Origin of the sequence: Robertmurraya dakarensis, from assembly GCF_900156875.1 — a bacterium.
In the GTDB taxonomy this organism is placed as follows: domain Bacteria; phylum Bacillota; class Bacilli; order Bacillales; family Cytobacillaceae; genus Robertmurraya; species Robertmurraya dakarensis.
Genome location: NZ_LT707409.1, coordinates 3,480,448 through 3,538,118 on the forward strand (window position 1 = coordinate 3,480,448; position 57,671 = coordinate 3,538,118).

Below are 57,671 nucleotides of genomic sequence, written 5' to 3' on the forward strand. Positions count from 1 at the left end.
TCAACAATGATGCCCTCCCTGCTTTTAATAAAAAAAGAAAGAAGATGTTTACATTGAATGGAAAACGACTTTCTATCTTTTCAAGTATTGCGATTGTGATATCCGCATTACTTATTATATTTTCACTTTTCTTCCCATGGTGGAGAATGGAATTTTTCGCTCCTCAATATCCTGAAGGACTCAACATTATTGTTTACCCAGATAAGCTTGAAGGAGAACTTGATCAAATTAATGCCTTGAATCATTATATCGGAATGCAAACCTTTAGCGAGGAAAACTTCCCAGAGCTGCAGTACTTAAATTATCTCATCATTGGACTAGCGGCTATCGTACTAATTGGAGCATTTGTCCGAAAGAAAAGTTATCTCTACTTTGTTATTAGTTTATTTATCATCGGAGGCGCAGTAGGAGTTTGGGATTTAAGACATGCCCTTGCTTACTTCGGCACTAACTTAGATCCGATGGCACCTATTGATATGGAACCCTTTGTTCCACCAATTATTGGAGAAAATATTATCGCAAACTTTACAACATACAGCCTTCTTGGCACAGGAACTTATTTTGTCATTGCAGCATTTATTTTGCTTTTAATTCCTTTATGGAAGGAACGAAAACAATGAAAAAACATTTGCTCTTTCTCTTCATGTTGTTATTGATCGCTGCCCTCAATCCAAATAAAAGTATTGCTTCTGAGAATCTGCAGGCAATGATTGATTCACTTGATGGGGGGGCAGTGTTAGAACTTGAAAATAAGACATATGAAGGAAATATCGTCATTGATAAATCCATTGAGATTATCGGAAAAGAAAACACCGTGATTCAAGGAGATCGAACGGGTAATGTGATATCCGTTCGGGCCCCCCACGTTAAAATAAGAAATTTAATCGTTACAAATAGCAGTTTAAACCGAAACAGTTCAGAAGAATATGCAGCAATCAAGATCCATACTGATCATAATTTAATCGACAGTGTAACCATTAAACACTCTTTTCACGGTATTTATCTTAGCCAAGCCCATCACAATACCGTCCAAAACAGCGATATCACCGGCCTTGGAAAAGGACAAATTGCTAACCAAGGAAACGGATTACATGTCTATTATGCGAACAATAATATATTGAAAAATAATAAAGTCAGAAGTACAAGAGATGGAATGTTCTTCGATTATGCAAATGGCAATGAGATCTTGGGGAACGAGATCAGCGAAACTCGTTATGGCCTTCATTTTATGTATTCAAATGAAAACTATTTTAACGGGAATACTTTTACCTTTAATACAGGCGGCGCGGCGATCATGCAGTCAAATGGCAACAAGCTTAGCAACAATGAATTTATCTTTAACTATGGCCATAAGTCATTTGGATTACTGCTGCTCTCTTCTAATCAGACGCTTGTAGAAAATAATACATTCTTTCTAAACCAGCGCGGTTTATATATCGACCAAGCTACAAACAATTCATTTAAAGGAAACTCCATTATCAAGAACCAAATTGGGATTGAAATTTGGGCAAGTTCGAATGATCAAGTTTTTACATTAAATGAAATTGATGAAAATACGATACCAGTTGCTGCACTGGGTGGTAGCAGCAGAAATCAATGGAGCAAAGATCAACAGGGAAACCATTGGGGAACCTCCTTCCCTGTCATTGACCTTAATCAAGATGGCATCGGGGATGAAAAGATTTCCTATCAATCTTCACTATATGAATTAATTGAAGATCAAGAATTGACTTACCTATTCTTAAAAAGCCCAGCAATCGCTGTATATGAAAAAATGAATCAATTTTTCCATAATCAAAAAACGATGTTTGAAGATGAACATCCTCTTGTAAAGGATGATGCTCAAGTTAACTACAATTGGATTTGGCTTACGATCGTTGGCCTTATTATCATCGCCGTTATCTTACAAAAAGGGAGACATTCATTATGCATTACATTTGGAAGGAATGGAAAGAAAACTTAAAAGGTAAAGGGTTATGGCTATCATTTTCCATTATTGTCATCGTTTCAATAGCTCTGCTCTTCCGTACGACAGCTCTTTCCATTGATCAAGGCTTTTATGTTCTCCTGATAAACTTGTTTGATGCATTTGTTTATTTTATTCCGATTCTATGTTTATTTTTAGGAGCATTCGCCCTTTTTCAAGAAAAAGAGCAAAAAACATTAATTATGCTTTTAACTAGAAGCGATGACTTTAAAAGCTTCTTATTTAAGAAAAGTATATCTGTTCAATCAGTTATTTTAGGTCCTATTATAGCCTGGTTTTTAATTTACTTTTTATTTGTAAAATTTTTCTTTGTAACCGACGGAGCAAGTTTTGCGGCATTTTTGCTTTCCTTAATCTGTATGATCTTAATTTTTACACAGCTGGGAATTTTAATTGGGAGCATTAGTACATCAAGAATGCAAATCGTCGGATTTACAGTAGCAGTTTGGTTTTACTTTTTCTTTATTCATGATTTCATTCTGCTCTCCATCTTACCGGGTATCACGTATGAGAATGTAAAGCTATTTTCATTTATTTATTTCCTAAACCCATTACAGGGTGCAAGAATGTATCTTGAATCGTCGCTGGGAGTATTCTCCTTTGACCATATGTCCAAACTGCTCCAAAACTTTATGTGGATGAAACCAATTCTGTTTTTAATCGGAAACTTAGTTCTCTTAGCCGTCATTTCCTTTGGAGCAGCAGCTGCCTTTCACCGTAAGGAGGTATCAGAATGATTGAAGTTCAAAATCTCCATCAATCTTTCGGAAAAAAACTTGTATTAGATGATGTAAATTTGACGATCGAAAAAAATGAAATCTGTGCTTTGGTTGGCAGAAATGGTGCTGGTAAATCAACCTTTATTAATAGCCTGCTCGGAATTCTTCCTGTAAAAAAAGGCAATATCAAAATAAATGGTGCATCCGTTTCTTCTAAACGAAAAAAAGCCAATAATGAAATTTCCTATCTCCCCGAGAAGTTTAGACTTTATCCGCTTTTAACCGGGATGGAAAATATGGTTTTCTTTGCGAAGGCCGTTTCAAAGGATTTAGACGAAACACGAATTGAAAGAATACTAAAATCAGTGAACCTCTGGGAAGATCGCGATCATCCCATTAACGGCTACTCTAAAGGGATGCTGCAAAGACTCGGTCTAGCTGTAACACTATACCAGGATTCAACTATCCTCGTATTGGACGAACCAACGAGCGGGCTTGATCCTATCGGGAGGAAGGAAATTCTTGATGCACTTAAGAAGTTAGAGAACAAAACGATCCTTCTCTCTTCTCATCATCTTGATGAAATAAAACAACTTTGCACACATGTTGCCTTTCTAGAGGAACGAAAAATCACGAAATATACAGTTGAAGATTTTCTACAAACTCAAAAACTAGGAGAGAATGAAAATGGAAAAAGTTCTTATTAGTCTAGGCTTAATTCTCCTAATCATGCTTGCAGGCTGCAGTTCAGGCAGTGATTTAGAGGTACAAGTTGAAAAAGATATCTACTTCAATCAAGATAAAGAATCGGCTTTTGCTATCAAAGCAACAGATACAGATGGTCCTGTCGAAGGTCTAGATATTAATGCTGAGTTTGCGATGACCAATATGGATCATGGTACGTATGAAGTCACTTTCACAGATGCCGGAGAAGGTATTTACACAGCCAATGTCGGTCTGCCCATGTCAGGTGAATGGGAAATTGTTTTTACAATTGAACAGGATGGGAAAGAGATTGAAAAGGTCATCCAATATGAGGTATCTGAAGCAAATGGTGTTGCAAAGGTGAATGGTGAATGGATTACAAATGATGACCTTGAGTTTTACCAATTCATTAATGATCTCCATATCGCAATTGGCCGTGAGAAAGACCAGAAAAATCTTAAAGGCGAGGCATTAAAAGAAGCTGAAGCTTATTGGAAATCTCAAGAGGAAACACTACAAGATCAAAATCAGCTGCTTACCCAGATTATCCGTCTCCGTGCCATGGCTTTACTTGGAGAGGAAAAGGGCCATACTGCCACTGCTGAAGAAGTGGAGGCAGAAATCAATAAAGTTCGTGAACAGTACGGACAATTTGAATCAGCACAAAAGCTGATTGCAGAATATGGTGAAGATAAATTCTGGGACAAGGAGAAGCAGCAATATGAACTGATTGTTCTGTCTCAAAAAGTTCAAAACGATCTTATTAATCAAGTTAAAGAAGAAAATCCTGATGTAAATAACCAAGAAATCATGTACTTAGCTCAAAAACAATATGAAGAACTTCTTGTCTCACAGGTAAATTCATTGGAAATTGAAATCATGTAGAAACCCCATCGCAATTTGATGGGGTTTTCTTTTATTCATTAGAGATATTCGCGTTTGTACATCGCTTTTTCGCGAAAACTAAGGTTTATTCGCGTAAAAAAATTTTTATTCGCGTTCGTCAACGATTTATTAGCGTTTAAGATATTTTATTCGCGATACAACCTTTCATAGGCCCTTGAGCTCAATCCTGTACAGCTTATCATCTTCCCTATCCGGATTCCCGCGGCCGTCGGTGTTATTGCTGACAAAGTAGAGCTGTCCGTCTTCAATGAAGACATCACGAATTCTTCCTAACCCTGATACGACTTCCCGCGTTTCCCTAGTGTCCAAATCAAATTCCCGAACAGCATTTCCTCTTAATGTTGCCACATAAAGCTTTCCGTTATAAAAGGCCATTCCTGAAGGTGCCCAGGTCATATCCGCTCCAGAATGAAAGATCGGTGTTTCCATCAGCTCATGCTGTTGACTTCCTTGAATAGCGGGCCAGCCGTAATTTTGGCCCCTTTTTATTAAATTAATTTCGTCATGTGCAGATGCACCATGCTCGCTGGCATACAAGGTACCATCGTTCGCCCACGTCAGCCCTTGAGGATTTCGATGTCCATAGCTGAATACATAGGAATCTTGAAAAGGATTATCTTCAGGAACGGACCCATCTAAGTTCAACCTGAGGATCTTCCCTCCTAATGATTGGACATCCTGCGCAATTTCCGGATCTGTTGCAGCATCACCCGTTGTAGCATAAAGCTTTTGGTCCGGTCCAATTTTCAAACGGCCACCGTGGTGGTATTGACCACTTGGAATTGAATCAAGCAGCAGTTCTTGTTCCCGCCAAGTATCATTTTCAAGCTTCAACACAACAATCCGATTATGTTGACCTTCATCTTCATATGTATAGTAAGCAAAAGCCTTCTTAGACTCTGTAAAATCAGGTGCTAGCACAAACCCTAGCAGCCCCGCCTCGGCTGCAGTTGATAGGGATTTCTTTAATATAACTTTCTGCCTTACCTGAGTTTCTCCATCAGTTTTCATGATACTTCCTGTTCGTTCACTAATGTAAAAAGTATCATTAACTTTATTAATCGACCACGGGATGTTCAAATTTACAGCAAGTATTTCATAATCCTCAGCTGAAGCAATGACTTCATGGCCCTCCTCCACCTGGTCTTTAACATTCCCCTCATTGCCCGCAGAACAACCTGCCAACAGCAAAACAAACAGCAAGATCCACTTTTTCAAAATCCTACTCCTCCCTATTGAATAGCATCCATAATTGCCTTGGCAACGCCATTCTCATCATTGGTTAATGTGACAAAATCACAGGATGATTTTATCCTATCGTCCGCATTGCCCATTGCCACAGACCTCCCTACACGTTGAAACATCGATAAATCATTATAACTATCGCCAATTGCCATCGTTTCCATAAGGGAAATCCCCTTTTCTTTCACAAAGGCCTCCAACGCCAGTCCTTTCTGGGCATTCATGCCGTTCACTTCAATGTTTTCTTTGCCGGAGGAACTGACAGCAATCCCCTCAATTTCCTTTAATCTTTTCCTAGCACCCTCAAGCTTTTGAAAATCACGGGAAAATGCCAGCAGTTTGTAAAAATGATACTCTTTTTTCTCAAAAATGAAGCTCAAGCTGTCGATTTCCACTATAAATTGCAGCCTTTCATCCAATAGAGCTTTTATCTTTTCTCTTTCTGCAGGTGAATCTAAGGTCTTCAAAACATCTTGAAAGATCGACACCCCTCTTTCAATATCCTCTGTGAACGTCCCTTTGTTTGTGAAAAACTCAGTGTAAAAGTCCAGCTCATGCAGTACTTCATAGACTGCTTGCGCCTTTTCTTTATCCAAAGGATTCACTTTAATAATCTCCTGATGTATCGACCTAATTTCGGCACCATTAACACATATAACTGGACACTTCACCCCAGCATCCTCCAATAAGTAGATGGCTTCTGCAAATGACCGGCCGGTAGCAATAACCACTTCTACACCCTGTTCTTGTGCCTTTTTGATCGCCTCACGATTTTCATCTGAAATTTCATTTGTTCGTCTTAACAGCGTCCCATCCATATCAATGGCTATACACTTTATCATATTGTTTTCACCCTTAGTCCTTTATATATTTGCTGCCCTCACGCACACTTAGATTGGAAAGAGTAGTGCTTTCTATGAATTCCTTGACCGACTTAGGATTCGTTTTCGAATACTCTCTTAATGCCCAGCCAATCGCTTTTTGTATAAAAAACTCTTTGTCTTCAGCGTTTTGTTTTATGTATCGAAAAAGTAACTCTTCATTTGTTTGAGCCTTATATTTTAATTGAAAAAGAATGGCTGACCGCCGCAGCCACAGGTGATTTCCATATGCCCATCCTTCAATGACCTCTGGGATGATCTCAGGATTGTCCGCTGCAATTTTCCCAACAGGCTTAGGAGCGATCACATCGACCGTATCCCACCATGATTTTGTTGTTATTAACTTCTCCATCAGATTAAGATCTTCCTTTTGAAGCTTTTTTAACGATTTTTCAATATAATGCAATGCCGCGTATTGATATTCCCGTTCATCTAACTGCCATAAAGACAACACAAAATGAGGTTGAAATTCCTTTTTTAATATTCCGCTATTCTCATAAAACTCTTTCAACAATTCCTTCCTTTTCGGAGTTTTAATGCCTAAGAATGGAAATTGATCTCTCATATATTTCTGCATCGGACCTGCATTTTCAGGATTGCGGTTATTCGTAAACAAGGTTATTAACGTGTTTAAATCATCCATGTTCTTCTCTCCCTCCACATCAAAACCCATTATTCCCCTTATTCATTTTGTGTTTATTGCTTAGAGTATAAACTAAAAAGTTTTTAAAACATAAAAAGGTTATCCCCCAAAGGATAACCTAAGCATCTTAATCTCTCAGTCTCTGTATTTCAGTCATGATATGACTTTTAAGTTTATTGACGACTTCAAAATCCATTGTGTCTGTATAGACTTGGTTTAACTCGTCTCTTGCCGTTTTAGCTTCAGCAAGATAAGAGGTTGCCGTTTTCATACAGCCTTTATATAGCTTCGATACTTCTTCGATTTTTTCTGCAAAAACCTCATCAGTCCCCGCCTCAATGATATCTCCATATAGATCGAGAATCTCGTCGCCTTCTCTTGATGGAAAATATTCATGCGGCGCTGTGCTATCAAAGATGGCTATGCTCAATTCTCTGACAATCACCATATCAACACTCTCTGGATCAAATCCGCAATGATAAATTTCCACATCAAAGCCACGCGTTCTTCCTGCCTGAGCTATTTTTTTCAACATCGTCGATTTTCCAGACCCAGGTCTGCCTTTGATAAAGTACCGTTTCGAAATATCCTCCGTCAGATTCGGGACGAAATCAACAGCACCTTTTGGAGTAGCAGCTCCTAAAAAACGATGTTTGACAGCAGACATTTTGTTTAAAGAAATGTTTCCATAAAACTCTTTGATCAGCTTTTGCGTCAAAGCATCTGCCTTTTCAAAATCCATGCTATCAATATAAATTTTTTCCCAATCATCATGAACCTTTAGCGCTTCAGCAAATCTACCATATGCCTTCTCCATCCATTGATAGATAATGTCATTGTAATGAATGATTTTATCCTTTTGAAGAATAAGCTTTCCTGTATCCCATCCTTCTCCAAGATTAATGTACTGTTCAATTGCACCAGGTGCTTTTGGTTCAATATTATTTGGCGCAGTGCCATTCACAATCCCAACATTTAAACCGCCGAGAATTTTTACCCCTTCAAGTTTATCAGGGTCAAACGGGGAGTGCATGTACTCAATGTCCATTCCGTTTTCCGCCCAGAACTCTCCAACCTCTTTTATTAACGTCGATTTTCCTGTTCCTGGGCCGCCTTTGAGAATAAAGATCTTATTTAAGTTTTCTAAGCAAGAATCATATAAGCTGAAAAATCCCTTTGAAGTATTGCCGCCTGCAAAATAATGTTTGATCATCCCAGCCACATAAACACATCCTTTTCACCCGTTCATTCGGAATTTTCCTTCCTTCTAATCCTATGCAAACAGGTTTGGTTAGGTGAATGCCTATTTCTGGAATATGTTGGTTACACAGCGTATTAACAATTATTTTTTTACAACGGCCGCTAACTCTGCACCTGTAGCTTCTTGAAGATCTTTAAGCTTTAGTTCCATCTGAACACCTATTTTCCCGCCACTCACGACAATTGAGTCGAGCACTTCTGCACTGCTGTCAATAAAGGTCTGATAGGCCTTCTTCATCCCGACAGGAGAACAACCGCCGCGAATATAACCGGTCCATTTTTGGATATCTTTCACCGGAATCATTTCAATTTTCTTCTCACCAGCCGCTTTGGCTCCTTCTTTTAAATCAAGTTCAGCTTCAACCGGTATCACAAACACGTAGATATTTTTACTGTTTCCTTGTGTAACAAGTGTTTTATAGACCTGTTTCGGGTCCTTCCCAACCTTTTCTGCCACCGATACGCCATCTATTTTTCCATCTTTGACGTCATAGGTAGTCAGTTCATACGGGATTTTTTTAGCATCTAATATTCTCATTGCATTTGTTTTACTAACCTTCACGTTCAAGACCCCTTTCATGATATTTATGATAGCAGTCGAAAAATATAAAGTGAATATTCTGCTCCATAAAAAAGATTGAACCCTTTTAAGATTCAATCACATAAACACGCGCCTCATAAGGCTTCAGAAGCAGTTCGCAACCCTTATCGTGATGGGTAACCTTTAGATTACTTAGCAGTAGATTTTCGGAGGAAAGTTTGAGGTTTATTTCCTGAGTAATAATTTGTTTTGTAGAAAGATTTGTGAGTATCACTGCTTTTTCATTTCCCAAGGTGCGGGTATACGCAAAGATTTGCGGGTGCCGAGGGAGCAGCAGATTATATTCTCCATACGTAAACACATCATACTTCTTCTTTAGAGCGATCATTTTTTTATAAAAAGAGAGGACCGAATTCTCATCTTGGTGCTGTTGTTCAACGTTGATGTCCTTGTAATTGTGATTAACCTTGATCCAAGGCTTTCCTGTTGTGAACCCCGCATTTTCCTCTGCACACCATTGCATTGGGGTACGGCTGTTATCTCGGGAAGAGGCCCAAATGATGTTCATGATTTCTTGATGTTCTAAGCCTTCTTCTTTTTTCGCTCTATACAAATTTTTCGTTGATATGTCATCATAATCCTCGATGCTTGGGAATTGCACATTGGTCATGCCGATTTCCTGTCCTTGGTAAATATAAGGAGTTCCTTGCATGAAAAAGTACATTGCTCCCATCGCTGTCGCACATTCGCGCCAGTATTCCCGATCATTTCCCCATGTCGAGACAACACGGGGCTTATCGTGATTTTCAATAAATAGTGCGTTCCAACCGTCCTTTTCAAGCCCCTTTTGCCAGCGCGACAATACTTTTTTCAATTTCACAATATCGAGTGTGGGACTGACCTCGGCATCCCAAAGGCTCAGATGCTCGAACTGAAAAATCATGTCCATTTTGCCTTCTTTTTCCCCAACCCAAAGCGGCGCTTCATCGATGCTTACACCGTTTGCTTCCCCTACTGTCATGACATCATAGTTTCCATATGTTTCATCTTTGAATTCTTTTAATAATGGGTGAATTCCCTTTTGGTTCATATGCATGTCAAAGGAGGAAACATATTTCTTTCCTTTTGGATTGGGCATATCCGGGAGCCCCGGCCGCTTTTTAATATGGCTGATGGCATCAATTCGAAAGCCATCAATTCCTTTTTCAATCCACCAGTTGACGGTTTCATAAAGGGCGTCTCTGACCTCTTTATTTTCCCAGTTCAAATCAGGCTGTTTTTTTGAAAAAATATGCAGATAATACTGCTCCGTAGTCTGGTCATACTCCCACGCTGATCCGCCAAAAATACTTTCCCAGTTATTCGGTTCCCTGCCATCTTTTCCGTCTCTCCAAATATACCAATCGCGCTTTGGGTTCGTTTTGGAAGACCTTGATTCAATGAACCAAGGGTGTTCATCACTCGTATGATTCAGTACCAGATCGAGGATCAGCTTCATGCTGCGAGAATGAACTTCCTTAAGAAGCTGATCAAAATCCTCCATCGTTCCGAAATCTTTCAGAATGTCTTTATAATCTGATATATCATAGCCATTGTCATCATTCGGCGATTGAAAAATCGGACAAATCCAGATAATATCAATTCCAAGCTCTTGTAAGTAGTCCAATCGCTGAATGATTCCGTTCAGATCACCAATCCCATCGCCATTGGAATCTTGAAAACTGCGGGGATATATTTGATAGGCAACCGCTTCTTTCCACCAAACCCTCTTCATATTCAACATCCTTTATTTCATTCTAATAATGATTTATGAATCCAAATCGCTGCTTGTGAACCGTCACCCATTGCAATCGTAACTTGCTCGGAATGCGCCACGACATCACCCGCTGCCCAAACATTTTCTACATTCGTTTTTTTCGACCTCGGGTCAACAACAATATGTTTATTTTCAAGAAGTTCGACGCCCAGTTGCTTAGCGAGCTGTGATTTTACTTCATTTGATCCAAAGGCGACAAAGGCATGATTCGCTTCGAGCACCGTGCCGTTTTTTAGAATGACTCCTTTTAATTGTCCGTTATCTTCGCTTATTTCTGCAATCTGTTCCTCGTAATAACGAATTCCTTTTTCTTTTAGTTGGTGAAGAAGCTCGGGATCCACATTTTTCTTCTCATGATTGACAAAAGCGAGCTCCTTCGTCCAGTAATACAGTGTTAAGGCCATATTGGCACCGACATTTCCTGAACCAAGAACGATGGCCATTTTATCCTTAATTTCGTAGCCATCACAGTCTGGACAAACATACACACTAGTCCCTAAGCAGGGGTATAGTGAAGGAATTTCTGGTATCCTATCCATCACACCTGTTGCAAAGAGAAGCCGCTTTCCTTCGAATATGTCACCGTTATGAACACTTACCGCAAAACCATCGCCGCTTTTTTCTACCTTCTCTACTTTTTCAAGCACAAATTGAACTCCTAGTTTTCCAGCGTGCTCCCGTCCAATACTGCGGAGATACTCCCCGCTCACTCCATCGGGATATCCTAATATATTATGATAGCTATTACAAAGCACAGAACGCCCATCTCCAGAATCAATCACCAAAACATCATGATTATATCTCCCAAGCTGAATCGCCGCCTGCAGCCCCGCTATACCGCCTCCAACAATCACACAATCAAACACATCTCCCACCTCCTCAAAGGTACCTGGTACCGTCCGTGGACAGTATTGTTAGTTTGTCCGTTTAGGGCGGACAGTTATGATAACTGATGTACTTTTTAATTTACCCTTTTGATGGAAACTTATTTTAGTTTTACCGTTCGAAGTTTTTTATTTTTATTTTCCAATACAAACACATAACCACATTGACCTCAAACCACCCACGTTTATTAAACAGCAAAAATCCCCTGTTATTCTAAACAGAGGATTAGATAACTCCTTTTTGACGCTGGGTTTTTACTAAATCTGCATAAAAACCGCTCAGTTTTAACAATTCTTCATCACTGCCTTGCTCTATTATTCTTCCATCCTTCAATACAAGAATAGAGTCTGCATTTTGAATTGTATTTAAACGATGGGCAATAACAAAGGATGTTCGTCCCTGCATCAGCTTATTTAAAGCATCCGTAATTTTCATCTCTGTAATGGTATCAATGCTGCTAGTAGCTTCATCCAATATCAGCAGAGCCGGATTCGCTAAAATCGCCCTCGCGATTGCTAAAAGCTGACACTGGCCATGGCTGATGCCGCCGCCCTCAGCATCCAAAACAGTATCATACCCTCTAGGGAGCTTCATAATAAACTCATGAGCATTCGCTGTTTTCGCCGCCTCCACAACCTCATCATCACTAGCATCTAACCGCCCGTAGCGAATATTTTCCATAACATTTGTTTGAAAAAGAACAGAGTCCTGCAGAACAAAGGCCATATTTTTACGCAAACTGTCTCTCTTTACTTTTGTTATATCCATCCCATCAACAAAAATAGCCCCCTCATCCGCATCATAAAAACGAGTTAGCAAAGAAATGATGGTTGTTTTACCGGCACCGGTCGGGCCAACAATTGCCACCGTCTGACCTGGTGAAACATGAAAACTGACATTCTTAAGCGTTGCCACTTCTTTTTCATAAGAGAAAGATACAGAATCAAAAACAATCTCACCCTTCAGAGAAGAAATCTCATACGCTGAACCTTCATCCTTTCCCTCCACCTCTTCATCCAGTACTTGAAATACACGGTCTGCCCCAGCAATCGCGGATAAGATCATGTTAAACTGATTGGCCAAATCATTCAGCGGCCTGGTAAACTGCCGGGAATAAGTCACGAACGTCACGATCACACCAATCGATACGATCTCTTTTATTGCTAAAATTCCGCCAATTCCGATAATAATAGCGAAGCTAACGTTATTGAGCATGTTCATTAATTTAGGAATAAAACCGGAATACGTTTGCGCCCAATAGCTTGACGTTTTTAAGGCAGCGTTTTTTTCCTCAAAGCTTTCAATAACCCGCTCTTCCTGTGAATACATCTTTACAATTCGCTGACCTGTCAATGTCTCCTCTATGTATCCGTTCAAATCGCCTAATGTTCTCTGCTGCTCCTTAAAATACTTGCCCGTTCGATTCGTGATCCATTTCATTCCTGCAAACATAACTGGAACTATTGTTAAGGTTAAAACCGTTAACAATGGACTTAACCAGAGCATGACTGCCACCGTACCAGCCAATGTCAATGTACTTGTAATAATTTGAATCACAGCAGAATTTAATGTTCTGCTGACATTTTCCATATCATTCGTTAAGCGGCTCATTAATTCACCATGCTGACGCTTTTGAAAAAAGGAAATCGGAAGCTTTTGCAGATGAGAAAATAAAGCATTCCTCATCGTAAATACAACATTTTGCGCAATTCCAATCATCCAATAGCCTTGTAAAAAAACTGTCCCCGACTGCGCTGCATAAATGATCACAAGCCATACTAACATGGTCAACAGTTGACTGCCGTTCCAACCAGAAATTAAAGAATCAACCGCCACTCCCATTAAATATGGACCAGCAAGTGATAACACTGAGCTAACAATTACCATGATCACGACAAGAACAAAGAGGCCTTTTTCTTCAGCCATATACGACCAGATTCTTAATAGCGTTCTTTTCATATTACGCTTCTTTACTGATGGTTTAGACAACATGCCCCGCCTCCTCTTTTGACTGAGACCAGTAGATTCTCTGATAATATGAATTTTCTTTTAGGAGAAATTCATGCGTACCATCTCCGATTATTTCTCCATCATGAAGAAGCAAGATATGATCTGCACCCTTTACTGAGCTTATTTTCTGCGCAATAATCAGTGTCGTACAAGCTTGTCTTTTTAACCTAGTTAAGATTCTTTTTTCCGTACGGGCATCAAGTGCACTTGTGCTGTCATCTAGAAGCAGAATGCTTGGGTTTCGAACAAGCGCCCTTGCAATTGATAGCCGCTGCTTCTGTCCCCCCGAAAGATTGACTCCTCTTTGGCCAACCCTTGTATCATAACCATCAGGTAAACTCTTAATAAAATCATGAATTTCTGCATCTTTTGCAGCTTGAATGATTTCCTCAAGTGAAGCGTCATTTTTCCCCCAGCCGATATTTTCCTTTATTGTTCCTGAAAAAAGATGTGCTTCTTGCGGAACAAGCCCAATTTGTTTTCGGAGCATTTGCAATGGAATGGTTCGGATTTCCTCTCCATCTAAGAAAATCTCTCCCTTCGTAACCTCATAGAGTCTTGGAATCAGCTGAAAAAGGGAGGTTTTCCCTGAACCTGTTTCGCCCAAAATTCCAACAGTCTCTCCTGGTTTTATAAAAAAGTTAAGATTCTCTAGAACAGGTTTTTTTTCAGAAGAGTATTGGAAGGAAACATCGACGAATTCCAGCTCCCCTTCTACACGGAGGTCCCCGCCGTCTGGCCTTTTCTCCAGCAGGTGTTGTTCAATCCCTACATCCAATACTTCTGTAATTCGGGCGGAGGAAGCTTTTGCCCGCGAATAGTTCATCATTAAAAAGGAAAATACTCCAAAGGAAAACATAATCCTTGTCGCATAGTTAATGATGGCTACAACCTCACCTGCTTGCGCACTTCCAAGATTTAAATAAATCGAGCCAAACCAAAGAATTACTACCATACTGACATTCATGCCAAGCATCAAAAGCGGCATGGTCAATTCCATAATCCATAACGCTTTTTTATTATCCTTCATCAGTGAATCGTTTACGTCCGTAAACCGCTTTTCTTCATATCTGCCTCTTGTATACGCTTTAATCAAGCGTATTCCCATGAGATTTTCACGAATCACCCTATTAACAGCATCTAATTTCTTTTGAACAAGCTGAAAATAAAAAACACCCTTTTTTAACAGCCATAAGGTAATAAGTAAAAGAATGGGTACCGCAACGAGAAGGATATGGGCCAGGCCGACATGAACACTGTATGCCATAATGATTCCGCCCAGTATAAATAACGGCGCTCTTAGCGCAATTCGCAACCCCATAAAAATAAAGGTTTGAATTTGTGTAACATCGTTCGTCAGCCTTGTAATAAGAGAAGATGTAGGAAGAGATTGAAAATGTTTAAAGGAAAATGATTGAATCCTTGTAAAAAGTTCCTTCCTGATCTCATAGCCGACTCCTTGGCTGACTTTTGCTGAATAAAATGTATTAATGATGCCGCCGGCAAACGCCAGGAGCGATAAGCCGAGAAGCAGCCCTCCCCATCCATAAATGACCGAAAGATTGCCCTTTACAACCCCCTCATCGATCATAACCGCCATAATAATAGGCTGAACAAGCTCTACAGCAAGCTCAAACACAGTAAAAAATAAAGCAATCCAAACCGCTGCCCGATATCGTTATAAATGTCAACGATAATATGTACACTTTTGCTTGTTTTAGAATGCACAATTCTGCTATTCAATTATTTTTATAACCCCCAACCGTTCTATTACCTTTGGCTGGGGGAGATTTTGTTAATTTAAAAAGACTCAATTCCTAGTTTTAACTCTAATTCTTCTTTCTCCTTTTTTAAGGCTGACACCTCAATTTGAAGATCCTTTACTTCTTCTAATAATCTTGCGATTTTTGTTTGATCATCTAGTCCTTCTTCGTAGGCTGTGCCTTTCCATCTACACCATTCATTGAAGTTGTAAAGGTCATCTTCACAAACACAATCGCTTAAATTTTCTTTGTTAGAAGTAGTATTTATCCATTCCTCAACCAGCTCTTTATCACATTTTATTCCGTATGAACGAAAGAACTTTGTAACTTCTGTTAATGCCAATACACTCATCTTATTCATCCCCTTGTTTAGTGTTTTCCATATTAAAATGGTCTTTTAGACGATATGAATCTCCGATAATATTTACAACTGTCGCATGATGAAGAACACGGTCTAAAATGGCATTGGCAATTTTGGGATCCTGGAATATATCTCCCCACGTTTTAAAGCTGGCGTTGGTCGTTAAAATGGTGCTCTTTTGTTCATATCTCATGTCAATTAGCTGAAAAAATAACTTGGCATCTTCCGCATCAATTGGCAAATAACCAATTTCATCTTATGGAAAGACAAATATTATGTAAAGTTAAATTCTAAAGGTACGATTTTTCGAACGTTTATTGGAACTTAACTTTGCATAATATTTTAATGATAAAGTAGTATCGAACATTTTAAGGAGGGTAAAAACAATGTCCGATACTACTAATCTTACAGAATTAATTCAGCAGGCAACTCAACATTTAATTGATTTGAGGTATTCCGAAGGAACGATATATCGGTATAGACTTGTCTGGAAGCATTTTCGGGTATATGCGGAAACTAGGAATCACAAAATTTTCTCATTGAAATTGGGAGAGGCCTTCTTATTAGACTATTATGGTATTAAACCCAACATGAAACTTTCAGAGTCACAGGTTTTTAATGTCAGATGTATTAAGGTTTTGGAAGAATATCATCAGCATAATTCATTTCAGAAATGTCACCAATCACCAGGAAGGCAAGTTCCTAATCAATATATAAACATTTTTGAGGAATATATTCAGCTTCAAAAAGAACTACAATTGTCGAAACGTACACTGCAGGGTAAAAAGATACAGATTATCGATTTTCTTAGTTATATTGATAAGGAAAATCTGATTGGCATAAATAATTTAATGCCTGAAGTTGTAATGGTTTATCTAGAAACATTAAGTAAATACGCAAGTGCGACGAGGTCTGGTATTTTGTTCACATTAAGAGATTTTTTAGCTTTTCTTTTTTCAAAAGGCTATACCGAATCTCCACTAAATCAACTTTTTCCGGTTATTTTCACAAATAAATTTGAAAGAATTCCTTCCTATTATTCAATAGAAGAAATACAAAGGATCCTTAAGCAAGTGGATAGGAGCTCCGAAATTGGTCGTAGGGACTATGTAGTATTGTTATTAGCAATACAGTTAGGGATACGCGCTGGTGATATTAGAAAGTTAAAATTTGACAACATAAAATGGCACTTAGATACTATAGAGTTCGTTCAGGAGAAAACCAACAATCCAATAAGGCTCCCATTAGTTGAAAACCTGAAATATGCTTTAATTGATTATATAAAAAATAGTCGGCCTATCACTAATGACCCACATATTTTCATACGTCATAGAGCGCCATTTATTGCGTTTACAAAAGGGAACGTATTCTGGAGTATTATCAATAAATATATGGATACCGCAGGTATCACGATCAATAGGAGGAAACATGGCCTTCATTCTATGAGGCACAGTATGGCAAGTAACCTACTTAAAAATAACACCCCATACCCTGTTATTACTGGTGTATTAGGACATGAAAACTCAAATACTACGAAATTATATCTCCGTATTGACATAGAGCAACTTCGAACGGTTGCATTGGAGGTACCTTATGAAAGATAAAGAAAAGCAATTCATTTTTGATGGTCCTTTTAAAGATTATTGTTCGATGTATGTTGAATATAAACGAAATCTTGGTTATAAATTTGGAGAATCCTCTCTTTATCAATTAAGGTATATGAATGATTTTTTTAAGAAATACGATATGGTCACTTTGAAATTGAATAAGGAAATGGTTGAGGACTATGTAAGCAAAAGAGGGAAAGAATCAGCTAAGACTCAGCATATGAGAATGAGCCTTATTAGACAATTTGCCATATATATGAACAGTATGGGTTTTGATTTTTACGTTCATCCTAAAGAACTAATCCCTATTTCCAAAACTTTTTCTCCTTATATTTTTACTCGCGAAGAAATCGCAAGCATAATAAAAGTTGTAGATAATTTGAAATATATTCCATCAAGTAAGTATTATCACGTGATATACCCAATGCTTTTTAGAATGTTGTATGGATGCGGGTTAAGAATTAACGAAGCGTTGTCGTTAAAAAAAGTCGATGTTGATCTAGATGGCGGAATACTAACAGTTAAAAAAGCTAAGAACAATACTAGCAGACTAGTTCCTATGTCGACATCATTAACCAATTACTGTAGACGATATGTTTCAAAGATGGGATTTGATATGCATGAAGATGGATATTTCTATCCCTCACGGGATAATGGGAAATATAACAACACTCCTGTATATGTAAAATTTAAAGATTTTATGAAAGAGGCTGGAATATTTGCGGAAAACGAAGTTGGCCCCAGAGTTCACGATATTCGGCATACTTTCGCAGTACATGCATTAGAAAAGATGGTTCAGGATGGACAAGATCTCTATTGTGCTTTACCAATTTTATGTACTTACTTAGGACATCGGGATATTGAGAGTACAGAGAAATATCTAAGGCTTACAGAAGAAGCTTATGGTCAAATTATTGATTCTGTTACACCTCTTTACAATGGAGTTTTTCCGGAGGTGCAGATCGATGAATAGTACCGATTTTGGAAGATACCTATCTAAATATTTTCTCAGTTATATACCACAAAGAACTGGTTATAGTGAAAACACAATTAAATCATATAGGGATACTTTTACAATTTTTCTTAGATACTGTAAAGATGTTCTTCGAATTAAACCAGAAAAAATATGCTTTTCAAGAATGAGCAGGAATATGGTTGAAGACTTTTTAACTTGGTTGGAAGATACAAAAAAATACTCTATTTCAACCAGAAATCAAAGATTAGCCGCGTTACATGCATTCTTTCGATATATACAAATTGAGGCTCCAGAATATATGGAACTGTGCAATTCAATATTATCAATAAGTTCGAAAAAAACACCTACGGTTGAAATGAACTATTTATCAATAGCAGCAATTAAAGAACTTTTAGCTACTCCTGATGCATCCAACAAAGAAGCGCGTAGGGATTTAGCTATTCTTTCCTTACTTTATGATTCAGGAGCAAGAGTTCAAGAACTAGTAGATGTACTAGTTGGTGATATAAGAATAAAAGGACCAGCAACAATACGATTAACTGGGAAAGGTAAAAAAACAAGGATTATTCCAATAATGCCTCAAACAATAAATATCGTAAAAGCTTATATAAATGATTACGGTTTGTTTAGCGAATCAAAATTCACTTCACCTTTATTTTTTAATAAAAGGCAAGAAAAACTAACAAGAGCTGGTATTTCATATATTGTAAACAAATATATAACGGCAGCCAGAAAAAAACATCCAGAATTATTTCCAAATAGAGTTTCACCACATATTTTTAGACATAGTAAAGCTATGCATTTATTAGAGAGTGGTGTCAACCTGATTTATATAAGGGATTTTTTAGGGCATTCCTCTGTTACTACAACTGAAATTTATGCAAAATCGAATCCAGAGGTGAAAAGGAAAGCGATTGAACAAGCAAGCCATAATGTGATTCCTGATGAAAAACTTACTAAAAAAGAAAAAGATGATTTATTGAACTGGTTAAAAGAACTTATTTAGAATTTATTATGCAAAGTTGGATGTTAAAAATCATAAACAAGACAAGGCCTTTAGCATTCAACTTTACATAATAAGTAACTTTCCATAAGATGAATTATGTGAAGCTTTGCATAATTCATCAATGATAAGCAGCTTATATTTTGCATAATGTTTGAGTCTATTCTCCAATCGATTTTCAAGTTTTGCTCTTTTTAAATTGAGAATCAAGTCATTACACTTAATAAAATACGTGCTCGTCCTTTTCTTTGCTGCTGCGATTCCAATAGCGGTGGCTAAATGAGTTTTGCCCACACCACTTGTTCCTAAAAATACAATATTTTCTTTTTGCTCAATAAACCGTAAGGTGGTGAAATCTAAAATCTGTTGTTTATTAATCGTTGGTTGAAAATCAAAATCAAAGTCTTTTACTTCCTTCAAATGAGGGAATGCACCGACTTTCACCATTGATTTCACCATGTTGACTTCCTTCATATCAATTTCGTAATCCGTAAGTTTGATTAACGTTTCCGTAAATGACAATTGGTTATTGGTCATAAAATCAATCGTTTCATCAAGATGCACTAACATCTGCTTTAACTTTAAATACTCTAAATTATTTACAAGTTTGTTATAACTACTATTCATTTTTATACACCTCATTAATTGCCTCTAAATTTTTCTTTGCCAACTCTTCTATATTTGTGGAAGATGGTAATCCTCTTGCCAATGTATCGACATAATGCTCTGGCTTGTAATTGAGTTTTGATTGGCGAATAGGATGTTGGACAATTAAATCCGTGTTATAATAAACAAAGATATGGTTGTCATATACTTGTAAACGAAGCGTTTTCCCGATGTATCCAGGTGGGACTGAATACTGGTTGGATTTGAAGGGAACCATATTAGATGGATTCACTTTCACATGTATATGATCAATTTTATAGGAATCTCTTATTCGTTCATGTGGTAATGGGGATAAGAGATTTTTTTCTTTTTTTAGTGCCAGTATCGGGATTTTTCCTGTTCCTTGGTGGTAACTATTGTTGATACGATCACATAGTTTTTGTATAAACTGATGAAGTTCCTCATAATCAAATTTTCCTTGATAGGCGTGAATCTCATCTAGTAATTTCATCGGGGCCTCTACTTTGGCTTTTGTCCTCGGTCTTCCTGCTATACAAGGCCTCACCTCAAAACCCATGTCTTTAGAAAATTGAAAAAACCGTTCATTTACTTTTCCTTTTTGATGTTCTGTTCGAGGCTCGTCCATAACCGTTTTCATGTTGTCTGTTAGAATCGTTTTAGGAACTCCTCCAAATGCTTCAAAGCTCTCCGTAAGGAAAGATAATAATATACTTTGAGACTTAGAGATTGATAAGTTGAATGTTCGAAACCTTGAATGAGCAAGTAAAAGTACGCATACATTCACATAAAGGATTTCCCCATCTTTGGTGATGTATCGAATATTTTCCTTCCAATCTAATTGTGCTTGTTCAGCTGGTGGTGTCTCAAAACGAATTACTTCACTGACTGAACTCTTACGTCTCTCTGATTCGAAGTAACTTTGGAATTCTGGTTTACTTGATATGTAATTCCTGAAAGTTGATTGTCCACAATTTAATCCATGATTATCTTTCAAGTATTGCCATAGTACTCTTTTGTAATAAAATTTTTGATTAGATTCTTCTGATAGAAGCAGCGCTATAACTTCATAGTAATCATCTACTTTTGATGTCCTCTTCCGATTACTTTTCGGCTCATAACCCTGTAGATATTTTTCAACCGTCCTCCGATCTACTCCCATATCCCGAGCTAATTTACTCTTATTGATCTTCATTTTTAAACTCTCCATTAACAATTTAAGTTTAGGTAAATCTACAAGACTGTTAATTTCAATATCTGTATTTACATTGATTTGCATGTGCATAATATTCCACCTCCAGAATATTATGCATCTTCTCAACAAAACTGTACATTCTTATACAAGCATTTCTGTACACTATTAAATTAGCATTTGTAATCGTTTCAAAAACAAAAATATCTTTCTCATAACCTGCACTTCCCCCATAACATACCGCCAAAAATAGATATCACTCCCCCTAAATTAACCCCTATTCTAATGTATAATCCCCCATTTGAATAGATTCCACCCTAATAAGGTTAGGTACCTTTTCATTAGGTACCTTTCGTTAGGTACCTTTCGTTAGGTACCTGGTACCTAAAAAAGACACTTTCCATCTGGGGCGGACAGTTTTTGTTATAATACTTTACATAAATACAAAAAGACCGACAATACCTTATAGCGTCGGCCTTCACCTTAGTGAGCTATTAATCTTAGAAACTATAATCACTTGCCATTTAACCTTCCTTTTTGAACTCCGAATCGCGCATTAAGCTGCCCTCGCAGCATTCTTTCACGCAATTTCTTGTCTTCTTCCTTTTTTTTGGCTTTCAGCATATCCTGCCTAATTTCATACGTTCTCACGCCTTCCTCTCTTTTGTCGGCAATATCCATTAACCTCTCCACATCTGAGAACGAGTACTTTCTATTCCCTCGTTCAGTACGTTCCGGAAAAATCAGCTTTCGTTCCTCATAATATCTAATCTGCCTTTCTGACAATCCAGTCAGTTCACTGACTACTCCAATCGTGATAACTTTACGATTTTTATATGAAGGCTCCTCCATCATATCCTCCTCCCTTAAAGTTCCCCACCACATGGTTAATTATATAATAAAAACTCCCGCTTATTACACCATATGTAAGAAAATATAACATAAAATTGGTATTTATTGTTACATTTTTTAACATAAAGAATGATTTCTAAGAAAGTTCCTATTAAAATATCTTTAACATTCAAAAAAGGGAGGATTAAAATGCCATTGATAAGAAAAGCCATCGAAAAGAGGAGAAGACATTTTATTACATTGTTAATGAATACCGGTTTGTTCAAGCAGCTTGATTTAGAATCCTTAACATTAACGGAACTTGAACTTGAATATAAAAGATATAGCGAAAGGAGAAACGAAGAATATGAATAACAAAGATGTCATCGAACTAGCCAAAAAAATTGTAGAAATCGATATATTAAGAGATCGTATCTGGGAAAGCTTTGCACAGCAAGCCGGAGACAAAGCCTACGAACTCCTAAGAAAAGCACAAAACAGCTAAGGTACCTGGTACCGAAGAAAGACACTGTCCACCTGAGGGGGACAGTGTCTTTCTTTTATGTGAGCTTTTTTATTATGGCTACTTTTAAGTAGTTGCCTTCTTTGAATTCTTTTATGGTTTTGAAGTCTTTCGGAAGTCCGTATTCTTCTAATATTTTGTAGGTATGTCCACTTTGAGTAAATGCCTTTTCAATAAAACTCTTGAATTTCTTCATGTCAAAGGTGCTGCAGTTGGAGGAAGCAACGATGATGCCCTCCTTTTCAGTTATCTCAATCGCCTGTTCTAACAGCTTCGGATAGTCCTTCCCAGCACTGAAAGTGTGCTTTTTCGAACGTGCAAAGCTGGGAGGATCGAGAATGACCATATCAAACTTAAGCTGTTTGCGAACTGCATATTTAAAATAATGAAAGACGTCTTCTACAATGATATCCTGTGATTCAAAATCAATGCCATTCACAGCAAACTGTTCAATCGTCTTACTTTTACTCCTGTTCGCTAGGTCAACGCTTGTCGTCTTGACAGCCCCGCCTAACGCAGCTGCTACCGAAAACGCTCCTGTATAAGAAAATGTATTCAGCACACTTTTCCCTTTGGCATAGGTATCCCGTATTCTCTTCCGAACATCCCGCTGATCGAGAAAGACCCCCACCATCGCACCGTCATTTAAATAAACCGCAAAATGCATGCCGTTCTCTTTGACAATAAGCGGGAATTCAGCCCTCTCTCCCGCAACGAAATCATCATCCTCCATATAGGAGCCTTTTGCATCAAAGCGCTTTTTCTCATAAAGACCTTTAAACTTTGTAAGGTTTTCTAATGACGTAATCACTTCATTCTTAAAGGTATAAATCCCTTCACTATACCAAGTCATCAAGTAATACCCATCAAAGTAGTCAATCGCTAATCCGCCAATTCCGTCTCCTTCGCCATTAAACACCCTAAAGGCTGTCGTATCGCTGTCACGAAAGAACGATTTTCGCTGATCCAGCGCCTTTTTTATTTTCCCTTCAAAAAAGGCTTGGTCAATATTCTCTTTCTGATTTCTCGTTAAAATCCAGCCTCGGCCCTTATTTTGTTTCCCATAATATCCTTTTCCAAGAAACTTATTTTGATCATTGATCACTTCAATAAGAGTTCCTTCCGCAATATCGCCATTTAATTTCTGTAAGGATTCCTCACTAATCAGCGGGTAACCACTTTCAAATCTTTTTACAAATGAAGACTTCACTTTTACTTTCATCAATTTATCCATCTGTTCACCCAATCATTTCGGTTTACTTTTTCAAGCATTCTCTCATTATAATACTTCTCCATAAAAATTAACGCATATACGCAAAAAAAGAAGAGGCTTCCCTCTCCTTTCGTAAAAACTAATTTAATTTCTCAAGAATCTGCTCAAGAAAGCTTGAAGTCTCTCACTGCTAGGATTTTCAAGAACCTCTTGAGGAGTTCCTTGTTCTTCAATTTGCCCATCATGCAAAAAGACGATGCGGTCGGCAACATCACGGGCAAAGTCCATTTCATGAGTAACAAGGATCATCGCCATATCTGTTTCCTTTGCTAAATCCTTAATCACCTCAAGAACTTCCCCAACTAATTCAGGATCAAGAGCAGATGTCACTTCATCAAAAAGCATTACCTTAGGCCGCATCACGACTGCCCTTGCAATCGCCACACGCTGCTTCTGCCCGCCGGAAAGCTGCTCTGGATAAGCATCCAGCTTATCTCCAAGTCCTACCTTCTCAAGCATGTCTACTGCCCTCTCTCGCGCTTCCTCTTTAGAAAGCCCCAGCACGTGGATCGGTGCCTCTGTTACATTTCTTAATATACTCATATGAGGAAAAAGATTAAAATGCTGAAAGACCATGCCAATATCACTGCGCATTCTCCGCAAATGCTTCTCATCAGCAGGCACGAGCTTACCGCTGCTTGACTTCTTATGCCAAAGAGGCTCGCCACCCATTGAAATAACACCTGAAGTCGGCTTCTCTAAAGTCATCAGCATGCGAATGATCGTTGTTTTTCCGGATCCACTTGGGCCGATTAATGCCACCTTTTCCCCAGGCTTAATATCTAAATCTACGCCCTTTAAAACTTCGATATCGCCAAACCTCTTCGTAACATTTTCATAACGCACTAACGTACTAAGAGAATCTTTACTAGCTAGATCCTTTTCTATCGCTCCCATCTCATCATCACCCTTTCAGTTCTTCAAATTCATTCATTTCTTTTACTGCTTTCTTTGTCGAACGAAAGCCTCTTTTTGACCGTTTTTCCAGCTTGTTGATCAGCAAGGCAGATGGATAGCTTAATAACAAGAACAACAATCCAACAATCGTGATAGGTTCTAGATACTTAAAGTTTGCGGCACCAATCAACTGTGCTTCTTGTAAAAACTCACCAACACCAATTGCCATCAAGATAGGTGTTTCTTTAAAAAGAACAAGCAAGTAATTCCCCATCATCGGAATGACTGGCGGTAGCGCTTGAGGGAGAATAACCTTGAACCACGTCTGCATCTTTGAAAAATTCATTGCTTTCGCAGCTTCCCACTGACCTTTCGGAACTGCTTCTATCCCTGAACGGTATACCTCAGAAAGATATGTGCTGTAATGAATTCCTAATGTCAGGATCCCAGCTGTATATTTATCGAAGGAAATGCCGATTGAAGGAAGTGCAAAGAAGACAAAAAACAATTGCACTAAAGGAGGAGTACTTCTGACAAATTCTATAAAGCCATATGTCGCCAAGGCTAAAGGTTTAAAGCTAGACCTTCTAGCAAATGTAAGTGCAAGTCCAAATACCAACGAAACGATATATGCACCTAAAGTAATCCCAATGACCAGCCAGATTGCACCAGCAATTTCCGGAAATACTTCAATCGCAAAATTCCAATCCCATGTCATGCTTTCACCACTCCCTTTGAAGCATTTTTCTCCAATTTACGAACGCCAAAAATTAACGGGAGGGCAATAACAAAATACATGATCAAAAGTACGATAAAGACCGGAAATGTATAGCTAATATTTGTATTTTGAACCATAAGACCTTTGTAAGTTAAGTCCGTCAGCGTAATCAATGAAACGAGAGAAGTGCCTTTTAATAGTTCAATAGAGGTATTTCCGAACCCAGGCAGCATCATTCGGATCGCTTGCGGAAGAATAACAAGCCTCATTCGCTGCCACCGGGTCATATTCAAAGCGATCGATGCTTCTGTCTGGCCGTTCGGAATGGCCAAAATGGCACCGCGTACAATTTCGGACCCATAAGCACCATAATTTAGACCGAGGGCCGTCACTCCAGCAAGGAATGGAGAAAATTGAAATCCAAAGGCCGGCAGAGCAAAGAAGATAAAAAACATCTGCACAAGCAAAGAAGTTCCGCGGAAAAGCTCTACATAGACACTTGTCAAACTTCTTACAACAGCAAACCTCGAAACTCGCCCTAACCCTGCTATAAAGGCTATAACCAAAGCTAGGCAGGAAGATGCAACTAATAATTGGATGGTTATAATCGCACCGGGTAAAATTTTAGGAATAATATCAACATATACATCCATCATTCATCACATCCTTCAAATCTCTTATTTTAATCGTTCTATCCAAAAACAGGCACCCAGAATGAAGAGTGCCTGTTTTTTGCATCTATCAATCTAGCCTTTACAAAGTTCCTCTGCTGTCGCATCTCCTGGTAAGTCTGCTTCTGTAAAGCCAAACTCGCTAATAATATTTAATAATTCACCTGAATCCTTCAACTCTTGAAGCTTCTCGTTATAAGCTTCTCTTAGCTCATCATCATCAATACGGAAGGCGGCAGCTCCATAGCCGCGGACACTTTCACCATCAACTGTCGGCTGCGTAAAGTCCTCAACGCGGTCAATGTTCTTGGCATTTGCCGTTTTCAATGCACTTTCCAATGTCGGACCTGTCATTGTGATCGCATCTACTCTGCCTGATTCAAGAGCAGCAATATTTGAAGGGATATCCTGAACAATCTCCATTTGATCATCTGATATTCCTGCTGCTTTCAGATAATCAATTTCAATAGCACCATTCATAATCGCTACCTTTACATCCGGGTTATTTACAATATCTTCATAGCTGTGCAAATCAAGCGGATTTCCCTTTTGAACTGCTAAAGCTTCACCAATACTATATTCTGGTTCACCGAAATCGACTTGTTCACAACGATCTGGCGTAATATACATTCCAGCTGTAACAACGTCAAAGTTGCCTGACTGCAAGCCAGGAATAAGCGATCCGAATTTAGTCAGCTTTCCTTCCATTTCTTCTATGCCAAGCTCCTTAAAAACAGCCCGAGCTACTTCAACTGACTGTCCTGTTAAATTCCCATCTTCATCTTCATATGCATATGGAACTTCTCCAGAAAACCCGACAACTATCTTTCCTTCTTCAAGCGCTTTTTCCAGTGTAGACATATCTCCTTCAGATCCTGATGACGTCGATGAACAAGCAACCAGACTCAGCATCAAAAGACATACGACTATTCCTGTTAAAAATTTCTTCAATGATCAAACCCCCAATTTTTTGAATAGCATTTTTCTTCATATAAAGCTGTACTTATTAAAACCTTTTTGGAAAAAACATCGTTCATAAGAAGAATTATCTTAAACTTGTACATTCACAGTAGAGTTAATGTGAAAATGGTTGTGAATGATGGTAATAGTGGAATGTTGAATAGGAAAAGCGGCATAAATTAAGTCTACGCAAATTAAAAAGATGATACAAACCTCATATTTTATGATAATCAAGGATAATTCCAGCTCACCTATCTTCAGCTCTTTTAAATTTAGGGAAAACTTAGAATTATTAGCATATACTTGAAAATACTACTAAATATGCAGTATATTTAGACTAAACTGAATATTTTATTTGCGAAATCCGCCTATAAACTTTCATACTAAAAAAGACGAATTCCACACAGAACCCGCCTTTCAACTGATTTTTGAGTCAGACCTATTGCCCGTTATCATCCTATTCACCTTTGAAAGTTATTTAAAATTAAGAAGAAGTCCTTTAAAAACTCATGAAATAATCGTTCTGTCGGTAGCAGCTGCCGCTCTTTTGGAATGATGACTCCAACCGTTCTTGTTACTTTTGGTTCAGTAATCGGAATCATCACAGTCGAACGCGGTAAACTGTCTATTAATGTTATTTCCGGAATTAACGTAACACCCAATCCTGCCGATACCAAACCTTTAATGGCATCAATATCTTCTCCTTCAAACGAAACTTTTGGCAGATAGCCAATTTCCTGACATGCATTTACTATAATTTCCCTTAAGATAAACCCCTTTGGAAATAAAATAAATGAATCTTCCTGCAGTTGGCTGAGTGTAAGTTCTTTGCGATCTGCTAACGGATGGCTACTTGGCAAAAGGGCCACAATATTTTCTGTAAATAAAATATCACCGTTCAATTTATGTTCGTTTTTGGGCAGAGGTCCAATGAGAGCCATATCAATGTCCCCTTTGATTACCGCATCAATTAAGTGACGGTAGGAGCCCTGATTCAATTGAAATTTCACCTTCGGATACTTATCACGAAAAGCAGAAACGACAGTTGGCAGAGTATAATTAGCCAAGCTGCTTGGAAAACCGATGCGAATCGTTCCTCTTTCCGGATTTACGTACTCTTCAACTTCCCGTTTCGCATTATCAATGACCTTCATGGCCTGCTCCATATGTTCCAAAAATATTTTTCCAATTGGGGTTAACCGGACACTTCGTCCTTCACGAAAAAACAAATCCACACCGAGCTCAGATTCTAAATTAAAAATCTGCCTGCTCACAGCAGATTGTGCAACATGCAAATTCAATGCAGCTTCTGTCACATGTTCCCGTTTTGCCACCTCGATGAAATACTGAATTTGTCTTAATTCCAACTTTATCATCCCCATTCATCTCATATTGGCATTGATATTATCTATTATACGTATTGATTAGATTATTCATAGGATATAAAATAAAAAAACAGAAGTAATAAGTTCTGCTACGGATTCATACCAATTGAATTTTGAAAAATTTTAAATTTTAATAAAGAGGGGAAAAATATTATGTTACTAACAATGGAAGCAAAAGATGAGGCGACAAGAAACGCCAAAGAGTATGTAAATGAAATATACGAAACAGTTGTGAAGCGCAATCCTCATGAAAGCGAATTTCACCAAGCTGTACTAGAAATTCTTCATTCACTTGTACCTATTCTGGCGAAAAATCCTATTTACCAAAAGCATAGCATTCTAGAAAGAATTGTTGAACCTGAAAGAATCATTTCATTCCGTGTACCTTGGGTCGACGATCAAGGAAAAGTACAAGTTAACAGAGGATTCCGTGTTCAATTCAACAGTGCGATCGGACCATATAAGGGCGGTTTACGTTTTCACCCATCTGTAAATGCAAGTATTATTAAGTTCCTTGGATTTGAACAAATCTATAAGAACGCATTAACTGGTCAACCTATCGGAGGGGGAAAAGGCGGATCAGATTTTGACCCTAAAGGGAAATCTGACATGGAAATCATGCGCTTTACACAAAGCTTTATGACTGAGCTTTACAGACATATCGGTCCTGACATTGATGTACCTGCTGGTGATATCGGTGTTGGAGGAAGAGAAATTGGTTATTTATTCGGCCAGTATAAAAGAATCCGCGGCGGTAACGAAGCTGGTGTCCTTACAGGAAAAGGCATCGGTTACGGAGGAAGCTTAGCACGTACAGAAGCAACAGGCTACGGTACAGTTTATTTCGTTCAAGAAATGTTACAAGACAAAGGAATCGAATTAGAAGGAAGCACAGTGGTTGTTTCTGGTTCTGGGAACGTATCCATCTATGCAATTGAAAAAGTTCAACAGTTAGGCGCACAAGTTGTAGCCTGCAGTGATTCAAACGGATATATTTATGATAAAAATGGTATCAATCTCGATACTGTAAAACGTCTTAAAGAAGTAGAAGGAAAAAGAATTAAAGAGTACGTTGAGGCACATCCTCACGCTGAATACGTGGAAGGCTGTACAGGAATTTGGTCTATTCCATGTGATATCGCGTTACCTTGTGCTACTCAAAACGAAATTGATGAAGAAGCTGCAAAACAGCTTGTTGCAAATGGAGTGAAAGCAGTAGCTGAAGGTGCAAACATGCCTTCTACACTTGAAGCAGTTGATGTATTCTTAAGCAATGATGTTCTATTCGGACCAGCAAAAGCTGCTAACGCTGGCGGTGTAGCAGTATCTGCATTGGAAATGGCTCAAAACAGTTCAAGAATCGCTTGGAGCTTTGAAGAAGTTGACGCTAAGCTTCATGACATCATGAAGAACATCTATCAGCAAAGCGTTCAAGCAGCTGAGGAGTATGGTTATGCTGGAAACCTTGTAATTGGTGCTAATATCGCCGGATTCAAAAAGGTTGCCGATGCTATGATCGTACAAGGTGTTATCTAATTATCGCTAAACCAATAAAAAAGATGCGTACTATTAATAAGTACGCATCTTTTTTATTTATTCATTTGGCTTAAAAATCCACCCAGCAAGTCCTCTACATCGTCTTCTTCTATATTATCCTCATTTTCAGACAGTGAAGCAGCCTGCTCATCTTTAATCTGATTCCAATCTAATTCCATTAGATCATCTTCGTCCAAGACAGAGTCTGTTTCAAGGTCGAACTCGCGGCTTTCATCAGTATCTTCCAACATCGGATTTTCCTGCTCTTGTAGAAATAAGGCTTCATCAATATCTAATGAATGACTGTTAAAAGAGGCAAGAAACGAAGAAGCCCGGACAGGATCTGCAAGCATTTGGTAAATAATTGATCCAAGCAGCGCTTCAGAATGGGCATGCTTCAGCCAATTACGCTGTTCCTTGCTTAATGCTCTTGGAAGAGGAATCGTCACCGTTTCTTTCTCTTTAATATGATGACGATTCACTCCATCCAGCACAAACTCGGCAATTTTACTGGAAAAATTCCGTTTTTCCTTATCCTTTAATTCCTGTAATTGCTGAATGAGATGATCTGGAGTATCAGAAGGGAGCCTAAACGTAATAGCTTGTCCCCTCTCAATACCAGCCCTTCCGTTTTTTTTCATGACATCACCTTATTATTTTGTGACAGCTTGTTTCTCCGGGCCCTTTCCTTTGCCCTTTTCCTCTTTTTCCTTCTTTCTTACAAAATCGGAAATAAGCTTATAATAAGCATTAGCCATCATCCAGATACTTTCTTTCTCATCCTCGAAAAATTCAATATTATAGCCATCTAAACTGTTATTAAGCGCCTTAAGATAATCTTTTAAAACAATAGAACCGCCGCCTACAAAATAGCAAATCTCTGTTTGTGAGTTCTTTTTCCAAACATTGCGGAGATGACGGTATTGCTTTTTGGCAAGCTCCAATAAAATGCGGTCCGTAATATCATGAACACTAGTCCGGCTTCCTTTTACCATAATGTGATTGCGGTCATTTTTCCTAGTAATAATTTCAACCACATCACGACGGCTGTCTAGCTCCACTCCGTGTTTCGAACGAATTTCTTCACGAATTGCTTCCAATGCTTCAGAAACACCGATATTGAAGCCTTGCGCTTTATCATCATCGACATTGCGGTTCTTAATCACTGCTACATCAGTTGATAAACCTCCAATGTCTTGAATCAGAATTCTTCTATCAATTAAATCTCTATTAATAATGTTGAGATCATTGTCCATAACAAGGTTAATGTAAGCTGCAAATCCTTCAGGATATACTTTCACTTCATCAAATTTAATATTTACTTTTATACCTTGATACTTTGGAGTCACTAAAAATTCCACTTGATGGACAGAGCTTAATAATTGCGCTCGGTACCCTACATCTTTACCTTCCTTTACTTCACGGAGAGGTAATCCTGTACCAAGAGTATAATTAGCATCTATTACATTATTAACCTTTTTAAAAAGATTAGAATTTTCATCTCTTACTGCATCTAATGCCAATGAAGCAAAAAGCATAACCAATGTCTGATCCTCTTCAGACTTACTACTTCCAGGATCTAATTCTGCGGCATTGTCACTTTTTGTCGCAAGACTGCCCACACGATAAACAACATTATTTTCTGTTAAAGCAGGGGAGTGGACTCTAATATGAATACCTTCTAATGGATCCTTCTCATTTAACTCTTCTATTCCAATAACTGGACGATCCTCCGTATCTCTTGCCATTACGTTCGGTATATTTAGTTCAAAGTCCATTTTACCGAATAAAGCCTTAATTGAATCATTTCCAACATCAATTGCTGCTACCCTAGAATTACTCATCAAATCATCCCTTCATATGATTATAGGTATAAGAAAAATTTAACATCATATAATAATAGATTATTTGATTTCCAATAGCTAGTCAATGATTCATTAGTTGTATTCAAAAAGGATTACAAGTACACAAATATGTATACACGTACACAAATCCGCATACATGTTGATATATCAGCATGTATACACGTTTGTAAACAAGTATACGAATATGAATACATTAAGTATACATATTCGTATACAAGAATACACTTTTGTATACATGATAAAATGCACCAATTTATCCCTGTAATTGTACCTGTTATCTCCCCTCCCCTTCTCTTCAACTCAATACATTTATTTATTGCTGCTATTGATAAAAGGCGGTTTACCTACTGGGTAATACTCGATATTTTTAATATCTTCTAATTGCTCTTCCCTAAAACAGTTCCTGCCATCAAAAATGATCGGCTGTTTCATTTCATCGAGTGCCTTCTGCAAATCCAAATTCTTAAACTCATTCCATTCGGTAACAATCATTAAGGCATCAGCATCAGCAATCGCTTCAAAGGCATTTGAGGCATATTCTATTTCATCCCCAATTACTTTTTGGGCATTTCCCATTGCAACCGGGTCATAAGCGGAAACACTTGCTCCGAGTCTAACAAGTTCCTTTACAATTATAATCGAGGGAGCTTCTCTCATATCATCAGTCTCCGGCTTGAACGCAAGTCCGAGCATCGCAAATTTCTTGCCCTTAATATCACCGAATCGTTTTAAAGCTTTTGAAACAAGTCGTTTTTGCTGCTCTTGATTAGTCTCAATCGTTTCCTTCACAATTGCAAAAGGAACCCCATTCTTTCTAGCAGTATGAACTAACGCCGCTGTGTCCTTTGGGAAGCAGGAACCGCCATAGCCAATACCTGCCTGTAAAAAGGCACTTCCTATTCGTTGATCCCTTCCCATTCCTTCAGCAACATCTTCAACATTCGCCCCCACTGCTTCACATAAATTTGCCATTTCATTAATGAAGCTGATCTTCGTTGCTAAGAACGCATTTGAAGCATATTTAATTAACTCTGCACTGCGAATAGTTGTCTGAAGTACAGGGACTTTCATTGGACGGTACATCTCTGCTATTTTCTCAGCTGCAAATTTGTTATCAGCACCGATAACGATTCGGTCAGCTCGAAGAGTATCTTGAACCGCAGACCCTTGCCTTAAAAATTCTGGATTGGAAACAATCTCAATCTTTACTCCAGATTCCAACCCATCTTTTATTCTTGTTTTAATATATTCATTCGTGCCAACCGGAACGGTACTTTTTATGACCACAATCGCATCATGCTTCAAGTGCTGGGCAATATCCTTTGCTGCCTGCTCAAGATAGACCAAATTCGCCGCACCCTCATCTGTTTGCGGCGTACCTACTGCAATAATGATCACCTCTGCCCTTTCAAAGCCTTTTTGGTGTGAAGTTGTAAACTCAAGCCTCCCCTCTCCCATATTGCTGACTAGCAAACTTTCTAATCCAGGCTCATAAATAGGAGAAATCCCTTTATTCAACTGATCAATTTTTTCAGTATTAACATCAATGCAAGTAACATTATGACCAATTTCCGCTAAGCAAACACCCGTCGACAGCCCGACATAACCTGTTCCTAATACCGTAATTTTCATCCTAATCATACTCTCTCTTAAAAAGTTGAAGATTTTCCTTTTTGTCCATTTCATTCAAATAATCGATAAGTGCTTCTCTTATTTCCTCTCTTTGCAGAGCAAAGTCTAACGTTGCTTTAATAAAGCCGATTCGGTCACCGATGTCATAGCGTCTTCCTTCAAAATTATAGGCGAGGACTGCCTGCTGCTTGTTTAATTCATTAATCGCATCCGTCAGCTGAAGCTCATCCCCTCTTCCAAAAGGAACACTCTCTAAAAATTGAAATATTTCAGGTCTCAAGACATAACGTCCCATGATGGCGTATGTGGATGGTGCTTCCTCTATATTGGGCTTTTCTACTAATGAATCGATATGAAGTAGATTTGGTTCGAACATGGTGCCTTTTGGCTTTATAATTCCGTATTTGCTAACATCCTCTTTTGGAACTCCTTGAACAGCAACAACTGAACTATTACAATACTCAAACACACGAATAAGCTGTTTGAGACAAGGAGTTTCAGACATTACAATATCATCGCCAAGCATAACAGCAAATGGTTCATTCCCTATGAAGCTTTTTGCACAAAGAATGGCGTGTCCCAGTCCTTTAGGTTCCTTCTGGCGTACATAGTAGATATTGGCCAAACTTGAAATCTTCTGTACTTCTTCCAGCATATCTTGCTTTCCTTTTCTAAAAAGAGCATCTTCTAGTTCATATGATTTATCAAAATGATCTTCAATTGACCGTTTTCCTCTGCCAATGATGATGATAATCTCTTCAATCCCCGAAGCAACCGCTTCTTCGACGATATATTGAATCGTTGGTTTATCAACAATTGGCATCATTTCTTTCGGCTGTGCCTTCGTAGCAGGCAAGAACCTTGTTCCAAGACCAGCAGCCGGTATGATGGCTTTCCGTATTTTCATCTCTTTCCTCCTGCTATAAGATATTTATCGTTGTATATGAAGCCCGACAGCTTTTTTTCACGATAGAAAAATAGATTCATAGACTTAATCTTTGGTTTTAAAATAAACTCCTGAATCGCTAAGAGTCAGGAGTTATCATTTTTTTGATGAAGGGGCCTATAAACCTTTTTAAGAAAACTTCCCATTAATTTAGGCAGTATTTTATCACGTCTTCTTAATAATACTGTGACAATGCCCTTTCTTTCTTCCGCTGTTACATTCCAATCATCAGGAATTAGGGCGACAATCTCTTCTATCAGCAAAATTGGTATAGTTTGAATAATTTCCAATGACGCGTGAAAATCCTCTTCGTTTCTAATGAAACGTGCCATTAGCTGGTGTGCCGCACTTTTCATGACTCTCTCCGGAAGACTATCTAAATCTGGCATTTCCCAATTATACGTGCTGAATACCTCAGCATGGTCAATAGTCCATAACTGATAGGAATCTGCTCCTTTTTCTTCTAGGAGGATATTTTTTCTGGTTCGGTCGGTATTTCCCAGCCAATAATCAAATAAAATAATAGATGCAAGGGTGGAAGGATTTGTAATGCTTTCCACATCAGTAACTTGATGACCATCCAAACAATTCGGTATGAACAATGACGCAAATTGATAACTGTCATCTTTTAAAGGCGGCAGATCAGGAATTTGGCTTGAAAACTCCTGTGGGATTTTTACTATTTTTGCAACTGGAATTGGCAATCCGAGATAACGTCCCAGACAATATGAGATCCATTCGTTTGGCAATGTCTTTTCAAAACCAGGACGAAAATATTTAACTACATAATCTCTACCATCATCGAAGGTAATCAAATGTGCATTTGACTTTCCTTCCATCTTTCGTCGATAAGCTACAGGTTTTATCAAGGAGCCTGCACCTCACCTTCATCATTCTTTCCTTCCACTTTTCTTAATGCTCCAACATATTGTTCTGCTACCACTTCTATCGCAAAATTTTTACGAACATGATTTACCGCTTCCTTTGATCTACGCTCATAGAGTTCAGGATAGTCTACGATCCCGTAAATTTGGTTTACTGCGTCATCAACGTTTTGGCCGCGGAAAAGCAAGCCTGTTTCCCCTTTCCGGACTAGTTCAGTGATTGGCATAATATTGGATGCGACAACTGGTACTCCACAAGCCATTGACTCAATGAACGTATTCCCAAACGATTCAGATTTGGTTGTAGCAAGCGTACAACCCCCTGACTCACGTATTTTTGCATACATATGCGGCATTTGCTGATAAGGAATAACGGGAAACCACTTTATGATATCGGTCAATTCTTCCTCCTGCCATTTAATAGTAAACTCATTTCTTTGTACACTTTGTGCTCCGCCTATTACCCAAATCTCTATATCTTCACGTTCACTTTTAATTTTTTGCGCAATTTCAAGTAATCTAGTCCAATTTTTACGTTTATCCAATCTTCCTATCCAGCCAATAATTTTTTTATTGTTCCTCAGAATAGGAATACTATTGTAATCAATCTCGTCTTTTTGCAGCGGACGAAAGAAGGATGTGTCTATGCCATTATAGATAACATTTATTGGTATATTATCAGTGAGGATTGAGACTAATCTTTTCTGATACTGTGAGGGTACAATGATAAACTCTGGGTTAATTCCTCTGAATGTTTTTAGATGGGGCTGTAACTTGATTAGTTCGGGTGTCCGTGCTTCAACAATGACAGGTCCTTGATAATTTGCCTTTTGAATCCATTTATAAGCTGCACCTGTATCAACCACAATAATGGCATCATAACGATTACTCTGAATAATATTAACAATCTTTTCTTCATCTTTCGTTAAATACACAGTAGCTACATCTTCCATAATATGCATACCACCATGATCTGTGGTATATAAAAAGTCCGTTTCGATTCCATGTTTTTTGAAGTATATTGCACGATTTCGCCAGCCAGCGTTAACCCCGCCAACAGTTAGCAGGCGCCAGATGACAAGTATTTTCATTTTGACATCACCTCTTTACCTTTTGATATACCCTGTTAGTAGTTTTTGTTTCTATAAAAACCAACTTCTCTAATGCCTTACTTTTTTCTCTTGGTTTTTGATAAATCAGGACCAATGGAAAGCATTTTTTTAAATAACTCTTCTTTGCTTTTCCTCTTTTCTTCTGCTTCTCTTTTCTTTCTTTGTTCTTCCGTTTCTTTAACCTTTTTACTCTTTGATTTTTTGTTTTTATCCTTCTTTTTACCCATTTCTTTGTCCTCCTTCTTCTTTCCTTTATCCTTTGAATCTATTAGCTCTTTAAATACCTTTTCTTTAAACTCTTGATCTACTTCTGACAATAACTCCTTATCTGTCTTGGCCTGTTCATATTGAGCCCAATACGCATCCATTTGATCTTTTACTTGATCCGGGTTGTATCCCATTGCGAGCATGGCCTTCACCCACTCATCCTTAAACACTTTATAAACGAGGTTTTCCAGCCCTACCTCATAAAGAGGCTTTTCATTACTTGTTCTTAACCTTTCACTAGCCTTTTTGATTGCTTCTTTATCATAGGCCTGACTTGAAATTACTTTAATGAGTTCGCGGGACTGCTCTTCCATCTCAATATAGTGCTTCCATTCTTCGTATAAACTTGGAGCAAATTCTTGCACATGTTCTAAAAAGAGTGCTTTATACTCCTCTCCAAGAGAATTTAATAATTTTCGAGGGTATGGATATACCCGGTCTCTCCAAATGGTTCTCGCTACATCAATTACTTTAAGACTCCCATCATTTTGAAGATAGATTTGTCTCTTATGATGATCAATTCTTTCAAATCCAATTTCCTTAAATACAATAAGCATTTGTATTAATTTTGCAGACAGCTCTTTTGTCAGAGGCTGCGATTGTAAATATTCACGCAAATCCACTCCTCTTACTATTTCCATAGCAATATGAAGAGGTCCCCTTCCATGAAGTTTCGGAAAAAGGTTTGTATGCTGGCCAAGCGATAGAGCTTGATATTCCCTTTCACAATCTTCCTCATTTCCGAATACTTTTACACATATATCATTTGTAAATTGAAAAACAGCTCCTTGACGTCCCTTACCCATCATTTTTAACGGTGAATTGTTGACTACTTCTACATCAGCATTTTCCAAATTTGTTACTTTAATTTTTTCAACATGTTTGTTTAATAAAGAAGTATCCACATAATTCCTCCTTCCAAAAAATTCTCCATATACACTTGCTAAACTTGTACTCTTCTATATTCAATTCATCAATGTAAAGAAATGTAAAGGCAAACAACCACAAATGTAAAAATATTTATGTGTTTTGTAAAAAACTAGGTTAAAACCTCTCCAAAGGTACACCTTTTCCTTATTTAATGTTTTCAAGCTTGTCACTGAAGCATCACTTTTGCATGGTTTGTCCTAATCTGTCTAATTATCAATATTTTTGAAATAATTACAATATTTAATTTATTTAAAAGGGATTTTCTCATATATGTAGAATAGTTTTCTAGAAGCATTAGTCACTTACCACAATTGCTTTTCTCAATCGGAGGTGGATTTATTTACTGTCTAAAAGTAGGTGGCTGCACATTGACTAATATGTTAGGAGGATACAAATGAAATTATTTAAAACAATAAATATAATCATTATTACATTAACGATTGCCTTAGCTGGATGCGGTAATAATTCCTCACAAGAGACAACTGAACAAGCCTCTGGATCTGCAGATGAACAAATTACTTTAAAACTTGCCTCATTTTTCGCTGATACGACGACAACTTATACTGATTTTGTAAAACCTTGGATAGAAAGGGTAACAGAACGGACAAATGGAAAAGTTCAGATTGAATACTATCCATCTGAACAGCTCGGGAAAGCTGGTGACTTGCTTGGGTTAACTGCAGATAATGTTGCTGATATCAGCATGCTTCCAACTATTTATTATCCTTCAGAAATGCCTATCAATAATGCTTTACAAAATATGCCTGGTGTCGCAGAATCCGGCTATCAATCAACATTAGGCTTTTGGGATCTGATCCAAGAGAATCCAGAGATACTAGAAAAGGAATTTTTAGCAAACGGTGTAAGACCGCTGGGTGTGTTAAACTCACCTCCTTATGAAATTTGGACAATGGACCGGGAAATTCGTGTCCCTTCAGATTTAAAGGGACTAAAAATCAAGACTGCTGGAGGCATGTCCAGTGAATTCTTTGAATTTGTAGGGGCGGTTCCTGTAACAGTTCCCTACCCAGAAATGTATGAAGCAGTTGAAAGAGGAGTAGTTGATGCGCTTAGCATTGATGGTAAACCACTCATTTCTACAGGAGTAAAAGATCTTTTAACGCATGGTGTATTGCCTCACTATGGAACAAGCTTACAGGCTCTCATTATTAATGAAAAGGTTTGGCAAGGCCTGCCCGATGATGTAAAAGAAGTCATGATTCAAGCAGGTCAAGAAGTGACTGAAGAAATCGGAAAAGTAGAAAACGAAGTAGCAAAAACATTTATAGAAGAGTTTAGGGCAAACAAAACGATTGTTGAACTAACTCCAGAAGAAGAACAGGAGTGGAAATCAACGGCGGAAGAATTCCAGAAAAAATGGATTGCTGAAAATGAAACAGAAGACTTTAAAATCTCTGAGTATCTAGAACAGTATAAGAAGAGTCTAGAGAAATTTAAAGAATAATCACGAAATAATAAGAGGTAAAGCTATGGTTCACTACAGCTTTACCTCTTATTTTATCCATGTATCATAATCATTTCGTAAATCACTACTTTTTTTTCTTATTATCTGCAGCAGCCTTCTCCAATCTGCGAAAGCGCCGCAGATCTGCTTTACGAATCGGAAGTGGTTCGTGCTTCAGTAACTTTACAATAGCAAATGTTAATAACAAAAGAATGACTGTGAATGGAAGCGCCGCAATTAAGGAAGCTGTTTGCAATGCTTCAAGTCCCCCTGCATAAAGCAGCACGGCAGCAATCGCCGACATCAGGATCCCCCACACATACTTGGCAAATTGCGGTGGTGTAATGCTTCCATAAGACGTCATACTGGCTAATATATAGGTTGCTGAGTCAGCGGACGTCACTAAAAATGTGAATATTAATAATATAGATAGCACAGACATGATTACCGAGAATGGCAAATAGTTAAAGGTTTGGAACAACGCTGATGTAATATCGGCATTAACAGCAGCTGCAATTCCCGCACCATTATTTAAATCCTGCCATATTGCTGTTCCCCCAAACGCCGCTATCCATAAGCACGCGATTAAAGGGGGAATAATCATGACACCCATGATATATTCACGTATTTTGCGTCCCCTCGAGACCCTTGCTACAAAAGCTCCAACGAAAGGCGACCATGCAATCGCCCAAGCCCAATAGAAGATCGTCCAGTCACGAACCCAAGTTCCTCCCTGATACGGCTGCAGACGTAAGCTGTACTGGATAAAATTCGTGAAATAGTCCCCCATTGCTAATGTAAAGCTTTCTAAAATAAATACAGTAGGACCTGTAATAAGTACAAATAAAAGCAGCACTATGGCGATTCCTAAATTTAGATTACTCAAATAGCGAATCCCTTTATCTAAGCCGGTTGTGGAAGACAACATATAAGCAATAAAAATAATGGCAATAATGATGATTTGGATTCCAAAATGGTTTTCCGTTCCAAATACAGCATTAATTCCGCCATTCATTTGCAGTACCCCAAGACCAATCGATGTAGCAATCCCCATTACCGTCGCAATCACAGCTAATGTATCAATTGTATGCTTTACACCCGGTTTGCTTCCTGTGACAGGTTCTAGTGCTGTTGAAACAAGTCCATCTCGATCTTTACGGAACTGCAGGAACCCGATCACAAGTCCGACAATTGCAAATACGGACCACTGACTGACTCCCCAATGAAAAAAGGAATATCCCATTGCAAGTCTTGCTGCATCTTCTGTTTGACCTGCTACATTTGCATAAGGCGGAGTAAAAAAGTGACTCATCGGTTCCGCGACGCCCCAAAAAACAAGTCCCGCACCAAAGCCCGCTGAAAATAACATTCCAATCCATGTAAAGAATGAAAATTCTGGGCGCTCTTTTTCACCGCCAAGGCGGATTGCTCCATACTTACTTAAGGCCAAGCCAACCAAAAATACAATCAGAATGAGAACTGCTAATAAGTAGAACCAGCCAAAATTTACCGTCGTAAAATTAAACAGGTTTCCTGAGACTTCTCCAAACTTCACTGGAATGATGGCACCAAGAATAACTAATGCCAAAATAACAGCACCTGATATAAAAAAAACTGGATTTCGCAAAATCTTTTTATTCATGTAAACCCCCGCATGTCCAACTGTTTAATTTAAGATTACTTCTATTATTTTTCAAATCAGAAAAACAATACTTAATCGAACGAATTAAGCCGAAAAACCTGCGTACATAAAAAAGTACCCCTCGAAAGGAGTACTTTAAACATTAAATATTTTCCAAAACCTTTTCACGTGCTGCAATATGATCAGGCCGCGGCTTTTGGCCGGAAAATGGCGAAACTAACTTGTTTTCCACACTGTTAAAAACAAAGAACACATTGCTTCTTGGACTAGGTGTAATATTGCTATTTGAACCATGCATGATGTTACAATCAAATAATATAACCGAACCAGCTGGACCAGTTGGAGCAACAATTCCCCCTTGTTCTACCAGTTTGGTTAAGCTCTCATGGTCAGGTACACCAACCTCTTGTCTGCGAAGAGATTGTTCATAATTTGATTCTGGTGTTTCGCCCACACAAGAAACGTAATATTTATGAGAACCAGGCACCAGCATAAGCGGTCCATTAAATGGAGTATTTTCTGTTAACGTAATGGAACAGCTAATTGCTCTCATTCTTGGCATACCATCTTCAACATGCCATGTTTCAAAATCGGAATGCCAATAGAACTCTTTGCCATTAAAACCTGATTTAAGATTGATTCTGGACTGGTGTATATACACTTCAGAACCTAGAAGCTGCTCAAGTATCCCTGTCAGACGTTCGTCCCTTGATAGATCTTTAAAAAACTCTTCGTGTTCATGAACAGCAAACACAGATCGGACATCCTGACTATCAGGTTCACGAATGACCCGCTTATCATCTGAGCCTCTCGATTCTTCAAGCACATTAGAAAGCTCTTTGCGCATCACAGCAACTTCTGTTTCATTAAAAAACTGATCAAGTACTAAAAAACCATTCTCTTCAAAAAAAGATAATTGATCAGCTGCAAGAGGACCTGGTTGTGATAAATCAGAATAAACAACAGGATCCTTTCGATCAGTAATGGTTGGAATATTACTTACTCTTGACGGATATAAGTCTAACAAACCCAATCACTCCTTCTTCTATTTTATATATTTCTATAAAAGCGGAGATGACTTGTCTTGTGGATTAGCTGCTAAATCGTTAAAAATTCAACACTTACTTCTGTGATGCTGCTTCTTGTTCTGGTAATCGATAAGCGCCTTCTTCATCATGTATTTCTTGTCCCGTACATGGAGGATTGAAGACACAAACCATTCGCATTTGTGTTTTTGCACGCAGACGGTGCTTTTCATGCCCATCAAGTGCATACATCGTACCTGCTTTAATTGGATAGATCTTTCCATCCGTTAAATCTTCAATTTCACCTTCACCTTCAATGCAATAAACAGCTTCTTGATGGTATTTATACCAAAAAACAGACTCTGTTCCTGCATGAATGATCGTATCATGTAGAGAAAACCCCATTCCATCCTTTTGCAAAATAAAACGTCGGCTTTCCCAATGCCCATCAGCTACGTCATCAACAGTTCCTTTAATTTCGTCTAAAGATTTAACAATCATGTAAATTCCTCCTTTTAAAATATGACTATGTAAACCATGATTTATAGATTATCGGGCAGAAATCCCCCTCGGAAGGAGGATCGTCCCGCTAATCACACTTAAAATTTAGGTGAATAAAAAACATTGCAGCAGTGATTCTTTGGAATGTCCCTCTATTCTGAAAAAACCTGGCATAAGTGTCCGTAAATTTTGACACTATCAACCATTCTATTTTTGCAAGCTTTCACTTACACTGCTTTCCACAATTTCAAACCCGCGTAACAATTCTTCACGATCAATCGTTAATGGAGGCATGATTTTAAAGACCTCACTGTTTGGTCCGGAAGTTTCCATAATAACGCCTTTTTCAAAGGCATTTTTACAGATTTTATCGGCAATCCCATCGAGGCCGCATGCAATTCCCCTCATTAGCCCTCTGCCGCGAACTTCTCCTTGTATTTCCGGATATTTAGAAGCCAGCTTTTCTAAAAATTCACCAACTAGCTCGCCTTTTTCTTGAACATCCTTGCTAAAATCCTTTGACTCCCAATAAACAAGGGCCTCTTTTGCAGTAATGAACGCTAAATTATTTCCACGGAATGTACCATTATGTTCTCCAGGACCCCAAACATCATATTGTGGTTTAATTAGGGTCAGCGCCATCGGAAGTCCATAACCACCAATTGATTTTGATAAACAAACAATATCTGGATTGATCCCAGCTTCTTCAAAGCTAAAGAATGTGCCAGTTCTGCCGCATCCAGCTTGAACATCATCAATAATTAACAAGATGTCCCACTTTCGGCAGACCTCCTCAATTCTTTTCAACCATTCATTTTTGGCTACATTTAAACCGCCTTCACCTTGAACGGTTTCCAAAATAATTGCTGCCGGCAATGCAACACCGCTTCCGTTATCCTCAAGAAAACGCTCCAAGTAATCAACAGTATCAACATCATCGCCTAAATACCGATCAAATGGCATAGCGACACTGTTATGAAGCGGAATTCCCGCACCATGACGTTTGAATGAATTACCAGTTATTGAGAGTGATCCGATCGTCATCCCATGGAAGGCATTTGTAAAGCTTATTACTAAGTCTCTGCCAGTCACTTTCCTAGCCAGTTTTAATGCACTTTCTACCGTATTCGTTCCGGTAGGACCAGGAAACATTACCTTATACTCTAGTTCTCGGGGTTTTAAGATGACTTCATTAAACGCTTCCAAAAACTCAGCTTTAGCTGTTGTCCCCATGTCAAGACTATGAGTAATTCCATCATCCATAATATATTCCACTAATTTTTCTTTCATTTTTGAGTTGTTATGGCCATAGTTTAGTGCACCTGCACCTGCAAAGAAATCAATATACTCTTTCCCATTTGCGTCCCACATCGTAGAATCCTTTGCTTTCGTAAATGTGGTTGGGAAGCTGCGAATATAACTGCGCACTTCTGACTCCAAATTTTCAAATACTCCTAAAAGTGAATCTATTTCTTTTACCGCTACCATTCAAACACAACCTTTCAGAATATTCAATATTTTTTGTCGATAATTGTCCTTTCCTCATGGAACCCAGTAGTTTTCTTTTAAAAAGGACCAATTCGATATGTCTCTTCGGCTTCATGTCCGGTTTCCGGAAATAATTCAGCTTCAAAACAAGCTGAGACTTCGCAGGCACAATCGCGATCCTTTGCTAATCCTTTAAATAGGGACTGGGATGCGATGTTTGATGGTGTGACCGTTGCTTCCAGATAGTGAACATTTTCACAACTTTTTCGGTTCAATAACTCTTTCAAGAGCTTTTTCCCTATCCCTTTTCCTCGTTGTGATTCGTGTACTGCCACTTGCCAGACAAAGACGACATCACTAGAAGGAGGCGGACGGAAAGCGGACACAAAGCCGACGATTTGATCATTTTCCTCTGCAATCACACAGGTGTCGGAGAAAAACTCGCAAAACATTAAATAAGAATAGGCTGAGTTGAGGTCTAAATTCCCAGTGCTTTTAATAAGCTCCCAAACTTTTGCTCCATCTTCTTTCGTTGGTTCACGAAAACAAATAGTAGTAGTTGTATCAGACTTTGACTCTGATATTTTAATAGTCATGTAAGGTTTTTTATCCTCCTTTTTCCAATTTTCTTAACAATTATAATGTTAACGTGAATCAACATGGTCGTCAAAGCGGATAAAACAGGCTGACTCTATAAATAATCGATTTAACGAGGTTGAGCCCACCTACAGCTGTCAATTCTATTAAAATCCCCCTATTTCCTCACAAATCCTCTGATTTTAACGAATATTTTTAAAATTATATTTACTGAATGAACACTTAAAAAACCGCTATTTTAAACAAATAGCGGCCTAAAAATTATTAAAATAAACTTTTAAACTCCTCATAGCCTTCCTCAGCAAGTTTTTCTTTTGGAATAAATCGCAGTGCTGCTGAATTGATACAATAACGGGCACGATCAGGACCAGGACCATCATCAAACACATGACCAAGATGGGATTTTGACGTTTTCGCTCTTATTTCAATCCTTCTCATTCCATGTGAAGTATCGAAGCTTTCTTTCAGCTCTGAACGTCTTAACGGCTTTGTAAAACTCGGCCACCCACAACCGGCATCATACTTATCAGCAGAACTAAACAAAGGTTCTCCTGAAATAATATCCACATAAATTCCTTCCGCAGTATGATCCCAGTATTCATTTTGAAAGGGCGGTTCCGTTCCATTATTTCTTGTCACCTCATACTGTAATGGAGTCAATTCTTGTCGTAATTCCTCATCACTTTTATGCTTTTTCCAATAACTTCGAATAAAAGATGCCCGTCCAGACCCCTCTTTATAAAGATTATAGTGAAAAGGATTCTTCTTATAATACTGCTGGTGCTTCTCCTCTGCTTGATAAAAAGGACCTGCCGGCAGAATGCCCGTTACAATAGGTTTACTGAACTTGCCGCTTTGAGATAGCTTTTCTTTGGAGCTTTCTGCGATTTTCTTTTGCTGCCCATTATGGTAAAAAATCGCCGTCCTATAGGAAGTTCCCCGATCACTGAATTGCCCCCCTTCATCTGTCGGATCTATTTGCTGCCAAAATAAATCAACTATTTTTTGATAAGGTATCTTTTCTGGATCAAATGTGATTTGGACCGCTTCATAGTGGCCGGTAGCATCTGAATGAACTTCTTCATAGGTTGGATTTTCTTTGTGGCCGCCAGTATAACCAGAGATCACTTCAGTGATTCCCGGCAGTTCATCAAATGGCGATACCATACACCAAAAACATCCGCCTGCAAAGGCTGCCAATTCATATGGTTTTGACATAATTCCAACTCCTTTCCCCATATGTTACTTTTAGTCTGCTCAATACTCAACAGCGCAAAGAAAAAACCTGGAGTACATATTAGTCTCCAGGAATGGAACGTTCTGCGTTAATATAACCTGCACCATATATATTGTGTTCTCTATCTCGCCATAAATCAGCACCTGACATCAATAATTCCTTTACCTTATTGGGAGGTAATTCTGGGTTATTTTGCTTTATAAGTGCCGCTATTCCTGCACAGATAGGTGTGGCCATTGATGTTCCAGATAAGCTGAAATAATCATTTCCTACGCGGCTTGTCTTTTGAAGTTTGTCCAAATACGAATTTGGTGCTCTTAACGAGACGATATTTACCCCTGGTGCTAAAATATCCGGTTTCTTATCTCCGTAAATAGTTGGTCCTCTGCTGGAGAAACTAGCAACATCATCATCATTTCTCGTTTCAACTGTATCCATATCATCCAAGGCTCCGACTGTAATAATTTTTTCACTAAGACCTGGACTTGCAATCGTACCGCTATTTGGCCCTTCATTCCCAGCAGCTACACATACAACAATTCCCGCATCCCAAGCTGCATTCACTATCTGCACCATTGGGTCATTGATATCATCCCCAAAATTCTGCGCGGAACTTCCTAAAGACATGCTGATAATATCAATTTTCTCGGCAGAAGGATCTTCATTGTACTGAATGCACCAATCCACTCCTGACATGACGGTCTCTAAGGATCCCGATCCTAACTTATCGAGCACCTTAACCCCGACTAGATTTGCTTCTGGAGCTGGTCCTGCATATCTAGACGATGAGGCTGCACCATTTCCAGCAGCATCTCCTGCACAATGTGTCCCATGTCCATTATCATCGTATGGGTCTGTTCGATTATTAATAAAATCAACAAAATCTGTAATTCTTCCGGATAGATCCTGATGCGGATAGATCCCTGTGTCAATAATCGCAATTTTTACTCCTTTTCCTGTTAATCTCTGATTTCTCCTTACTACATTCCTTGCTCTCGCGGATTCTACCGCTACATCCAAAAACGCTTTTACTTCCCTATTCAAATAAATCTTTTTAATATGACGGCAGCTGGATAACATGTCCTCTAAGCCATTTGGGGTAATATCAGCACTGCAGCAGGAAACCCTCGAGAAATGAACTCTTATATTATTTTTTACATGCTTCTTCATCACCGTCTCTATTTCATTACAACCCTTTTCATAGCAGCCCTTTTCAAACTCGATAATAACGGAAAGCTTTTTTCTCTTTTTAAGAGAACCCTCGAAATAACGATGCAAAAAGCAAGGCGTCCACTTAAATGGTCTATAAAGGTTTAGTATTTCTTCACGCAGCGAACGTTCGAGCTTGTCTGCATTTGCTCTAACCATTTGCACCATTGAAAAACCAAACAATTTTATCCCTTCCCTTCTAAACTTTTATTAGCAGTCTATGAAGGAGGGGAAGAGATTGCAGCGGTACTTGTCCCATATTATTAAGATAAAACTTACTAATTTCGATGAAGCTAAAATATCATTCGTTATTATTACATCTTAATCCCTATATGGAGCATGTTAACCTAAGTTTTCGACTTTTTAGTCTAAAAACTCCCATCGTAATCTTGCTGTCTACTATACTATTTTTGAAAGCGTAATCACTGTAGAGGGGGAGAATAAATGTATACATTTCTAGCAGGTATTGTCCTGTTAATCATAGGTTATTTCACGTATGGAAAGTTTATTGAAAAAATATTCGGAGTCAAAGAAGACCGTGCAACACCGGCTTATGTAAATAATGATGGTGTGGACTATGTACCCATGAGTACACCTAAAAACTCTCTGATCCAACTATTAAATATTGCCGGTACAGGCCCAGTTTTTGGCCCAATTATGGGAGCTCTATACGGACCTGTAGCTTTTATTTGGATCGTCATCGGCTGTATTTTTGCGGGGGCTGTTCATGACTACTTAACAGGAATGATTTCCATCCGTAACCGAGGGGCTCATTTACCGGAGCTTGCGAGCAAGTTCTTAGGAAAAGTAATGAAACATGTTGTTAACGCCTTTGCTGTCCTGCTTCTTTTATTAGTAGGTACAGTATTCGTATCAACACCAGCGAGTCTGTTACACCTTTTAATGGATGGCAAAGTCGCTATGGGCATCCTTATTGCAGTTATTTTTCTATATTATATTTTGGCAACATTACTGCCAGTTGATAAAATTATCGGTCGCGTCTACCCATACTTCGGTGCTGTTCTTGTAATTAGTGCCCTTGGAGTTGGTATTGGTTTAATCGTGAAGGGTGCACCAATCCCTGAACTTTCTCTATCAAACTTCCATCCTGACAATGCACCGATTTTCCCGTTATTATTTTTCACCATTACTTGTGGTGCTTTATCAGGATTCCATGCAACACAAACACCCATCATTTCTCGTACTACTCAAAAGGAAAAGCAAGGCCGTAAAATTTTCTATGGAATGATGATTGCTGAGGGAATCATTGCGATGATTTGGGCTGCAGCCGCGATGAGTTTATTTGATGGATATAATGGATTAAGCGATGTTCTTGCAGCAGGCGGTCCTGGTGCGATTGTAAGTGAAGTTTCAACAACAATGCTTGGAGCAATTGGCGGAACACTTGCTGTACTTGGAGTAGTTGTATTACCGATCACTTCAGGCGATACTGCTTTCCGCAGTGCTCGTATGATCATTGCAGAATACCTTAACATTGCACAAAAGAAAATCTCAAGCCGTCTATGGATTGCTATACCACTATTTGCTGTTTCAGTGGTTCTTACTCAAATCGACTTTAATATTTTATGGAGATACTTTAGCTGGGCTAACCAAGCAACAGCTGTTATTGCTCTGTTTGTAGGTGCTATGTATTTATACATCGCAAAGAAAAACTACTGGGTTGCACTTGTACCTGGAACTTTCATGCTAGTGATGGTCATCACCTATATTTTAAATGCACAGATCGGTTTCGGCCTATCCTTGAACACATCTTGGTACGGCGGCTTTATCGGTGCAATTGTCCTTGTCCTGCTATTCTTCAACGCTGCTAAAAAGGCACGGGCCAATAATTTACCGCTTGATGAAGATATTTCAGATTGGAACAGAGTAGCTTAAATGGGCTGCTGCAGTCCAGAATATCGAAAGGTTGTGAATGAACAGGAAAAAAAAGTGAATGAAAAGACGAACGAAAAAATCTCACCATTCATTAAGTTTTCCGCCGTACTCATCACAACTGGAAGTGTGCTAGCATTCTTGCTTCTGTAATGTTGGCGACAAAAGCTCCTTTTTAGGAGCTTTTTTTATTTTCCCCTCAGCATTCTTTGGTTGTTGAATTTTTATTAAACACATGCTACTCATGCAAAAATTAATCTCAAAATCATCCTAGAGAACCCCTTCGTTTCAATACATTAATTTTTTACAGGTAAAAAATTTTCAAAATTTTGTTTAAAATTATAGAAATTCCGAATTATTGTTGTATAATATATAAATAAAACATCCGTTGTTATATAACATGAATAGGAGGTCATATAATGAAAAGCTCTCAAGAAATGATGGGACTTGAAACGATTGATCGTGAAGCAAACCTTAAAAACTATGAAGAAACTGTAAAAGAAATGAACTGGAAAGATATCGAGCAGCATTTTACATGGTTTAAAACTGGAAAAGTTAACATGGTCTATGAGGCTATTGATCGACATGTCGATGAAGGAAAAGGAGACAAGACGGCGTTTATTTACAGTGATACAGAACGGAATGAAGTATATACTTTCAAAGATTTAAGCGTGCTTTCTACACAATTTGCAAATGGTCTCCGTTCACAAGGAGTTGAAAAAGGGGATAGGGTCTTCATCTTTATGCCGCGAAGCCCGGAACTATACATTGCTATGTTAGGTATTATTAGAATTGGGGCAATTGCTGGCCCGATGTTTGAGGCTTTCATGGAAGAAGCCGTTAAAGATAGATTACTAGACAGCGGCGCAAAAATGGTTGTAACGACACCAGAACTCTTAGAAAGAATACCTGTAAAGGAACTGCCTAATTTACAAAACGTTATTTTAGTTGGAGCGGATAAAGCAACTGAAGACTATCAATTGTTATACCAAGACTTAATGAATGGCTCTGAAGAGTATACTATTGAATGGGTAGATCGCGAGGATGGAATGCTCCTTATCTATACTTCAGGTTCTACTGGAAAGCCTAAAGGAGTTCTTCAAGTCCATGATGCGATGGTTCACCAATATTTATCAGGCAAATGGGTCTACGATCTAAAAGAAGATGATGTTTACTGGTGTACGGCGGATCCTGGCTGGGTAACAGGAACATCGGCAGGTATGTGGTCACCATGGTTAAATGGTGTTACAAATGTTCTTCGCGGCGGCCGTTTTGATGCTGATGAGTGGTTTGCTACATTAGAAAAATACGGTGTCACTGTTTGGTTCAGTGCCCCTACGGCTTTCAGATTACTAATGGGAAATGGAGATACACTGCCAAAGAAATATGATATTTCCAAACTACGCCATGTATTATCAGCAGGCGAACCTTTAAATCCAGAAGTTATCCGCTGGGGTCTGGAGACCTTAAATCTGCGCATTCATGATAATTGGTGGATGACTGAAACAGGTTCTGCAATTTGTGCAAACTTCCGCTGTAATCCTATTCGCCCAGGTTCAATGGGGAAGCCTCTTCCAGGGATACAGGTGAGCATTATCGATGATCATGGCAATGAAGTGCCTCCTAACCATATGGGTAATCTGGCAATTAAACCAAAATGGCCGGCTATGGTTCGGACGATTTGGAATAACCCTGATCGCTATGAGCAATATTTTTTAAACGGCTGGTTTATCACTGGTGACTCTGCTTATATGGATCAAGATGGATATGTTTGGTTTGAAGGCCGCGTTGATGATGTGATTAACACATCCGGAGAACGGGTGGGTCCATTTGAAGTTGAAAGTAAACTAGTTGAGCACCCTGCTGTTAAAGAGGCTGGTGTAATCGGCGTACCAGATCCTGTTCGAGGTGAAATCATTAAGGCATTCATTACCTTACGTGAAGGATATGTCGAAAGTGACGAGCTATTAACGGAAATTAGAAACTTTGTTAAACACAAGCTGGCTGCCCATGCAGCACCCCGCCTATTTGAAGTACGCGAATCAATTCCAAAGACTCGTTCAGGAAAAATCATGCGCCGCGTCTTGAAAGCTTGGGAGCTTGGACTGCCGACTGGCGACTTGTCTACTATGGAAGATTAAGTAAAGTTACGAATGAAATTTTCATATACGGAAAAAAGAGGAGAATCGTAACAAACACGATTCCCCTCTTTTTTTACGCACCTATATTAATATTTTGCTGACCTTTTTTATCTTTGAGGTAATCCCAAGCAAATATAATTGCAACAAGGATCAAACCAGCAATGTCTGTAAATGTTTCCGGTATAATCATCATCAATGCACCTGCGCCTAATATTAAACGGATAAAAGGATTCAAGCTTGTTTTAAAGTATCCTTCAACCGCAGCACTCAATGCAATAATTCCGATAATCGCAGTGATGGTAATTAAAACAATGTCCAAAACTGGCGCCATTGGAAACTCTTTTGAATTTATACCAACCCCAGTTGTATCAATCATCATCATGGCAGGATTGTATACAAATAAATATGGTATTAGGAATCCAGCTACTGATAGCCTTAATGAAGTGAAGCCCGTTCTCATTGGATCTCCACCTGAAATCCCTGCACCAGCAAAAGCTGCAAGAGCTACTGGAGGTGTAATATTGGCAAAAATACCAAAGTAGAACACAAACATATGGGCAACCAGAATCGGAATTCCGAACTCTGCTAATGCAGGAGCTGCCATTGTCGCTGTAATAATATAAGCCGGAATGGATGGAAGACCCATACCTAAAACCATTGATGCAATCATCGTAAAGAACAATGTTAAGAATAATGAACCTGCACCAAGGCTTGCAATTGAAGAAGTCATGACATTTCCGAAGCTTGTTAAGCTTACTACCCCAATAATAATCCCAACAACAGCACAGGCAACCATTACGGATAGTGATTGTCTTGCGCCGCTGTCCAGCGCTTCTAGGATATCCTTAATAGACATACGAGTACTCTTTTTAAACGCTGCCACAATGACCGTAGATACAATCGTATAGAAAGCTGCGTGTCCAATTGGAATACTTTGATATAACAATACAACTAAGAAGACGATTGGCAGCAATAGATGCCCTCTTTCCTTCATTATGACCTTTAATTGTGGAAGGTCGGCCTTTGGAATACCTTTTAAATTCTGTCTGCCGGCTCTAAAATGAACCTGCATGATAACTGCCATAAAATATAATACTGCAGGAATCAATGCAGCTAGTGCGATTGTTCCGTAAGCAACACCTGTAGTTTCTGCCATGATAAAAGCACTTGCTCCCATGATTGGCGGCAGGATTTGCCCACCAACAGATGCACTGGCTTCTACCGCACCTGCGAAATTTTTCGAATAACCGATCTTTTTCATTAATGGAATGGTAAAAGCACCTGTTCCCACAACATTTGCTACAGCTGCTCCGTTAATGCTTCCCATAAAACCACTTGAAATTACCGCAACTTTAGCAGGTCCGCCTTGTTTATGTCCGGCCATCGCCAAAGCTAAATCATTAAAAAACTGTCCCATACCGGACTTTGCCAGGAATGCTCCAAACAAAATAAACAAGAAAATAAAGTTAACAGAAGCACCAATCGCTGTTGAATATAGTCCTTCTGTTTTCAAATAAAGCTGTCCAAAAATATCGCCTAAATCGTACGGACGCGTCATCATTTTAACTGGCATCCAGTCCATATGGCTGACAAATGGATAGGCAAGGAAAACTAACGCTAAGATAGGTAAAATAATACCTGTTACTCTTCGTGCCGCTTCTAAAACAAGAATAACGGTTGTAATGGCTAACACGATATCCATTGTATTAGGGATACCACCACGTGTTGTCGCAATCGCAGTATATTCTTTAATTAAATATCCTGCTGAAGCAAGCGCTAATAAGAATAAGATCCAATCATACCAAGCTATCTTACTGCGGTCTTGTTTTTTCGTCGTTGGGTACAGCAAGAATATTAAAGCAATACCAAACGATACGTGGATGGCCCTTGCCTGCAGCGTTGGCATTGGATTGAATGTAATATATAAGTGAAAGAGCGAGTATAGGATGGCAAATACGGAAACAACAATAACAACCTTTTTACTGCTGAATTTTCTTACTTTTGATTCAGTATCAAATTTCTCCAGTATTTCCGCTTGTTTTTCTTCCGTAATGACATCTTTGTCTTCCACCCTATTATTCTGCTTCTTTGAATCTGTCACTTGTCATCACCTCTAGTAACCGCCACAGCGGAAGTTTTTTGCTTTCAATCGTTATCGCCCCATACTTTTCAGTAAGTTTGTATAAAGGAATGTTCGATTGTTCTGTGTATAGTGTTGTTTTGATATTTTCCGAGACAACTAGATGGATGGCTTCCATTTTGCGATTCATCCTCATATGCACAAAACCATCATTGGAAGGGATAATTTCACCTGTAGAGGGGGTACCGGCACCGAAAGTTTTAAATCGTGTTTCAACTAAATAAAGATCATCATTTCTCAGTTCATATTTTTCAAACCAAGGTTCTTTTTCAACAGAATGAATCCAGCCAATTTCAAAAGTTTTATCCTTTAAATAAAAATGATGATCAGAATAAGATACCTGAATGGCAGAAATCTTGTAAAAAAGGAGAATAAGGAGCACTGCTAAAAAAGTGCTCCCTACAATGAAACGTTTACTGTTCATCGTAATATTTTTGTGCTCCTGGATGTACGGGTGCAACCATACCTTTTTGTGCAGCTTCAAGTGAAACTTCAGTTGCTGCTTGGTGTGCATTGCCCAATTTGTCTAAGCTTTCAAAGAATGTTTTTGTTAATTTATAAACATCATCTTCACTTAAATCGCTTCTAACTACAAGCGCATTCATAATTGCAGCAGTAGGAATCGCTTCTGCATTTCCATAAGTGTCTGCAGGAATATCAATTGCTACGAAGTATTCTTGATCTTCCGCAATCTTTTCAATGTTTGCAGGATCTACTGATACTAAATTAATATCAAGTGTTTTTGATAGCTCTAATACTGATGCGTTTGGAAGTCCGCTTGTTAAGAACGCTGCATCAACTGTACCAGACTTTAATCCATCAGCAGCCTCTGCATATCCTAAGTAGTCTACTTTAATGTCATCATATGTGATGCCATGACCAGCAAGTAAGTTGCGCGCATTGATTTCAACACCAGAATTTTGGTCACCAACTGCAACACGCTTGCCTTTTAAATCTTCAATCGTCTTGATTCCAGAATCAGCTGTTGTAACGATTTGAACGAAGTTTGGATATAGTACAGCCATTTGCGATACTTCTTCCACTGGCTCACTAAAGTTTCCAGTACCTGTTACTGCTTCTGTTAAAACATCACTCATAACGAAGGCCATTTCAACTTTTCCTTCTTTAATTAAGTTAATATTTTCAACAGATGCTCCAGTAGTTTGCGGCTTTGAATTAACGCCGTATAATTCTGTATATTCATTACCTAATGTTGTTCCGATAATGTTATATGGACCTGAAGAACCACCAGTTGCAATCGTTACAATGTTCGTTTCTAGTCCATCTTTATTTCCTTCTGTATCTCCGCCCTCAGCGTTATCACTTCCACCGCCGCATGCAGCCAATAGTAAACTGACTACGAATAAAACGCTTACAGTCAAGAGACTATTCTTTTTTATTTTCATGTAATATCTCCCCCTTCGAAATTAAACTACTTCAACGTTATTTTAGCAAAGTAAAATTTTGATTACAACAATAATTTTGTTAGTACTAAAATTCATTATTTTTAAAATATTTAAACATATAACAAGTATAGTCGACTGTTATACAGGTTTTTCAATGTATTTATAGTATTTTCTCTAGAAATAAAAGACTTAGGAAATGACCCTAAGTCTTTTATAAAAACTTTTTTCTGAAATAGTTTTATAAGATGAAGAATCCTGCAGTTCCAATTAATAAACCGTAAATAATTGCAGGGATTAATGTCTTACGAATAATTTCCCCTTCTTTACCCTCTAAACCAACAACTGCGCTGGCTGCTACTACGTTATGAATGCAAATCATATTACCAGCAGCTGCACCAATTATTTGGGCCGCCAAAACAATATTTTGATCCAAACCGATTTCACTTGCTACATTATACTGAATTGGTGAGAATGTCAGTGTAGAAACGGTTGCACTACCTGTTATAAATGCACCTAGTTCACCAAGGAACGGTGCTACAAATATCCAAATTGATCCTAAGCTGCTTGCAAATGATTCTGCGATGTATTGCGGCATACTTGCAAGGTCACTGGCATTTAATCCTGAGTTACTAAATACTTGTACCATTGCAAGCGTTGCAATTAATGAAATAGTCGTTGTTTTCATTGATCCCAGCGATTCTTTTGCTGCTTTTGTAAATGTGTTAAACGACTTTCGCTGAATGATAAATGCAAATATAGCTGACACTGTTAAAATTGTTCCAGGTGAATATAAAAACTCCCATGCTGAACTGATTTTTTCAACACCTAATATGTTATTCCAAGATAAATTAATGGCTGTTTTAGTGAATTCATTTAACCATGGTACGATTCTTGTTAATAACAATAGTCCAACTACAACTAAATATGGCGACCACGCAGTAATAAGGCCCATGTTTGATTTTTCTGTATCCACCTTGAAACCTTCCTGCATAGCGTCTGTCCATTCCACTTTTGGCAATAGAAAACCTTTTTTAGCTGTAAACGCTGCCACAACTAAACCTGTTAACGCAGCTAAAATGGATACGAATTCATGTCCGAATAAATTTGCATAAAGGTAAGCAGATCCTGTATACACAATCCCAACGAATAATGTCCAAGGAATCATTGGAATCGCATCTTTAAGCCCTCTACCTTTGCCAAAAAAGCTAGTTAAAAGAACGATTAAAATCAATGGAATGAATGTCCCTGCAAATAAATCAATAAATGTAATCGTTTGCGCTATTTCATGAAAGAATGGAGTATCTGCACCAGGAATATTACTTAATCCTACCGCAACTGGTGTCCCTACTGCCCCAAACATAACAGCTGAACTGTCAGCAACCAAAGCAAGTGTTGCCGCAGCTATTGGGTTAAAACCTAATGCGATCATGAGCGGACCGGTTACCATTGCTGGAGTACCGAATCCTGCTGCCCCTTCAATTAATGAACCAAACAAGAAAGCAACAATAATCGCCTGTACTCTCATATCAGCAGAAATATACTGAAATCCTTGGTTAATCCTTGTGATAGCACCAGTATTTCGAAGCGTATTCAAAAGCACTAATGCCCCAAATAATATCCATAATATCGTAAACGTTTTATGGGTACCCTGTAATATTGATGACAGGATAATATTTGTTTCCATCCCCCAAAGAGAAAATGCTAATAAAATAACAATAATTGCACTTATTGTCATCCCTTTTGCGGCTGGCATTTTTAATAGTACCAGCATAATAAACGGTGCAATAATTGCACTTAAAGCAACTAATAACAATTCAAATCTCCCCTTTTTACACTTTCCCCCATTTAAGAAAGCGCTGTCAAAAAATAACTTAATTATACGGTCATCTGATGACCGTATAATAATATTACCTTATTTATATTCCGCTTTTCAATCTTTTTTTGTATAGAAAAAGATAATTAATTTAAACGTACTTTTAACTATTAACTTGTTGTTTATGATGTTTTTTCAGAATAAACAAGGAGAACAATCATTATTTCCAAAGAAATATCGTTTATCTATCCTCCATAGATCACTTCTTTTGATTTATTACCCTTCCAAATGAGTGAAAAAATATTCATAAATAACAATTTAACAACCAAAATTATTAAAAAAAGCATTTTTGTATAACTTAAGCATTACCAAGGTTGAATTAATAATCTTAGGAGGAGAGGATTTGGATATTTACAAACAGATTTGGGAATGCGATACGAAGCACAGTGGTCTTCGTCCTATTTCCCCTTTGGAAAATAGAAATTATTCCGAGGGATACGTTATGGTCGATACGCAAGTTTGTAGTCCTGACCACCGTATTTTAAGGGAAGTTCATATACCCGATAAAAAAAGAAAAAGCTATGAGTTAATTGAAAAGCTTTTTGATAATTACACCTTGAATCAAAAAAGCAAGGAGATAAATACTGCATATGAGTTTAAGGAAGCCTCCGAATTCTTAATGATGGCCTCCCTCTCTCCGCCTGTTCAAATAGCAAGGAAGTTTCTAATGGAAAAGCTTAATAAAAATTTTGATGATCAACAGTGGTACCACCAACTGCATCATCTTTGGTTTCGGCAATTTAACTGGGACAACGGAAGGGATTTGTCAGGGTTTGAGCATGTTTTTATTGGAGAACAACAAAGGAGAAAATTAGTCGGTCACCATTTTTGGTATAAATACTGGCTTGCTGATCAAGATCATGCAGACCACGTTGATATGACCTGTGAAGTTCCTTCAGATCAAAATTCCGCATCGCCATATGTGATTACCGTAAGCTATCAATTGAAAGCAACTGATCATCATAAAAAAAAGTCAGTAGAACTATCAAAAAAAAGATGCACTTTCCTGGTTGGAATAAGTGCCGAAGGGCTATTAGCGTTAGGAACCATACGGGCTCTAGGCAAGGAGTATGTCCCAGAATATTTTTACATTAAAGAAATCCCTTATAAGTTAGAATTAATCATGAGCCCTGATGGACAAAGCATAAGAACCTTTTACCTCAGCAATCATTCACCAGGACACGGACTCAATATATAGATTATTTCCTCTAAGGAGCTCATAAGGCCACTGTGTACACAGTGACCTTAAATAACAATTCACCTTCTTGATTCTCATAACAAAGGATTGGAAGCCTTATTCTTAGTTTTTAACCGTTCTTTGGTCTTCATCACTTCGATGAAAACCTTTTTTCTAGTTTTCTACCCGCTTTTTGGTCTTCATCACATGAATGAGAGCTATTTTCCTAGTTTCCATTCGTTTTTGGCCTTCATCTATTAAGAAATCATTCTCCCGCTAAAAAAAGAAGCATAAAGTGCCAGAATGGCAGTTTATACTTCTTGTAA

The 57,671-nt window shown here is 38.3% G+C and carries 52 protein-coding genes and 2 pseudogenes (1 of these 54 running past the window's edge); 15 read left to right on the forward strand and 39 right to left on the reverse strand.

The genetic code is table 11. From position 1 onward, the window contains the following. Positions 1-44: 44 nt before the first annotated feature. From CZ487_RS25350 to CZ487_RS25370, 5 genes are read left to right on the forward strand one after another with little or no spacing between them, the layout of a single operon-like run. The gene (locus CZ487_RS25350) at positions 45-620 is read left to right on the forward strand and encodes a hypothetical protein (protein WP_077215135.1); all 576 of its coding nucleotides are present in this window, start codon (positions 45-47) and stop codon (positions 618-620) included. Further along, positions 617-1,963, forward strand: a complete 1,347-nt coding sequence (nosD, locus tag CZ487_RS25355) for a nitrous oxide reductase family maturation protein NosD (RefSeq protein WP_077215136.1) — start codon at positions 617-619, stop codon at positions 1,961-1,963. Before CZ487_RS25350 ends, nosD begins: the two co-directional genes overlap by 4 nt. Beyond that, positions 1,927-2,724 (forward strand): ABC transporter permease, encoded by a 798-nt coding sequence (locus CZ487_RS25360; RefSeq protein WP_077215137.1) that lies wholly within the window; start codon positions 1,927-1,929, stop codon positions 2,722-2,724. The genes nosD and CZ487_RS25360 overlap by 37 nt, the downstream gene beginning before the upstream one ends. After that, positions 2,721-3,413, forward strand: coding sequence for an ABC transporter ATP-binding protein (locus CZ487_RS25365; RefSeq protein WP_077215138.1), 693 nt, complete (start codon positions 2,721-2,723; stop codon positions 3,411-3,413). The genes CZ487_RS25360 and CZ487_RS25365 overlap by 4 nt, the downstream gene beginning before the upstream one ends. After that, positions 3,394-4,296 carry a FixH family protein gene (locus CZ487_RS25370; RefSeq protein ID WP_077215139.1) on the forward strand — a complete coding sequence of 301 codons (903 nt, stop codon included), beginning with the start codon at positions 3,394-3,396 and terminating at the stop codon, positions 4,294-4,296. Before CZ487_RS25365 ends, CZ487_RS25370 begins: the two co-directional genes overlap by 20 nt. Positions 4,297-4,461: 165 nt before the next feature. On the opposite strand, the gene CZ487_RS25375 is transcribed toward CZ487_RS25370, so the two are convergent. The 11 genes and pseudogenes from CZ487_RS25375 to CZ487_RS25425 all read right to left on the reverse strand — a co-directional run. Continuing rightward, positions 4,462-5,535 (reverse strand): PQQ-dependent sugar dehydrogenase, encoded by a 1,074-nt coding sequence (locus CZ487_RS25375; protein WP_084783385.1) that lies wholly within the window; start codon positions 5,533-5,535, stop codon positions 4,462-4,464. A gap of 14 nt (positions 5,536-5,549) precedes the next feature. Beyond that, complete coding sequence (locus CZ487_RS25380) at positions 5,550-6,401, reverse strand: Cof-type HAD-IIB family hydrolase (protein ID WP_077215141.1); 852 nt, start codon at positions 6,399-6,401, stop codon at positions 5,550-5,552. A gap of 13 nt (positions 6,402-6,414) precedes the next feature. Then, the gene (locus CZ487_RS25385; protein WP_077215462.1) at positions 6,415-7,083 is read right to left on the reverse strand and encodes a DNA alkylation repair protein; all 669 of its coding nucleotides are present in this window, start codon (positions 7,081-7,083) and stop codon (positions 6,415-6,417) included. Between the two features lie 127 nt (positions 7,084-7,210). Beyond that, positions 7,211-8,305, reverse strand: coding sequence for a PRK06851 family protein (locus tag CZ487_RS25390; protein ID WP_077215142.1), 1,095 nt, complete (start codon positions 8,303-8,305; stop codon positions 7,211-7,213). Between the two features lie 120 nt (positions 8,306-8,425). Beyond that, on the reverse strand, positions 8,426-8,905 hold the full coding sequence (gene ybaK / locus CZ487_RS25395; protein WP_077215143.1) for a Cys-tRNA(Pro) deacylase: 480 nt from the start codon (positions 8,903-8,905) through the stop codon (positions 8,426-8,428). 85 nt (positions 8,906-8,990) lie between these two features. Further along, positions 8,991-10,658 carry a glycoside hydrolase family 13 protein gene (locus CZ487_RS25400; protein ID WP_077215144.1) on the reverse strand — a complete coding sequence of 556 codons (1,668 nt, stop codon included), beginning with the start codon at positions 10,656-10,658 and terminating at the stop codon, positions 8,991-8,993. 17 nt (positions 10,659-10,675) lie between these two features. Beyond that, positions 10,676-11,566, reverse strand: a complete 891-nt coding sequence (locus CZ487_RS25405) for an NAD(P)/FAD-dependent oxidoreductase (protein ID WP_077215145.1) — start codon at positions 11,564-11,566, stop codon at positions 10,676-10,678. A 244-nt stretch (positions 11,567-11,810) separates the two neighbouring features. After that, positions 11,811-13,577, reverse strand: a complete 1,767-nt coding sequence (locus CZ487_RS25410; protein ID WP_084783386.1) for an ABC transporter ATP-binding protein — start codon at positions 13,575-13,577, stop codon at positions 11,811-11,813. Beyond that, on the reverse strand, positions 13,567-15,234 hold the full coding sequence (locus CZ487_RS25415; protein WP_237562946.1) for an ABC transporter ATP-binding protein: 1,668 nt from the start codon (positions 15,232-15,234) through the stop codon (positions 13,567-13,569). The genes CZ487_RS25410 and CZ487_RS25415 overlap by 11 nt, the downstream gene beginning before the upstream one ends. Positions 15,235-15,395: 161 nt before the next feature. Beyond that, positions 15,396-15,710, reverse strand: a complete 315-nt coding sequence (locus CZ487_RS25420) for a hypothetical protein (RefSeq protein ID WP_077215148.1) — start codon at positions 15,708-15,710, stop codon at positions 15,396-15,398. A 1-nt stretch (position 15,711) separates the two neighbouring features. Beyond that, positions 15,712-15,975 (reverse strand): annotated as a pseudogene (locus tag CZ487_RS25425) (ATP-binding protein); the annotation flags it as partial. Between the two features lie 130 nt (positions 15,976-16,105). Between CZ487_RS25425 and CZ487_RS25430 the strand changes: the two are divergent. Genes CZ487_RS25430 through CZ487_RS25440 form a run of 3 tightly spaced genes read left to right on the forward strand, consistent with a single transcriptional unit; the run spans position 16,106 to position 19,308 of the window. Then, positions 16,106-17,323: a site-specific integrase gene (locus CZ487_RS25430; RefSeq protein ID WP_077215149.1), complete on the forward strand. Its 1,218-nt coding sequence runs from the start codon at positions 16,106-16,108 to the stop codon at positions 17,321-17,323. Next, a complete protein-coding gene (locus tag CZ487_RS25435) occupies positions 17,313-18,299 on the forward strand; it encodes a tyrosine-type recombinase/integrase (RefSeq protein ID WP_077215150.1) in 987 nt (328 codons plus the stop codon). The genes CZ487_RS25430 and CZ487_RS25435 overlap by 11 nt, the downstream gene beginning before the upstream one ends. Beyond that, positions 18,292-19,308: a site-specific integrase gene (locus CZ487_RS25440; RefSeq protein ID WP_077215151.1), complete on the forward strand. Its 1,017-nt coding sequence runs from the start codon at positions 18,292-18,294 to the stop codon at positions 19,306-19,308. Before CZ487_RS25435 ends, CZ487_RS25440 begins: the two co-directional genes overlap by 8 nt. 75 nt (positions 19,309-19,383) lie before the next feature. Here the strand turns inward: CZ487_RS25440 and CZ487_RS25445 are convergent. From CZ487_RS25445 to CZ487_RS25460, 3 genes and pseudogenes are all read right to left on the reverse strand, one after another. Beyond that, positions 19,384-19,932, reverse strand: a pseudogene (locus tag CZ487_RS25445) (ATP-binding protein); the annotation flags it as partial. Next, positions 19,925-21,214 (reverse strand): IS21 family transposase, encoded by a 1,290-nt coding sequence (gene istA, locus CZ487_RS25450; RefSeq protein WP_077215152.1) that lies wholly within the window; start codon positions 21,212-21,214, stop codon positions 19,925-19,927. The pseudogene CZ487_RS25445 and the gene istA, both read right to left, overlap by 8 nt. A 420-nt stretch (positions 21,215-21,634) precedes the next feature. After that, on the reverse strand, positions 21,635-21,976 hold the full coding sequence (locus CZ487_RS25460) for a MerR family transcriptional regulator (protein ID WP_077215154.1): 342 nt from the start codon (positions 21,974-21,976) through the stop codon (positions 21,635-21,637). Positions 21,977-22,162: 186 nt separating this feature from the next. On the opposite strand from CZ487_RS25460, the gene fbpA reads away from it, so the two are divergent. Together fbpA and CZ487_RS27370 are read left to right on the forward strand one after the other, a co-directional pair. Further along, a complete protein-coding gene (gene fbpA, locus CZ487_RS26255; RefSeq protein WP_139339617.1) occupies positions 22,163-22,327 on the forward strand; it encodes a Fur-regulated basic protein FbpA in 165 nt (54 codons plus the stop codon). Further along, positions 22,320-22,457 (forward strand): hypothetical protein, encoded by a 138-nt coding sequence (locus CZ487_RS27370; protein WP_202617875.1) that lies wholly within the window; start codon positions 22,320-22,322, stop codon positions 22,455-22,457. The genes fbpA and CZ487_RS27370 overlap by 8 nt, the downstream gene beginning before the upstream one ends. 55 nt (positions 22,458-22,512) lie before the next feature. Here CZ487_RS27370 and CZ487_RS25470 read toward each other — a convergent pair whose 3' ends face one another. The 6 genes from CZ487_RS25470 to CZ487_RS25495 form a co-directional block, all read right to left on the reverse strand. Continuing rightward, on the reverse strand, positions 22,513-23,709 hold the full coding sequence (locus tag CZ487_RS25470; protein WP_077215155.1) for a class I SAM-dependent rRNA methyltransferase: 1,197 nt from the start codon (positions 23,707-23,709) through the stop codon (positions 22,513-22,515). A gap of 123 nt (positions 23,710-23,832) precedes the next feature. Beyond that, the gene (gene ehuA, locus CZ487_RS25475; protein WP_077215156.1) at positions 23,833-24,645 is read right to left on the reverse strand and encodes an ectoine/hydroxyectoine ABC transporter ATP-binding protein EhuA; all 813 of its coding nucleotides are present in this window, start codon (positions 24,643-24,645) and stop codon (positions 23,833-23,835) included. 7 nt (positions 24,646-24,652) lie between these two features. Next, positions 24,653-25,363, reverse strand: a complete 711-nt coding sequence (ehuD, locus tag CZ487_RS25480; protein ID WP_077215157.1) for an ectoine/hydroxyectoine ABC transporter permease subunit EhuD — start codon at positions 25,361-25,363, stop codon at positions 24,653-24,655. Beyond that, on the reverse strand, positions 25,360-26,016 hold the full coding sequence (ehuC, locus tag CZ487_RS25485; protein ID WP_084783472.1) for an ectoine/hydroxyectoine ABC transporter permease subunit EhuC: 657 nt from the start codon (positions 26,014-26,016) through the stop codon (positions 25,360-25,362). The genes ehuD and ehuC overlap by 4 nt, the downstream gene beginning before the upstream one ends. 93 nt (positions 26,017-26,109) lie before the next feature. Continuing rightward, entirely contained in the window at positions 26,110-26,985 is an 876-nt protein-coding gene (gene ehuB / locus CZ487_RS25490; protein ID WP_077215159.1) for an ectoine/hydroxyectoine ABC transporter substrate-binding protein EhuB, read from the reverse strand. 470 nt (positions 26,986-27,455) lie between these two features. After that, the gene (locus CZ487_RS25495; protein ID WP_077215160.1) at positions 27,456-28,361 is read right to left on the reverse strand and encodes a glutamate biosynthesis transcriptional regulator GltC; all 906 of its coding nucleotides are present in this window, start codon (positions 28,359-28,361) and stop codon (positions 27,456-27,458) included. 171 nt (positions 28,362-28,532) lie between these two features. On the opposite strand from CZ487_RS25495, the gene gdhA reads away from it, so the two are divergent. Then, positions 28,533-29,915, forward strand: a complete 1,383-nt coding sequence (gdhA, locus tag CZ487_RS25500; protein ID WP_084783388.1) for an NADP-specific glutamate dehydrogenase — start codon at positions 28,533-28,535, stop codon at positions 29,913-29,915. Positions 29,916-29,968: 53 nt separating this feature from the next. Here gdhA and CZ487_RS25505 read toward each other — a convergent pair whose 3' ends face one another. The 7 genes from CZ487_RS25505 to CZ487_RS25535 all read right to left on the reverse strand — a co-directional run bounded on the left by CZ487_RS25505 (position 29,969) and on the right by CZ487_RS25535 (position 37,526). After that, positions 29,969-30,556, reverse strand: coding sequence for a hypothetical protein (locus tag CZ487_RS25505; RefSeq protein ID WP_077215161.1), 588 nt, complete (start codon positions 30,554-30,556; stop codon positions 29,969-29,971). 12 nt (positions 30,557-30,568) lie between these two features. Then, on the reverse strand, positions 30,569-31,759 hold the full coding sequence (locus tag CZ487_RS25510) for a ParM/StbA family protein (RefSeq protein ID WP_077215162.1): 1,191 nt from the start codon (positions 31,757-31,759) through the stop codon (positions 30,569-30,571). A gap of 330 nt (positions 31,760-32,089) precedes the next feature. Continuing rightward, on the reverse strand, positions 32,090-33,412 hold the full coding sequence (locus CZ487_RS25515) for a UDP-glucose dehydrogenase family protein (protein WP_077215464.1): 1,323 nt from the start codon (positions 33,410-33,412) through the stop codon (positions 32,090-32,092). A 1-nt stretch (position 33,413) separates the two neighbouring features. Beyond that, positions 33,414-34,319 carry a UTP--glucose-1-phosphate uridylyltransferase GalU gene (galU, locus tag CZ487_RS25520; protein WP_077215163.1) on the reverse strand — a complete coding sequence of 302 codons (906 nt, stop codon included), beginning with the start codon at positions 34,317-34,319 and terminating at the stop codon, positions 33,414-33,416. Positions 34,320-34,444: 125 nt separating this feature from the next. Beyond that, positions 34,445-35,227, reverse strand: coding sequence for a HipA family kinase (locus CZ487_RS25525; RefSeq protein WP_077215164.1), 783 nt, complete (start codon positions 35,225-35,227; stop codon positions 34,445-34,447). Beyond that, positions 35,224-36,333: a glycosyltransferase family 4 protein gene (locus CZ487_RS25530; RefSeq protein ID WP_077215165.1), complete on the reverse strand. Its 1,110-nt coding sequence runs from the start codon at positions 36,331-36,333 to the stop codon at positions 35,224-35,226. The genes CZ487_RS25525 and CZ487_RS25530 overlap by 4 nt, the downstream gene beginning before the upstream one ends. A gap of 77 nt (positions 36,334-36,410) precedes the next feature. Next, positions 36,411-37,526, reverse strand: coding sequence for a serine/threonine-protein kinase (locus CZ487_RS25535; RefSeq protein ID WP_077215166.1), 1,116 nt, complete (start codon positions 37,524-37,526; stop codon positions 36,411-36,413). A gap of 419 nt (positions 37,527-37,945) precedes the next feature. Between CZ487_RS25535 and dctP the strand changes: the two genes are divergently transcribed. After that, positions 37,946-39,016, forward strand: a complete 1,071-nt coding sequence (gene dctP / locus CZ487_RS25540) for a TRAP transporter substrate-binding protein DctP (protein ID WP_077215167.1) — start codon at positions 37,946-37,948, stop codon at positions 39,014-39,016. An 85-nt stretch (positions 39,017-39,101) separates the two neighbouring features. On the opposite strand, the gene CZ487_RS25545 is transcribed toward dctP, so the two are convergent. The 7 genes from CZ487_RS25545 to CZ487_RS25575 all read right to left on the reverse strand — a co-directional run bounded on the left by CZ487_RS25545 (position 39,102) and on the right by CZ487_RS25575 (position 46,898). Then, positions 39,102-40,658: a BCCT family transporter gene (locus tag CZ487_RS25545; protein WP_077215168.1), complete on the reverse strand. Its 1,557-nt coding sequence runs from the start codon at positions 40,656-40,658 to the stop codon at positions 39,102-39,104. Positions 40,659-40,800: 142 nt separating this feature from the next. Beyond that, a complete protein-coding gene (gene thpD, locus CZ487_RS25550) occupies positions 40,801-41,685 on the reverse strand; it encodes an ectoine hydroxylase (protein ID WP_077215169.1) in 885 nt (294 codons plus the stop codon). Between the two features lie 94 nt (positions 41,686-41,779). Then, complete coding sequence (locus tag CZ487_RS25555; RefSeq protein WP_077215170.1) at positions 41,780-42,184, reverse strand: ectoine synthase; 405 nt, start codon at positions 42,182-42,184, stop codon at positions 41,780-41,782. Positions 42,185-42,391: 207 nt separating this feature from the next. Continuing rightward, positions 42,392-43,672, reverse strand: coding sequence for a diaminobutyrate--2-oxoglutarate transaminase (ectB, locus tag CZ487_RS25560; protein ID WP_077215171.1), 1,281 nt, complete (start codon positions 43,670-43,672; stop codon positions 42,392-42,394). A gap of 77 nt (positions 43,673-43,749) precedes the next feature. Next, positions 43,750-44,268: a diaminobutyrate acetyltransferase gene (ectA, locus tag CZ487_RS25565; RefSeq protein WP_077215172.1), complete on the reverse strand. Its 519-nt coding sequence runs from the start codon at positions 44,266-44,268 to the stop codon at positions 43,750-43,752. A gap of 265 nt (positions 44,269-44,533) precedes the next feature. After that, a complete protein-coding gene (gene msrA / locus CZ487_RS25570) occupies positions 44,534-45,487 on the reverse strand; it encodes a peptide-methionine (S)-S-oxide reductase MsrA (protein ID WP_077215173.1) in 954 nt (317 codons plus the stop codon). 79 nt (positions 45,488-45,566) lie between these two features. Further along, entirely contained in the window at positions 45,567-46,898 is a 1,332-nt protein-coding gene (locus CZ487_RS25575; RefSeq protein WP_077215174.1) for a S8 family peptidase, read from the reverse strand. Between the two features lie 261 nt (positions 46,899-47,159). Here CZ487_RS25575 and CZ487_RS25580 point away from each other — a divergent pair, with 261 nt between their 5' ends. Together CZ487_RS25580 and acsA are read left to right on the forward strand one after the other, a co-directional pair. After that, a complete protein-coding gene (locus CZ487_RS25580) occupies positions 47,160-48,611 on the forward strand; it encodes a carbon starvation CstA family protein (protein WP_077215175.1) in 1,452 nt (483 codons plus the stop codon). Between the two features lie 416 nt (positions 48,612-49,027). Beyond that, positions 49,028-50,749, forward strand: coding sequence for an acetate--CoA ligase (gene acsA / locus CZ487_RS25585; RefSeq protein WP_161949687.1), 1,722 nt, complete (start codon positions 49,028-49,030; stop codon positions 50,747-50,749). A 73-nt stretch (positions 50,750-50,822) separates the two neighbouring features. On the opposite strand, the gene CZ487_RS25590 is transcribed toward acsA, so the two are convergent. The 4 genes from CZ487_RS25590 to CZ487_RS25605 all read right to left on the reverse strand — a co-directional run bounded on the left by CZ487_RS25590 (position 50,823) and on the right by CZ487_RS25605 (position 56,108). Continuing rightward, on the reverse strand, positions 50,823-52,850 hold the full coding sequence (locus CZ487_RS25590) for a TRAP transporter permease (RefSeq protein ID WP_084783389.1): 2,028 nt from the start codon (positions 52,848-52,850) through the stop codon (positions 50,823-50,825). Next, positions 52,825-53,313, reverse strand: a complete 489-nt coding sequence (locus CZ487_RS25595; protein WP_077215176.1) for a DUF1850 domain-containing protein — start codon at positions 53,311-53,313, stop codon at positions 52,825-52,827. Before CZ487_RS25595 ends, CZ487_RS25590 begins: the two co-directional genes overlap by 26 nt. Further along, positions 53,303-54,295 carry a TAXI family TRAP transporter solute-binding subunit gene (locus CZ487_RS25600; protein ID WP_077215177.1) on the reverse strand — a complete coding sequence of 331 codons (993 nt, stop codon included), beginning with the start codon at positions 54,293-54,295 and terminating at the stop codon, positions 53,303-53,305. The genes CZ487_RS25595 and CZ487_RS25600 overlap by 11 nt, the downstream gene beginning before the upstream one ends. Before the next feature lie 238 nt (positions 54,296-54,533). Beyond that, the gene (locus tag CZ487_RS25605; RefSeq protein WP_272914219.1) at positions 54,534-56,108 is read right to left on the reverse strand and encodes an L-lactate permease; all 1,575 of its coding nucleotides are present in this window, start codon (positions 56,106-56,108) and stop codon (positions 54,534-54,536) included. A gap of 403 nt (positions 56,109-56,511) precedes the next feature. On the opposite strand from CZ487_RS25605, the gene CZ487_RS25610 reads away from it, so the two are divergent. After that, positions 56,512-57,366 carry a hypothetical protein gene (locus CZ487_RS25610; protein WP_077215178.1) on the forward strand — a complete coding sequence of 285 codons (855 nt, stop codon included), beginning with the start codon at positions 56,512-56,514 and terminating at the stop codon, positions 57,364-57,366. A gap of 290 nt (positions 57,367-57,656) precedes the next feature. On the opposite strand, the gene CZ487_RS25615 is transcribed toward CZ487_RS25610, so the two are convergent. After that, on the reverse strand, positions 57,657-57,671 hold the 3' portion of the coding sequence (locus CZ487_RS25615; RefSeq protein WP_077215179.1) for a malate:quinone oxidoreductase. The gene runs 1,518 nt beyond the window's last position; the window shows 15 of its 1,533 coding nt (coding positions 1,519-1,533); the start codon falls outside the window, past its right edge; its stop codon occupies positions 57,657-57,659.

Bases quoted from the DNA above. Each gene is read 5' to 3' on its own strand.
- CZ487_RS25350 (WP_077215135.1), top strand. From the start codon at position 45: ATGTTTACATTGAATGGAAAACGACTTTCTATCTTTTCAAGTATTGCG.
- nosD (WP_077215136.1), top strand. From the start codon at position 617: ATGAAAAAACATTTGCTCTTTCTCTTCATGTTGTTATTGATCGCTGCC.
- CZ487_RS25360 (WP_077215137.1), top strand. From the start codon at position 1,927: ATGCATTACATTTGGAAGGAATGGAAAGAAAACTTAAAAGGTAAAGGG.
- CZ487_RS25365 (WP_077215138.1), top strand. From the start codon at position 2,721: ATGATTGAAGTTCAAAATCTCCATCAATCTTTCGGAAAAAAACTTGTA.
- CZ487_RS25370 (WP_077215139.1), top strand. From the start codon at position 3,394: ATGGAAAAAGTTCTTATTAGTCTAGGCTTAATTCTCCTAATCATGCTT.
- CZ487_RS25380 (WP_077215141.1), bottom strand. From the start codon at position 6,401: ATGATAAAGTGTATAGCCATTGATATGGATGGGACGCTGTTAAGACGA.
- CZ487_RS25385 (WP_077215462.1), bottom strand. From the start codon at position 7,083: ATGGATGATTTAAACACGTTAATAACCTTGTTTACGAATAACCGCAAT.
- CZ487_RS25400 (WP_077215144.1), bottom strand. From the start codon at position 10,658: ATGAAGAGGGTTTGGTGGAAAGAAGCGGTTGCCTATCAAATATATCCC.
- CZ487_RS25410 (WP_084783386.1), bottom strand. From the start codon at position 13,577: ATGTTGTCTAAACCATCAGTAAAGAAGCGTAATATGAAAAGAACGCTA.
- CZ487_RS25420 (WP_077215148.1), bottom strand. From the start codon at position 15,710: ATGAGTGTATTGGCATTAACAGAAGTTACAAAGTTCTTTCGTTCATAC.
- CZ487_RS25430 (WP_077215149.1), top strand. From the start codon at position 16,106: ATGTCCGATACTACTAATCTTACAGAATTAATTCAGCAGGCAACTCAA.
- CZ487_RS25435 (WP_077215150.1), top strand. From the start codon at position 17,313: ATGAAAGATAAAGAAAAGCAATTCATTTTTGATGGTCCTTTTAAAGAT.
- CZ487_RS25440 (WP_077215151.1), top strand. From the start codon at position 18,292: ATGAATAGTACCGATTTTGGAAGATACCTATCTAAATATTTTCTCAGT.
- istA (WP_077215152.1), bottom strand. From the start codon at position 21,214: ATGCACATGCAAATCAATGTAAATACAGATATTGAAATTAACAGTCTT.
- CZ487_RS25460 (WP_077215154.1), bottom strand. From the start codon at position 21,976: ATGATGGAGGAGCCTTCATATAAAAATCGTAAAGTTATCACGATTGGA.
- fbpA (WP_139339617.1), top strand. From the start codon at position 22,163: ATGCCATTGATAAGAAAAGCCATCGAAAAGAGGAGAAGACATTTTATT.
- CZ487_RS27370 (WP_202617875.1), top strand. From the start codon at position 22,320: ATGAATAACAAAGATGTCATCGAACTAGCCAAAAAAATTGTAGAAATC.
- CZ487_RS25470 (WP_077215155.1), bottom strand. From the start codon at position 23,709: ATGGATAAATTGATGAAAGTAAAAGTGAAGTCTTCATTTGTAAAAAGA.
- ehuA (WP_077215156.1), bottom strand. From the start codon at position 24,645: ATGGGAGCGATAGAAAAGGATCTAGCTAGTAAAGATTCTCTTAGTACG.
- ehuD (WP_077215157.1), bottom strand. From the start codon at position 25,363: ATGACATGGGATTGGAATTTTGCGATTGAAGTATTTCCGGAAATTGCT.
- ehuC (WP_084783472.1), bottom strand. From the start codon at position 26,016: ATGGATGTATATGTTGATATTATTCCTAAAATTTTACCCGGTGCGATT.
- gdhA (WP_084783388.1), top strand. From the start codon at position 28,533: ATGTTACTAACAATGGAAGCAAAAGATGAGGCGACAAGAAACGCCAAA.
- CZ487_RS25505 (WP_077215161.1), bottom strand. From the start codon at position 30,556: ATGAAAAAAAACGGAAGGGCTGGTATTGAGAGGGGACAAGCTATTACG.
- CZ487_RS25510 (WP_077215162.1), bottom strand. From the start codon at position 31,759: ATGAGTAATTCTAGGGTAGCAGCAATTGATGTTGGAAATGATTCAATT.
- CZ487_RS25515 (WP_077215464.1), bottom strand. From the start codon at position 33,412: ATGAAAATTACGGTATTAGGAACAGGTTATGTCGGGCTGTCGACGGGT.
- galU (WP_077215163.1), bottom strand. From the start codon at position 34,319: ATGAAAATACGGAAAGCCATCATACCGGCTGCTGGTCTTGGAACAAGG.
- CZ487_RS25530 (WP_077215165.1), bottom strand. From the start codon at position 36,333: ATGAAAATACTTGTCATCTGGCGCCTGCTAACTGTTGGCGGGGTTAAC.
- dctP (WP_077215167.1), top strand. From the start codon at position 37,946: ATGAAATTATTTAAAACAATAAATATAATCATTATTACATTAACGATT.
- CZ487_RS25545 (WP_077215168.1), bottom strand. From the start codon at position 40,658: ATGAATAAAAAGATTTTGCGAAATCCAGTTTTTTTTATATCAGGTGCT.
- CZ487_RS25555 (WP_077215170.1), bottom strand. From the start codon at position 42,184: ATGATTGTTAAATCTTTAGACGAAATTAAAGGAACTGTTGATGACGTA.
- ectB (WP_077215171.1), bottom strand. From the start codon at position 43,672: ATGGTAGCGGTAAAAGAAATAGATTCACTTTTAGGAGTATTTGAAAAT.
- ectA (WP_077215172.1), bottom strand. From the start codon at position 44,268: ATGACTATTAAAATATCAGAGTCAAAGTCTGATACAACTACTACTATT.
- msrA (WP_077215173.1), bottom strand. From the start codon at position 45,487: ATGTCAAAACCATATGAATTGGCAGCCTTTGCAGGCGGATGTTTTTGG.
- CZ487_RS25580 (WP_077215175.1), top strand. From the start codon at position 47,160: ATGTATACATTTCTAGCAGGTATTGTCCTGTTAATCATAGGTTATTTC.
- acsA (WP_161949687.1), top strand. From the start codon at position 49,028: ATGAAAAGCTCTCAAGAAATGATGGGACTTGAAACGATTGATCGTGAA.
- CZ487_RS25595 (WP_077215176.1), bottom strand. From the start codon at position 53,313: ATGAACAGTAAACGTTTCATTGTAGGGAGCACTTTTTTAGCAGTGCTC.
- CZ487_RS25600 (WP_077215177.1), bottom strand. From the start codon at position 54,295: ATGAAAATAAAAAAGAATAGTCTCTTGACTGTAAGCGTTTTATTCGTA.